This window comes from Okeania sp. KiyG1 (genome assembly GCF_014132355.1).
GTDB lineage: Bacteria > Cyanobacteriota > Cyanobacteriia > Cyanobacteriales > Microcoleaceae > Okeania.
The window spans coordinates 1-45,735 of record NZ_BLZO01000105.1 but is presented as its reverse complement, the minus strand read 5'-3'; the positions used below and the strand labels follow the sequence as shown (position 1 = coordinate 45,735).

General features: G+C 38.9%; 36 protein-coding genes and 1 pseudogene. 22 read left to right on the top strand and 15 right to left on the bottom strand.

The annotated features are described in order from the left end of the window. Nucleotides 1–666: 666 nt before the first annotated feature. Complete coding sequence (locus tag SAGCYANO_RS24910) at nt 667–1,791, top strand: mechanosensitive ion channel family protein (RefSeq protein ID WP_202222547.1); 1,125 nt, start codon at nt 667–669, stop codon at nt 1,789–1,791. 373 nt (nt 1,792–2,164) lie between these two features. Beyond that, nucleotides 2,165–2,380, top strand: coding sequence for a hypothetical protein (locus SAGCYANO_RS24905; RefSeq protein ID WP_202222546.1), 216 nt, complete (start codon nt 2,165–2,167; stop codon nt 2,378–2,380). Nucleotides 2,381–3,306: 926 nt separating this feature from the next. On the opposite strand, the gene SAGCYANO_RS24900 is transcribed toward SAGCYANO_RS24905, so the two are convergent. Then, on the bottom strand, nt 3,307–3,462 hold the full coding sequence (locus tag SAGCYANO_RS24900; RefSeq protein WP_202222545.1) for a hypothetical protein: 156 nt from the start codon (nt 3,460–3,462) through the stop codon (nt 3,307–3,309). Between the two features lie 20 nt (nt 3,463–3,482). Between SAGCYANO_RS24900 and bioD the strand changes: the two genes are divergently transcribed. From bioD to SAGCYANO_RS24860, 8 genes are all read left to right on the top strand, one after another. Further along, a complete protein-coding gene (gene bioD / locus SAGCYANO_RS24895) occupies nt 3,483–4,187 on the top strand; it encodes a dethiobiotin synthase (protein WP_202222544.1) in 705 nt (234 codons plus the stop codon). Between the two features lie 267 nt (nt 4,188–4,454). Further along, nucleotides 4,455–5,672 (top strand): M20 family metallopeptidase, encoded by a 1,218-nt coding sequence (locus tag SAGCYANO_RS24890; RefSeq protein WP_202222543.1) that lies wholly within the window; start codon nt 4,455–4,457, stop codon nt 5,670–5,672. Between the two features lie 954 nt (nt 5,673–6,626). Further along, a complete protein-coding gene (locus SAGCYANO_RS24885) occupies nt 6,627–7,277 on the top strand; it encodes an SH3 domain-containing protein (RefSeq protein WP_202222542.1) in 651 nt (216 codons plus the stop codon). Nucleotides 7,278–7,640: 363 nt separating this feature from the next. Beyond that, nucleotides 7,641–8,117, top strand: a complete 477-nt coding sequence (locus SAGCYANO_RS24880) for an AAC(3)-I family aminoglycoside N-acetyltransferase (RefSeq protein ID WP_202222541.1) — start codon at nt 7,641–7,643, stop codon at nt 8,115–8,117. A gap of 36 nt (nt 8,118–8,153) precedes the next feature. Next, on the top strand, nt 8,154–8,390 hold the full coding sequence (locus SAGCYANO_RS24875; protein WP_202222540.1) for a type II toxin-antitoxin system Phd/YefM family antitoxin: 237 nt from the start codon (nt 8,154–8,156) through the stop codon (nt 8,388–8,390). 114 nt (nt 8,391–8,504) lie between these two features. Continuing rightward, on the top strand, nt 8,505–9,551 hold the full coding sequence (locus SAGCYANO_RS24870; protein WP_202222539.1) for a hypothetical protein: 1,047 nt from the start codon (nt 8,505–8,507) through the stop codon (nt 9,549–9,551). Between the two features lie 50 nt (nt 9,552–9,601). Then, on the top strand, nt 9,602–9,826 hold the full coding sequence (locus tag SAGCYANO_RS24865) for a DUF433 domain-containing protein (protein ID WP_202222538.1): 225 nt from the start codon (nt 9,602–9,604) through the stop codon (nt 9,824–9,826). Between the two features lie 301 nt (nt 9,827–10,127). Next, entirely contained in the window at nt 10,128–11,015 is an 888-nt protein-coding gene (locus tag SAGCYANO_RS24860; RefSeq protein WP_202222537.1) for a metal ABC transporter permease, read from the top strand. A 476-nt stretch (nt 11,016–11,491) separates the two neighbouring features. On the opposite strand, the gene SAGCYANO_RS24855 is transcribed toward SAGCYANO_RS24860, so the two are convergent. From SAGCYANO_RS24855 to SAGCYANO_RS24830, 7 genes are all read right to left on the bottom strand, one after another. Next, nucleotides 11,492–11,638 carry a hypothetical protein gene (locus SAGCYANO_RS24855; protein WP_202222536.1) on the bottom strand — a complete coding sequence of 49 codons (147 nt, stop codon included), beginning with the start codon at nt 11,636–11,638 and terminating at the stop codon, nt 11,492–11,494. A gap of 57 nt (nt 11,639–11,695) precedes the next feature. Continuing rightward, the gene (gene hpnH, locus SAGCYANO_RS24850) at nt 11,696–12,724 is read right to left on the bottom strand and encodes an adenosyl-hopene transferase HpnH (RefSeq protein ID WP_202222535.1); all 1,029 of its coding nucleotides are present in this window, start codon (nt 12,722–12,724) and stop codon (nt 11,696–11,698) included. A 48-nt stretch (nt 12,725–12,772) separates the two neighbouring features. After that, nucleotides 12,773–14,071: an RNA-guided endonuclease TnpB family protein gene (locus tag SAGCYANO_RS24845; RefSeq protein WP_202222534.1), complete on the bottom strand. Its 1,299-nt coding sequence runs from the start codon at nt 14,069–14,071 to the stop codon at nt 12,773–12,775. 294 nt (nt 14,072–14,365) lie between these two features. Continuing rightward, nucleotides 14,366–16,051 (bottom strand): hypothetical protein, encoded by a 1,686-nt coding sequence (locus tag SAGCYANO_RS24840; protein WP_202222533.1) that lies wholly within the window; start codon nt 16,049–16,051, stop codon nt 14,366–14,368. A 457-nt stretch (nt 16,052–16,508) separates the two neighbouring features. Then, nucleotides 16,509–16,637 carry a hypothetical protein gene (locus SAGCYANO_RS48005; protein ID WP_255502691.1) on the bottom strand — a complete coding sequence of 43 codons (129 nt, stop codon included), beginning with the start codon at nt 16,635–16,637 and terminating at the stop codon, nt 16,509–16,511. Continuing rightward, nucleotides 16,634–17,245, bottom strand: coding sequence for a hypothetical protein (locus SAGCYANO_RS24835; protein ID WP_202222532.1), 612 nt, complete (start codon nt 17,243–17,245; stop codon nt 16,634–16,636). The genes SAGCYANO_RS48005 and SAGCYANO_RS24835 overlap by 4 nt, the downstream gene beginning before the upstream one ends. Before the next feature lie 365 nt (nt 17,246–17,610). Continuing rightward, nucleotides 17,611–18,660 (bottom strand): Fe(3+) ABC transporter substrate-binding protein, encoded by a 1,050-nt coding sequence (locus SAGCYANO_RS24830; RefSeq protein ID WP_202222531.1) that lies wholly within the window; start codon nt 18,658–18,660, stop codon nt 17,611–17,613. Nucleotides 18,661–20,569: 1,909 nt separating this feature from the next. Here SAGCYANO_RS24830 and SAGCYANO_RS24825 point away from each other — a divergent pair. The 4 genes from SAGCYANO_RS24825 to SAGCYANO_RS45580 all read left to right on the top strand — a co-directional run bounded on the left by SAGCYANO_RS24825 (nt 20,570) and on the right by SAGCYANO_RS45580 (nt 25,593). Beyond that, the gene (locus tag SAGCYANO_RS24825; protein ID WP_237396655.1) at nt 20,570–24,451 is read left to right on the top strand and encodes an endonuclease/exonuclease/phosphatase family protein; all 3,882 of its coding nucleotides are present in this window, start codon (nt 20,570–20,572) and stop codon (nt 24,449–24,451) included. Nucleotides 24,452–24,531: 80 nt separating this feature from the next. Beyond that, entirely contained in the window at nt 24,532–24,675 is a 144-nt protein-coding gene (locus SAGCYANO_RS24820) for a hypothetical protein (protein ID WP_202222530.1), read from the top strand. A gap of 229 nt (nt 24,676–24,904) precedes the next feature. Then, on the top strand, nt 24,905–25,432 hold the full coding sequence (locus SAGCYANO_RS24815; RefSeq protein ID WP_202222529.1) for a hypothetical protein: 528 nt from the start codon (nt 24,905–24,907) through the stop codon (nt 25,430–25,432). Then, on the top strand, nt 25,402–25,593 hold the full coding sequence (locus SAGCYANO_RS45580) for a hypothetical protein (protein WP_237396654.1): 192 nt from the start codon (nt 25,402–25,404) through the stop codon (nt 25,591–25,593). The genes SAGCYANO_RS24815 and SAGCYANO_RS45580 overlap by 31 nt, the downstream gene beginning before the upstream one ends. Nucleotides 25,594–25,684: 91 nt before the next feature. On the opposite strand, the gene SAGCYANO_RS24810 is transcribed toward SAGCYANO_RS45580, so the two are convergent. From SAGCYANO_RS24810 to SAGCYANO_RS24800, 3 genes are all read right to left on the bottom strand, one after another. Beyond that, entirely contained in the window at nt 25,685–25,897 is a 213-nt protein-coding gene (locus SAGCYANO_RS24810) for a hypothetical protein (protein ID WP_202222528.1), read from the bottom strand. Between the two features lie 77 nt (nt 25,898–25,974). Then, a complete protein-coding gene (locus SAGCYANO_RS24805; protein ID WP_202222527.1) occupies nt 25,975–26,511 on the bottom strand; it encodes a hypothetical protein in 537 nt (178 codons plus the stop codon). Between the two features lie 128 nt (nt 26,512–26,639). Continuing rightward, on the bottom strand, nt 26,640–27,530 hold the full coding sequence (locus tag SAGCYANO_RS24800) for an ABC transporter permease (protein WP_202222526.1): 891 nt from the start codon (nt 27,528–27,530) through the stop codon (nt 26,640–26,642). A gap of 113 nt (nt 27,531–27,643) precedes the next feature. Between SAGCYANO_RS24800 and SAGCYANO_RS24795 the strand changes: the two genes are divergently transcribed. Then, nucleotides 27,644–27,820: a hypothetical protein gene (locus tag SAGCYANO_RS24795; RefSeq protein WP_202222525.1), complete on the top strand. Its 177-nt coding sequence runs from the start codon at nt 27,644–27,646 to the stop codon at nt 27,818–27,820. A gap of 547 nt (nt 27,821–28,367) precedes the next feature. On the opposite strand, the gene SAGCYANO_RS24790 is transcribed toward SAGCYANO_RS24795, so the two are convergent. Beyond that, nucleotides 28,368–32,351, bottom strand: coding sequence for a sister chromatid cohesion protein PDS5 (locus tag SAGCYANO_RS24790; RefSeq protein ID WP_237396653.1), 3,984 nt, complete (start codon nt 32,349–32,351; stop codon nt 28,368–28,370). 290 nt (nt 32,352–32,641) lie between these two features. On the opposite strand from SAGCYANO_RS24790, the gene SAGCYANO_RS24785 reads away from it, so the two are divergent. The 5 genes and pseudogenes from SAGCYANO_RS24785 (at nt 32,642) to SAGCYANO_RS24765 (ending at nt 35,829) form a co-directional block, all read left to right on the top strand. Then, complete coding sequence (locus SAGCYANO_RS24785; RefSeq protein WP_202222523.1) at nt 32,642–33,214, top strand: zeta toxin family protein; 573 nt, start codon at nt 32,642–32,644, stop codon at nt 33,212–33,214. Next, nucleotides 33,211–33,390 carry a hypothetical protein gene (locus SAGCYANO_RS24780; RefSeq protein ID WP_202222522.1) on the top strand — a complete coding sequence of 60 codons (180 nt, stop codon included), beginning with the start codon at nt 33,211–33,213 and terminating at the stop codon, nt 33,388–33,390. Before SAGCYANO_RS24785 ends, SAGCYANO_RS24780 begins: the two co-directional genes overlap by 4 nt. A gap of 60 nt (nt 33,391–33,450) precedes the next feature. Continuing rightward, nucleotides 33,451–34,248: pseudogene (locus SAGCYANO_RS24775) on the top strand (DUF2887 domain-containing protein). A gap of 119 nt (nt 34,249–34,367) precedes the next feature. Next, nucleotides 34,368–35,141 carry a Uma2 family endonuclease gene (locus tag SAGCYANO_RS24770; RefSeq protein ID WP_202222521.1) on the top strand — a complete coding sequence of 258 codons (774 nt, stop codon included), beginning with the start codon at nt 34,368–34,370 and terminating at the stop codon, nt 35,139–35,141. A gap of 502 nt (nt 35,142–35,643) precedes the next feature. Continuing rightward, entirely contained in the window at nt 35,644–35,829 is a 186-nt protein-coding gene (locus SAGCYANO_RS24765; RefSeq protein ID WP_202222520.1) for a hypothetical protein, read from the top strand. Nucleotides 35,830–36,052: 223 nt separating this feature from the next. Here the strand turns inward: SAGCYANO_RS24765 and SAGCYANO_RS24760 are convergent, their stop codons facing one another. The 3 genes from SAGCYANO_RS24760 to SAGCYANO_RS24750 form a co-directional block, all read right to left on the bottom strand. Next, nucleotides 36,053–39,361: a sister chromatid cohesion protein PDS5 gene (locus tag SAGCYANO_RS24760; protein ID WP_202222519.1), complete on the bottom strand. Its 3,309-nt coding sequence runs from the start codon at nt 39,359–39,361 to the stop codon at nt 36,053–36,055. Nucleotides 39,362–40,590: 1,229 nt separating this feature from the next. Continuing rightward, on the bottom strand, nt 40,591–41,598 hold the full coding sequence (locus SAGCYANO_RS24755; RefSeq protein ID WP_202222518.1) for a phosphorylase: 1,008 nt from the start codon (nt 41,596–41,598) through the stop codon (nt 40,591–40,593). Nucleotides 41,599–42,702: 1,104 nt separating this feature from the next. Further along, entirely contained in the window at nt 42,703–42,966 is a 264-nt protein-coding gene (locus SAGCYANO_RS24750) for a hypothetical protein (protein WP_202222517.1), read from the bottom strand. Between the two features lie 583 nt (nt 42,967–43,549). Here SAGCYANO_RS24750 and SAGCYANO_RS24745 point away from each other — a divergent pair. After that, nucleotides 43,550–43,771, top strand: a complete 222-nt coding sequence (locus SAGCYANO_RS24745; RefSeq protein ID WP_202222516.1) for a hypothetical protein — start codon at nt 43,550–43,552, stop codon at nt 43,769–43,771. 1,022 nt (nt 43,772–44,793) lie between these two features. Beyond that, nucleotides 44,794–45,699, top strand: a complete 906-nt coding sequence (locus SAGCYANO_RS24740; RefSeq protein WP_202222515.1) for a vitamin K epoxide reductase family protein — start codon at nt 44,794–44,796, stop codon at nt 45,697–45,699. Nucleotides 45,700–45,735: the final 36 nt, after the last annotated feature.

Genomic DNA, 45,735 nt, shown 5'->3' with positions numbered 1-45,735 from the left:
GAAAGGGGAAATGAGCGAGGAGGTAGGAGTAAGAATTGTCCCTCAATTTTTCTGTCCTTAGTTTGCCTTTTATGATAACTTTTTGAGGGTTTTAGACTAAAACAAGCGCACTTTTTGGGAATCAAAGAAGGCTCAAACCTTTACTTGTCAATAGTTTTATAATTGATCGGTAAGCCCTAATTATACCAATTCAAAAAAGATATAAAAAAAGACTAAAATCTATGCCTAATAAAGAACTTCTCCAATCCTCCAAGCTACCTATTTCGATAGTTTTTCCTCTTTTTCTGATTTATCTATTACTTCTGAGTTCTTCGCTCTTATTTCTTCCTTTCTAATACTATTTGTAACAAGCATTTATCACGCCTAGCATTATTTGCATCAGGCAAAAGAGATTGTCAGAACAAATTAAAGTATTCTATATTTGCAGGATTATGCCTGATGATTTTAAATTTAATGTGCCTCTCACCAATGCCTGCTCTCATAATTCCATGAAGATGCAATGCCCATATTAAAATATTATATTAACAATACTTGATCGAAAGTTTTTTTGCTACTGTAAGAACGATCTGAATTTTGCATTGTACTAGACTCTAGACTTTAGTTTCTGTAAACTAGGAAAGTACCTTATTCTATTCTTATGATAAATCTCTAAGTTGAGGAAAAAAAATGGACGCATTAGAACAAGTTTGGAATAGTCTTGGAGAAATAACTATTTTTGGCCTATCGGCATATAAACTATTATTAGCATTTGGAGTGCTACTATTAACACTAATACTTCAGGGATTTATTGCTGGAGTAATTATTAGAAGTATTGAACGTCTAGCTTCTAACACTGAATCTGATATAGACGATCAATTGATTGCTATCATTAAACAACCCTTAAGCTGGTTAGTTTTAGTTGCTGGGTTCTGGGCAGTGCATATAATTTTAATAGAGTATATCAGCGATCAATTAAACACATTTATAGATGATCTTCTCGCTTTAGCTGCTATTGCTTTGGTAGCAAATGTAATTTATCGTGCAGCTCCTTTGTTGGGTCAACTACTACAATTCCTGACTGTTCATACTGATACAGACCTTGATGATTTGCTGGTTCCTTATTTCCCTAGACTATTTCGGGTTGCAGCAATTGTTGTAGTATGTATTAAAGGAGCAGAAGTATTTTTAGGAGCATCTGCAGGAGCTCTGATAGGTTTACTTGGTGGTGCTGGTGTTGCTTTAGGTCTGTTGTTTAAAGACATTATCTATGATTGGTGTTGTGCTATAATTATCTATACTGATGGGTTGTATAGACCTGGTGATTGGATAGTAGTTACAGGATTAAGTGGTTTTTTCCAGGTTGCAGAAATAGGTTTAAGAACAACAAAGTTGTACGCATGGGAATGGGGTTCGATCGTTAAAATGCCCAATTCTCGAATGGTGGGTGGTATTGTAGATAACTGGTCTCAAAATAGAGCTGATGTTGACGAGTGGGGGATAGCAGGAACTTTAGAAATTGATGGCATTACAGCAGATCAAGTAGAGAGGATAATGGCTGGTGTTGATGAAATATTTAAAAGTATGGGAGTTTTTCTGGAGCATTATGTAATGTTCCAAGGTGTTGAGGGTAATACTCGCAAGATCAAGTATGTTGCGTATCACCTTCCTGCTGGTTACGGGCGTGATAGGAATGAATTTCACTTGAGGGTAATGAGGTTCATGGAAAAAGAAGGTATTGCAGCTAATAATGTTTATATTGTAACTGACACAGAAACTTATGCAAAAAATATGAAAATGGCAAGCAAGAATTGAGTACTAAATATCTATAAGTTAATATTTTGGTAGTGGTAAGCAAGTAGTGATTTTTTAGGTTTAACTTCTAGTGGTCTGTCAGCTTTGAATTGATGGGTTGAGACGAGCAGGGAGAGCATAAAAGACAGAGGTTACAGAGGAAGATTAACCCATCAAAACTAACTTGACAGACCACTAGTAATAAAATGGATATACTTACTAGCCACTACTTTTACAGGGCTACCAATATCTTTTTATTCCGGCTTTACCTAACTTTTTTCTTTCTATTATATTTTCTTTTGTACCCGATCGACTCAAAAACTTCTGTATGAAGTATTTTTGTAAGTAGTGGGAATACTAAAGTTAAACAAATAAATCTAATTAATATCAGCTTATGAATAAGAATCTAATATGGTTATTTGTCATTGTGAGCATAGTTTTTGTAATTGCTGGTGATAGTTTTGAATTTGTGCCTCAACCTGTCCAAAATGCTAGCTGGCAAAGTCGAAAATTTATAGTTGGGCTATGGCCTGATTGGTTGAAGCCCAAGAATACTAATGAACGTACAGAAGATGCTGTAAAGGAGTTGGAAAATCGTAGCGATCCTTAATGAAGTCAGAAGTCAGAAGTCAACCCACCCCTAGCCCCTCCCAACCCACCCCTAACCCCTCCCAGGAGGGAGGGGAAGTCAGAAGTTAACCCACCCCTCGCCCCTCCCCCGACCGTGGAGGGGAGGGGAAGTAGGGGATTTGAGCTTCGCTCCAAAAATATTTCGCCTTAAAAGGCGGGGTGGCGCGACCCAATTATTTTGATAAATACAGGACTTACGCACGCAGACGAAATTATCAACCATTTGTAGGGGTTAACGGCCGTTAACCCCTACTGTATTTGGCGATCGTGCGTAAGTCCTGAATATTTTTAGGTAGTCTCGATCGCGTAATGCTAGGTGGAGACAAGGAACACTTAGAACGGGAGCTTAGAATGGGAGCTTAGAATGGGAGCAAGATGCTCCCACTGTACTATTACAATGTAGCACTACCGATTTTGATCGTGGCTAATTAATGAGACTTGATATCAGCAACTTGCAACATCATTCCACAGTTAATATCCGATCCAACGAAAGCCGAAGTAATCATATTTTGGGTTTCGACTACGGAAGCGATCGCTACTCCTCCATCTCCAGGATGAAAATATGGAGACTTATTTTCTGCACTTAACTAACTTGAAGTTGTATAGCAGTAGAAGCAAAGCTTAGGACAGATCGAGAGCTTAAAACTCAGATAATATCATGTCCGGTTGAATACTTATAAATAAGGGAGGGTTGTGCAGATCGCGTAATGTGTGGGATAAGTAAGTATAGCTGGCGAATCTAATCTAAAAGCACTGATATATAAAGGTTGAGCGCATTTTGGTCGCGAAAAAATTGCAAATATTTAAGCTTCTTGGACCAAAAAGTTAGGAAAAGATACAGGTAGAATTATTCCTCCTACTTTCCGACGTCTCCCCACCCTCCCCACATTCCCCTCCAGGGAGGGGTTAGGGTGGGTCCCCACACGAACCACACGAACCACACTTTCTTGACGCACAACCATTTTTCCTTCTTCCTTCTTCCTTCTTCCTTCTTCCTTCTTCCTTCTTCCTTCTTCCTTCTTTCTTCTTCCTGAAGATATTACAATTTAAAAATCCAGACATAATATTCCAGGGTAAATGCTTTGAAAGAACTTTTAATTACTGCAACCGATACCGACGCTGGTAAAACTATATTGACCCTCGCTCTTGCTGCTTATTGGCAGACTTACCATAAAGACCGGAAATTAGGCTTATTTAAACCTATTCAAACTGGCATTGGCGATCGCGAACTTTACACTAAATTATTTTCTCTAGACCAATCTCTTGACGAAATTAACCCTTTATGGTATGAAACTCCTGTTGCTCCTCCTGTAGCCGCAGAACGGGAAGGTCGTCTGGTACAATTAGACCGGGTATGGTCAACTTTTGCAAGATTACGACAACAAAAAGATTTTGTGTTAGTCGAGGGTTTAGGGGGACTAGGTTCTCCTGTAACTCACGAACTTATGGTGGCAGACATAGCTAGGGATTGGCATTTACCTACTATTTTGGTTGTACCAATCAAGTTAGGCGCGATCGCTCAAACCGTAGCTAATGTTGCTCTAGCTCGTCAAATGAAGGTTAACCTCCGAGGAATTATTCTCAACTGTGTTAAACCTTGTTCTGAGCAAGAAATTGCTGACTGGACTCCTGTTGAGCTAATTCAATCCTTAACTCAAGTACAAGTATGCGGAATTATACCACATTTGCCAGATATTAACAACCTAGACAAATTAGCAGCAGCAGCCTCTAATTTAGATTTAGAGAAATTTTTGCCAAAAAATGAGGTCCAAAGCCTCTCCTTTTAAGGGGATGAAAAAGCGGTCGTTTTGCTTCGCATAACTACGTTAACGGCTGTCGCCGACATGTTTGCGTAGCATGACCTAGGAAAAAGCGGAGCTTCCCGTAGGGTGGGATGGCGAGGAAACCTGCGCCATATCCAATCGACCAAGAGAATATTCAGTTCAGTATTTCAAGCCTCTGGCTTTAGTGGTCGGTACTGATAACTGATAACTGATAACTGATAACTGAAATGACCAACCACAATCAAAAATTAATAATTCAGTATAAAAAATATGGTTTCAACTATTCCGACCTCAAATTCCGTTGCTCAATCTCAACTGCGTCCAGAAATTAGAGAACTACAACCTTTGTTAGTTGAATGGCGACGACATCTCCATAAAAGACCAGAGCTAGGTTTCAAAGAATATTTAACAGGGGAATTTATTTGCCAAAAATTGCAAGAGTGGGGGATCGAACATCAAAAAGGTGTTGCGAAAACAGGTATCCTGGCAACTATTGACAGTGGTAAACCAGGACCTGTATTAGCTATCAGGGCAGATTTAGATGCTTTGCCAATTCAAGAATTAAACGATGTGCCATATCGATCGATACATAATGGTGTGATGCACGCCTGTGGCCATGACGGACATACAGCGATCGCTCTCGGTACTGCCCACTATCTCGCTACCCATCGCCAAGATTTTGATGGAATCATAAAAATCATTTTCCAGCCAGCAGAAGAAGGACCTGGAGGCGCTAAACCAATGATTGAAGCGGGGGTGTTGAAAAATCCTGATGTGGATGCCATCATTGGTTTGCACTTGTGGAATAATCTACCCCTCGGCACAGTAGGAGTCCGCAGTGGTGCTTTAATGGCAGCTACTGAAAGATTTAATTGCACGATTTTGGGCAAAGGTGGTCATGGAGGAATGCCTCATCAAACTGTAGACTCTGTCGTGGTTGCAGCTCAAATTATTAATGCTTTGCAAACAATAGTAGCTCGGAATATTAATCCTATAGATTCAGCGGTTGTGACGGTTGGGGAGTTAAAAGCAGGTCGGGCATTTAATGTGATTGCTGATACTGCTCGAATGGCTGGTACAGTGCGCTACTTTAATTTGGCTTATCAAGATTATTTTGCTAAACGAATTGAGCAAGTTATTGCCGGAGTTTGTGAAAGTCACGGGGCGAGTTATGAATTTAATTATATTCCTCTTTATCCCCCGTTAATTAACGATCAAAAAATGGCAGATTTGGTTAAAAGTGTAGCTGAATTATTAGTAGAAACTCCTGCGGGTGTTGTACCTGAATGTCAAACTATGGGGGGTGAGGATATGTCATTTTTCCTGCAAGAAGTACCTGGTTGTTATTTCTTTTTAGGTTCAGCAAATGCCGAGAAAAATTTAGCTTATCCGCACCATCATCCTAGATTTAATTTTGATGAAACTGCTCTAGGAATTGGAGTAGAAATGTTTATGCGTTGTGTAGAGAAGTTTTGTAATCAGAGATAATTAATTTTGCTCGAATAACGTTTTGATTTTTAACCGGATTTTTCTGAGAAAGTCCGGTTTCTTTAATATGATGTTGACTGTAATACCAGTTTTATAAATATTATTTGCTACAAGTATTTAGGGCTTATACCAATTCCCAAAAATAATGCTATACTTCCGATGCAACTTCAGTTATTAAGTAATAATAATTATTCAGTAATGTTTGCATGGGATTATCTGCATTAAATCCAAATATCTTATATCTTTTAACCCTACTCCCTACTCCCAAATTCCCCTCCACCGGAGGGGGAGGGGCGAGGGGTGGGTTCCTACTCCCTACTCTCAAGGAGGTGTAGCAAGAATGCGTGAGAAATGGTATTACTGATTAAATCTAAAAGCATTGATATATAAAGAAAAGTGCCTTTTTGGGGCCTTGAAAAAGTGCGCCTGTTTCAGTCTAAAACGCTCAAAAAGCTAGTATTTTAGGACGATTATGGCAGAAAAATCAAGGGACAATTCTTACCCCTACCTCCTCTATAATTCCCATTTCTCCTGTCTCCTGTCTCCCCCTCCTGGGAGGGGTTAGGGTGGGTTGGGAGGGGAGGGGCGAGGGGTGGGTTGGGAGGGGGAGGGGCGAGGGGTGGGTTTTATCCTGTCTCCTACCCTTTCCCATAAGACTTTTTAGCAAGCCCTATTTAGACTTTTCCTAGATTTTCGCTCCGGCTTAAATTCCTTAAATTCCTGTTCTTGAGTTAATAGGTTTATTTACGCAAATAGGGATTTTTGTTAACTTAGTAAATCTCCCTTGTCAAAATTTTGATTTTTATTAAAATATAAATATTATTAGACAGATAACCCTACTTAAAAAAAAGATGTTTTTCTCTAAACAAAGTATTAAGAATAATCAAAACATCTGAAATATAGACTTACATAGTCAGTAGTTAAACTTGCGATTACAAATAATTCAGAATATTTATGAAAAATAACATCAAGCAAAAACCAAATTACCTAAGAATATTAACAATTGCTTCTCTATCTTTATTAGGAAGTCAAATGCCAACTATTGCCATGGCAGACCAGTGGACTCCATCAGTTAATCAGACAAATGAAATATTACTTGCTCAACAACAAGTTTGTCAGCTTCAGTCTTCACCAGCAGATACCCGTGCAGGTGTAGATTTCCGAGACCAGCCAAATGGAGGTACAAATATTGCCTTTTTTAATAACGGTACTTCTGTAACAGTCATCAATAGGTCTAATGATGGACAATGGACACAAGTAATTGGACCTAATAATTCTCAAGGTTGGGTATATACTCCCTATCTGCAAAATTGCAATACACGCTCTGCCTCACAACTACCTAATACAGGAAATAGAACAGGTGGAGTGCCAGTAGGAACAGTTTGTCAGGCAGTGGGTTCCCCGGAATATCCAAATATTCCAGTGCGAGATTTTCCCAATGCCACAGGTTCTAATGTGCCTTTCGCTTTTAATAAAGGTACTCAAGTGAGAGTTACTGAACCACCAGTAGGACAACAGTCTCAGGCAAAATGGGTTTATGTTCAATCACTACAAACTCCTCAACAAATGGGGTGGGTATGGAGACCTTATATTCAATGTAATTAGCTGATTCAAGAATTTAGAATTTAGAATTTAGAATTTAGAATTTAGAATTTAGAATTTAGAATTTAGAATTTAGAATTTAGAATTTAGAATTTAGAATTTAGAATTTAGAATTACCTCTTCTTTTCAAGGAGAGGATTGACGAACAAGAAAATTTTTATTTATTATCCCCTTAAAAGGGGAGGCTTTAAACCACAATATTTCGGTAATTTATAAGAAGGTCTAACGTTCAACAACAACAAATATTTTTGGTACGGTCATTGACTCAGGAAGCTCATATTTTCTGTTTTGATGAGCCTTTTTTTTTGATTGACAGAATACGGAAAATATTATTTGTATCTATCTTGTTTTGGGATATATATTGGTATGAACTCAACAGAAAATATCACTATTCAACATCTATCTGAGAAAGATATAAAGCTAATGCAAGACTTGCTTAATGTTTTTGGTGATGCGTTTGATGAAGTGGAAACTTATTGCAAAGTCCAGCCTAAAACTGATTATCTTCGTAAGCTACTTAGCAGGGATTATTTTATCGTGTTGGTCGCATTAAAACATGAAGAGGTGGTGGGTGGTCTGGCAGCATATCAACTTCACAAATTTGAGCAAGAACGTAGCGAGATTTATATATATGATTTGGCGGTATCGACTGAATACCGTCGCCAAGGTATAGCAATGGCGCTCATTGACGCACTCAAGAATATAGCTGTCGATCGGGGAGCTTATGTTATCTTCGTTCAAGCTGACTACGGTGACGATCCGGCAATAGAGTTATATAGAAAAGTTGGGGGTGTGCGGGAAGATGTTCTACACTTTGATATTGCAGTCAAAAAAGATTATTGAGCGATCATTTTTGTAGAAATTCTGAGGTTTTTTATCATGCTAAATGTAACTATTGATGAAATTCAAAGCGATCTACTGAAATATTTGCGTTTAGTGGAAGATGGGGAAACTGTTGTAATAATTCGATCTGAGCAAGCGATCGCTGAAATTAGACCTATTGGTAGTAGCAAGAAATTACGACCATTTGGTTTGTGTGCAGGTGAGTTTACTGTTCCGGATGATTTTGATGCTCCTTTACCGGAAGATATGTTGAACGCATTTGAGGGGAAATGAGAAAAAAGTTTCTGCACAATAAGCAGTTATTTTAACTAGAGAAGTATCCAAAAGTTTCTCCCCACTAATTTTTAAATTTTCTATGCTAGAGTAGAAAAAAGTATTTTTAACTGAATGAGATTATTACGGCGCATCCAAGATGCTACAATCGATCCAAAGTTTCAGTTAGCAGGTATTTTGCGAATGTGTCAAATCCTAGCTGCACATTTAGATCATCCAGCCTTTAAAGAGTGGATTAGACAGGAGTTGAATGGTTATGAAGACGAAAATAAAGTGCCAGATTATAGAATTCTAAAGAACTTAGAGTGCCAGGGTGATTTTTTTGGTTCTTTTGGTAGCGGTTGGAAAAATTGCCAGATTCCTCTATATCCCTTACCCGAAGATTTTAGGGAATTAGTATCAACAAAAGATATTCTTCAAAGCGTTAGTGCTTTAGAGACAGTTGTGAGTCAAACAAATGAAAGTGTTCTTCGTCTATTATGGCCAGCAGATTATCTTCCTATACTAAATCACTATATGGGTGATAGATGGAGATATACTTGTATGGAAGCATGGACTCTTATTCCTACTCATGCCTATGTTGCAGTTCTTGATACTGTAAAGAGCAGGATTTTAGACTTTGTAATTGAGATTGAAGCTGAAAATCCAGATGCAGGTGATGTTGAACCTGGAGTAAAACCAATTCCAGATAAGACAATCAACTACATCTTCAATAATTGTATCCTGAATCATCCTAATCAAAGCACTTTGTCCAGAGCCAGTATTCAAACAAATAAGGAGATATATATGTCAGACAAAAATGTTAATAATTTTCAAGGAACTAATTTTGGTAATATAGCTAACACAGTTAGAGACTCTGCGCAACAACAAACCAATCCATACATCCATACTGAGGAACAGAAAACTCTTGCAGAAGCAGCTAAGGAAATTCAACAGCTTCTCAAACAGTTAGAACAATCTCATCCTAATGCTACTGAGGAGGAAAAGATTGAGTATATTAATGATGAAACTACTCCTAGCTTTAAACGCCGTGTAATCAATGCTTTAAAAGCAACTGGAGAAGCAGCAATTGATCAATTTGTATTAGAAAATAAGTTTCTTAAAGTTGTAAAAGCAGCAATCAAGGGTTGGTTTCAACCAGACAATAGTAATAACAAATAGTATTAAGTACGTCTATAATAAGATTAAAATTTACTCTGGAGTCAAACTATATGTCAGAATTACTGAAAAGAATTACGATTAATCCTAAACAGTGTGGCGGTCGCCCTTGCATCCGAGGTATGAGAATTAGGGTATCGGATGTACTGGATTTATTTGCGGCTGGACTGAGTGCCGAGCAAATCTTAGCAGAAATGCCCGATCTAGAGGCTAACGATCTGCAAGCTGCCCTTTTATATGCCTCCCGTAAACTTAATCATCCTGTGTTAGTCGTATGATAATTTGGGTAGATGCACAACTGTCGCCTGCGATCGCGACTTTGATTAGCAACACCTTTGAAGTATTAGTTGAAATTAGCGGACACTAGCAGCACAAGCTAATAAATTGCTGAACCGAAATCAACCGTGGACACCCTGAAGCAAAGGTTATTGTTGTTCGCTTATCTTTACCGTTATCTAAACAAACAATACTCGTTTCTCCTAAAAGCGATCGCTTAAAGTAATTCCCAGTTGTTACAATTTTTCTATTATGCAATAAAATCAAAATAATCAAACAGACAAAAAAGGAAAATTGACACTAATGTTAGAAACATTACTAGAGCCATTACAATATAGTTTTATGCAGCGATCGCTCTTAGTCGCGATAATAGTCGGAATTATTTGTGCGGTAGTAGGTAGTTATTTAATGGTACAAAGATTAGCTCTGTTAGGAGATGCCATTAGTCATTCAGTATTGCCGGGATTAGCTGTTGCTTTTTTAGTAGGGGCAAATATTTTTATTGGAGCATTTATCAGCGGAGTAATTAGTACTATTTTAATTAATTTAATTAGGACGCGATCGCCAATCAAAGAAGATGCAGCAATGGGGATAGTTTTTTCTGCTTTCTTTGCACTAGGAATCACATTAATTACAATTATTCAGAAAGATAATAAAATTGACCTAAATCATTTTTTATTCGGCAATATTCTCGGCGTAACTATTGGGGATGTGAGAGATACATTAATTATCGCTGTAATTGTTTTATTAGTAGTAGTATTGCTGTATAAAGAACTATTATTTTACACATTTGACCCCCTCGGCGCTCAAGCAGTAGGTTTACCTGTAAATTTATTAAACCTAGGGCTAATGATGTTAATTGGTTTGACAATTGTAGCCAGTCTTAAATCCGTAGGTGTGGTGTTAGTTTTGTCTTTATTAATTACACCAGCAGCTACAGCTTATCTGTTAGTAAAACAGCTACACGAAGTAATGATTTTAGGAGTAGGAATAGGAGTTTTATCTAGTATTAGTGGAATGTATATTAGCTACTTCTATAATTTACCATCAGGTCCAGCCATTGTATTAGTATCATTTGGGTTATTTATATTAGCTTTTTTGTTCAGTCCCACTCAGGGAATTTTAACTCATCCAGCATCAACTTCTAGTCAACCTTCTATTTGGCGGGAGTTGAAAAATTTGATTAAGTAAAGTTGAAAATATCAGGTTTTCATCTTAATTCAAGAGATTAATTGGATGATTTATAGTGGCTTTTTTATTCAGCTCTATTCAGGGAATTTTTACTCAACCCAGAGCGCAATTTATAGTTATGATTTAATCTGGCGGGAGTTGAAAAATTTAATCACAAGCATTTGGTTTTTAACAAAAAGTAGAAATAGGAATTTTTCTAGAAATAGAAGATGTTAAACAAATTGGTTGTGGTCTATTGTAATTATTTTAATCAAGTGAAATGGTATACCAATTTGAAAAAGAATGTTACGAATAATAAGTGTAATTAAAAGACTTTAAAGAATATATCCCTTTGATCAAAAAGAGAATTTACGACCTAAAAACTGGTATTAAAGCCATTAATTCTGACTCTGTCCTCCTGACTTCCCCTCCTCCTGGGAGGGGTTAGGGTGGGTTGGGAGGGGCGGGGGTGGGTTGACTCCTAAGAAATATCCTAGCTATTTGTAGCAAACATTTATCAATTTGGTAGTAGTGGGAGCATCTTGCTCCCTTGCTAGGAGTTGTTCATACCCATCTACCATTACTATATCAGTATATTTACCAACAAGTAGAAAGAGAAAAAAACTCAACTTCCCACTTGCCATTTTATCAATATTTACTCCTTCTTCCTTCTTCCCTCTTCCCTCTTCCTTACCTCTTATTTAACCGCCAATTTTCAATAAAGAACCCAAAACTTGAGGAATATTTTCTAACTCCATTGCTGCCATGGCTGCTGTCGGTTCATAACCACAATGAACCATACAATCAGCACATTTAGGATTCCCACTTTTATAACCATAATTATCCCAATTAGTTTCTTCTAAAAGTTCTTTAAAAGTAGCATAATATCCTTCATTCATTAAATAACAAGGTTTTTGCCAACCAAGCACACTATAACTAGGACTACCCCAGGGAGTACAATCATAATCTTTATCTTTTTCTCCCATCAAAAAATCTAAAAATAAAGGATTATGGTTAAAATTCCAATTCTTTTTACCAGCTTTAAAAGGAGCAAGAATTTCTCGGAATAATAACTTTGTTTGTTGACGCTTCAGAAAATGTTCCTGGTCTGGTGCCCACTCATAACTATAACCAGGAGAAATCATCATCCCATCAATATTTAAACTTTCCAAAAAATCAAAAAATTCCTGCATTTGTTTCGGGTCTGTTCCCTCAAATACAGTAGTATTAGTAGTAACTCGAAATCCTTTTGCTTTAGCAGCGCGAATTGCTTTAACTGCTATTTCAAACACTCCTTGTCGGTCAACACATTGATCATGAGTTGCTTCTAAACCATCAAGATGAATGCTAAAAGTTAGATAAGGAGAAGGTTTAAATTTATCTATATTCTTTTCAAGTAACAAACCATTAGTGCATAAATAAACAAATTTTTGCCGCTGGACTAACCCCTGCACAATTTCAGCAATTTGTGGATGCAATAAAGGTTCGCCTCCGGGAATAGAAACCACAGGAGCGCCACATTCTTCTACAGCAGCAAAACATTCTTGAGGTGTGAGGTTTTGCTTAAGTATTTCCTTCGGATGCTGAATTTTTCCACAACCAGGACAGGCTAAATTACATCTGAATAAAGGTTCCAGCATTAAAACTAGGGGAAAACGTTTACGCCCTTTGAGACGTTGAGTCAGGAGATATTTTCCTACTTCTAGAGCTTGTTGGAGTTGAATTGCCATGAATAACCTCTTAATTTGACTGCTCCCCGGACTTAAGTCACGGGGATTCTAAGTTGATACTACGCAACAGGATAAATCCATGTTGCTTCGTTTTTTCTTAGCTGACCAAAGATATATTCTCTGGGGACAAGTCAAAGTGCCCCTACACAGTCGGCTTAAGTTTAACTTTAGCTTTCTGCTTACTTTTGTGATGATATTTGCAGCCCCATTACAGTCTGCATTAATTAACCAATTATTACCTGTTCTATACAAACCACGCTTGATTCTTTTTCCTGATGGTTTCCAATCATTGGGTTTCTCACCATAAATAGGCAGATTGTCACCATCTAAAAACGAAGCAATACTTGTATAGCTTTCTTCTGTTTCTATAAATATAATCCCATACTCATCACATAATTGAGCTATTCTTTTTTTCAATCTAGCTGTAGGAATTGGTACAAACTCAGAATTACTTTTCTTTCCTAATTCTATTTGATTTTTCTGACCTTTATTCCAACCAAAAACAATTGTACCAATAGATTTTTTTAAACAATGATTAATGACTATTCTGGCTGCTTTATTAATACCGTCACGAATTTGACGGTTACGCTTTTCTGTAATGGCAGCTAGTTTATTTGACCAAAATCCTTGAGGTCGATTTTCTTTAATGGTTGATACTTGTTTATTGTACCAACGATTCATTGATTTTATCTTTTTCCCATCTACAATTAAACTCGTACCTACATTGGATACACAGGTCAACCAATTATTTACACCATGGTCTATTCCTAATACATTGTCTTGGTTTAATTGAGGTTTAACTACTATTTCTTTTTCATAGACAAATTCCCAATAAAAACATTTGTTCCTCGGTAATATTCTCAGTTCTTTAATAGATAAAAATTCGAGATTACTCGGCATAGGAATATAAAAACAATCTAGACCAAACCAGCGCTTACAGGTATTACCTAGTGGTACTCTAATTTGATTATCTTTAAGCTTTAATGCTTGTTTGGGGTAACTAACTGTAGCCATTCCCCCTTTTTTTCTGTAGTTAGGAATCCTTGGTCTGTCTGAGATTTTACCTTCATTGTAGGCTTTCATTAGACCATAATAAGAGCGAAATGATTCAGCTACAGTTCTCAATATTTGTTGTGCTGCTTGAGAATATAAAACTTTGTAATGATAGTTGTGCTTATAAACTTTTTCCAAGTCAAACTTGCCCAGAGTTTTGTGAGACTTAAAATATAATTGCCGACCATAATATATTCCCATGTTAGTGAGCTTGTGAGACTGTTCACACAAGAATGTTAAAATAGCAATAAGAGCGGGATTTTTACCTACTAAAACTTGCTGACAACTGTACATTTCAAACAGGGGCTGGAAAATTTATTGTGGTTAATAATAGCACAAGACCACTTTAATTATCTAGTCTAAACGACTCGGTTGTTTCCATCCCCCGGTTAAAACACGGGGGCCTTCAACGTGGCTCTTCGGTAAAATAAAATACATCTCCTTAAAATCCGACTCCTCACCTTTCATCCATCGCTTAAAAGACGATGGCTTTCATGCTCCCGTGTTATTTAGGTAAGTAATCTATTTATTTTTACCAGGAATTTTGGGCCTAAAGCCCCGTCCTTTTAGGACGGCTTTTTTTTTCTATTAGTTATCATCATCATCGTCATCATCGTCATCGTCATCATCAACTATCCCTACCACTGTACCGAAAGGGTTTCCTTGGGGAGGGGTAACAGGGTTAAATGCTGGAGGTGGTGGTGGCAATGCAGGTGTATTGCTAAAGACAACAGAACCATCTGGACGAGTAACAGAGAAAGCATCAAAATCATCATCATCAAAAATGCCCACTACATTTACTTGTTCTCCTGGTACTAAATTTAAGAATTGATTATCTGGCAGTTCTGTATCCACTAAGATTTGAGTACCGTTAGCATCCTGTAGGAGAAATTCATCATTATCAACTATCCCTACTACTGTACCGAAAATCGGATTTCCTTGGGGAGGGATAACGGGGTTAGATGCTGGAGGTGGAGGCAATACAGGGTTTGGAGCTGGAGGTGGAGGCAATACAGGGTTTGGAGCTGGAGGTGGGGGCAATACAGGTGTATTAGTAAACACAGGTGAACCATCTGGACGAGTAACAGAGAAAGCATCAAAATCATCACCATCAAAAATTCCCACTACATTTACTTGTTCCCCTGGTACTAAATTTAAGAATTGATTATCTGGCAGTTCTGTATCCACTAAGATTTGAGTACCGTTAGCATCCTGTAGGAGAAACTCATCATTGTCAACTATCCCTACCACTGTACCGAAAATCGGATTTCCTTGGGGAGAGATAACAGGGTTAAATGCTGGAGGTGGAGGCAATACAGGGTTAACTGGAGGTGGAGGCAATACAGGGTTAACTGGAGGTGGAGGCAATACAGGGTTAACTGGAGGTGGAGGCAATACAGGTGTATTAGTAAACACAGGTGAACCATCTAGACGAGTAACAGAGAAAGCATCAAAATCATCATCATCAAAGTTTCCCACTACATTTACTTGTTCCCCTGGTACTAAACTTAAGAATTGACTATTTGGTAAATCTGTATCCACTAAGATTTGAGTACCGTTAGCATCCTGTAGGAGAAATTCATCGTTGTCAACTATCCCTACCACCGTACCGAAAAGTTGATTTGCTGGAGGAGCGATAAACACAGGGGAACCGTCTGGACGGGTGACAGAGAAAGCCTCAAAATCATTATCATCAAAGATTCCCACTACATTTAGTTGTTCTCCTGGTACTAAACTTAAGAATTGATTATTTGGTAAATTTGTATCCACTAAGATTTGAGTACCGTTAGCATCCTGTAGGAGAAATTCATCATTATCAACTATCCCTACCACCGTACCAAAAATCGGATTTCCTTGGGGAGGGATAACAGGGTTAGATGCTGGGGAAGGGGGATTAGCTATTCCTCCTGTAATGGGGTCTAATGCCGCTTGTGGGGGCGGTGGGGGCGGTGGGAACGGTTGTGTGGGCGGTGGCGGCGGTGGGGGCGGTGGGACCGGGCTAGTTTGACTGCCTAAAATAATTGAATTATCTGGTCTAGTGATAAATGTAGTATCAATTTCGAGGCCGTCAAATTCAGCAACTAAGACATTTACAGGCTCCCCGATATTTAAGCCTAATTGATTAGCGTTCAAAGGTGAGGTGTCTACAGTAGCGCTACCACCGCTAAAATTTAGGGTAAAGTCTTCTCCATTGTCTACGAAACCAGCTACAATTCCACTTATGGTCAAGCCTGGTTGAATCTGCGTAAAAGTAAAATTTAAGTCGTCAATCATTTTTTACCTCGTTAAGTTGATAAATTTACCTATTAAAGGGGAAAATAGAAAAACTCAATAACTATATATATAGCAATAAAAAACCATTTACGCAACATTTTTTTACCAAGCTTCTCAGGAATTATGAGATATACTATTATAATCTGTTTTTGCTTTTTTTATATAAAATCTGGTTATATAGTATATGTTTATAACTATACTTCCAGCCTTAAATCTCCCCTACTCCCCCAACAACTCTAATAAGTATTCAACCGGATTTGATATTAGATGGGAGTCAGAACTCAGGAGTCAGGAGGCAAGGAGAAAGAAAGGATTTGAACTATTAAATTTTGGTAGTCCTGTAGATGTAACGATCTAGGGTAGACATAGGGAACACCAGAGCTGGGATATGGGAACAGAAAGTACCTTAAATTCTTAGTTTCAAAGAGATAGTCTTTCCTTAATTACTTGACTTTCTTTAGGAGATCACTGCTTGTACACCACCACCTAAATTTTTAAGTTCATATTCAATAGAACGTCTGTTTTTCGCGATCGCAACTTTCATGGAACAAAGCTTGTATAAATGCCAAACAACCCATCCATTCAAACAAGTCTAGCTAATAAAATCCTGATTATGACTTCCAATTCCTCGGTAACACGGTAAAGATTGATTCCTTCACAGATAGATTTTGCTTGACGATCTAAAACACCAAACTGCCAAATATTACCAGTAGTTATAGCTCCTAATATTTCAGTTTGTGGGGAATCGATCCATCGATCGAGGGCTATCATTTCCGTTGCTAATTGAGTAAAACCTCGATTAATATCTGCTTGTTTAGCTTCAATAACAATCAAATTCGTTGTCGAACGTAACAAGTAATCTAATTTTCCTTGCAATCTGTTGTCAACTTGAATGGAATATTCTATTCTTAACTTAGCGTGGGAATAATGAATTAAATCTGAGATAATGGGCGCAATGAGCATTTCCCTACGGGTAGCCTCATTCTCTAAATCTACATAAGGTAATATCTCCTCAATGCGCTCCTTTAAATCAGTAATTCGGTCTAATTCATCAGAATATTGTGGTAAAGCGAGGAATTTTCGCTCAAATGAATAACCAAATTCAGCAACCAAATCATCTACCGTAAATCCCAACTCAAAATAATTGCTGAAAGTATAAGAACGATTAGGATCAAGTAATGGCTGACGAGTCATTTCAGTTAACAGTTAACAGTTATCAGTTATCATATCATGTCCGGTAGCATCGTTTGTGCATAGAATTAGGTCAAAATTGTCATAAACCCTTTCCTAGGTCATGCTACGCAAACAGCATAGCTGCCCTCAGCATAGCTGCCTTCCTTTCCCCAAAGTGTAATATCATGTCCGGATAAGAGCGATCTGGAAAAAACTTATCATGAGTGCTTAAACAGTAAATCTTTCTATTTTCCCCTCCAGGGAGGAGGGGCGAGGGTGGGTTCCCTACTCCCCTACTCCCCTACTCCCCGCTCCCCTACTATTTTAATAATAAGTATTCAACCGGACATGATATAAGTATTCAACCGGACATGATATTATCGCTACTATTTCCAGCCTACACGATCCATTAATTTAATCGCTTCGGCATTCAATTTGCCATAAATAGCAACATTTACAGCATCGCTCTTGAAGTTACCATAGGTTGTCAACACGCTAGGAATAGGTACACCTTCAACTACAGGATATTCATTGTTACCCTCAGAGAAGATTTTTTGAGCTTCTGGGCTGGCCAAATGTTCGAGAAACTTAATTGCACCCTCTTTATTAGGGGCAGTTTTAACTACACCACCACCACTAATATTAATGTGAGTACCGCGACCATTTTGGTTAGGGAAAAACATTCCTATTTTCTGAACAACTGCTTTGTCTTCTGCTTTGTCAGATTTTGCTAAACGACCTACATAGTAACTATTAGCAATACCAATATCGCCGATACCTGCAGCAACACCTTTTATTTGAGCAGTATCATTTCCTTCTGGGGGTCTGGCAAAGTTGCTAACTAAGCCTTTTGCCCAATTTTCTGTGTCTGACATTCCATGAACTTCAATTAAAGATGCTATTAGGGATTGATTATAAATGTTATTGGAGGAACGAATCAGAATTTTGCCTTTCCAATTATCTGTGGCTAAGTCTTCATAGGTTGATAGCTTAGATGGTTGAACTTTGTCTTTGTTATAAACTATTACCCTTGCTCGTTTGGAGAAACCGAACCATAGGTTTTCGGGACTGCGGAGGTTGGCTGGAATTTTATTGTTGAGAGTAGATGAAGAAATGGGTTGCAAAATTCCTGCTTCTTCGGCTCGCCCTAAACGACCTGCATCTACTGTAATAAAAACATCTGCAGGGCTGTTAGCACCTTCGCTTTTGATACGTTCGATTAACTCATCTCCTTTGCCTTCTATTAGGTTTACTTTGAGGCCAGTTTTTTTGGTGAAACTGTCGTAGAGAGCTTGGTCAGTGTCGTAATGGCGAGAAGAATAGAGATTTATGGCATCACTTTGGGCTAATCCTCGGTTGCTTTTGCCCAGTTCGGCGATCGCTACACTCGCCATTGCTGTGCCTGTTGCTAAAAATATACGTCTAGTAATTTTCATTTTCCATTTTCTCCTTGTTTTTTAGGGGTAAGTAGGTATAGCTAATCACCTAATTCTGGTAGATGAATTGTAATTATATTGCAATTAATTCTTGATAATTTTAATCTTTTATGGGAATTAATTGATAGAAAATCAGACTCTACTCTCGAAAGTCTGCAATAATTTGACCTGATTTTATCTGTAACAAGTAGTGACTATCAAAATTGATAAATTGTTTCCAGACACTATTGAAGTTTTACTCACAAACTTTTTTATCTCATAATTAAATATATTTGTCAAGTAGTTATTAATTTATCTTTCTATATTGAGAAATTTTATAGAAAGTAGTCTGGTTTTTTCGACAAATGTCTAATTTGAAGTGACATAATCAATCTACATTCCGCATGACAAAACAATATAAGTCAAAAGTCAAAAGTCAAAAGTCAAAAGTCAAAAGTAAGAAGTAAGAAGTAAGAAGTAAGAAGTAAGAAGAAAATTATAGTAGTCAATAGGAGTCAAGGATTCAGTAAGTATTTATGCTGCCATATTTAACTGAGAATTTGACTCCCGATCAAGGTAAATGAAGATAATTTTTACTATATAAATACCTCAGCAAGCTACGGGTTTTATACTAATTTTCATGTTACAAATTGAAGTGCGGAATGTGGGTCATTTCAGTTATCAGTTATCAGTTATCAGTTATCAGTACCGACCACTAAAGCCGGAGGCTTGAAAATACTGAATTGAATATTCTCTTGGTCGATTGGATATGGCGCAGGTTTCCTCGCCATCCCACCCTTCGGGAAGCTGCGCTAACGACCGCTGTCTTGGTTGATTGGATATGGCGAGGGGACCTCGCCATCCCTCAACCGCTTTTTCATCCCCTTAAAGGGGAGGCTTTGGACCTCATTTTTGGTAAAATATAAGTCAAAAGTCATGCATTAAGAAGAAAATTATAGTGGTTAATTAGGAGTCAACGATTTAGTAAATAAAAATACTTAATATTTAACTCTTAATCGAGGTAAATGAAGATAATTTATATAGTATAAATACTTAAGCAAGCTACGAATTTTATACCAACTTTCATGTTACAAATTAAAGTGCGGAATGTGGGATTAAACTTTTGTGGTGAAAAATTGATTGACTTCACAGAATCTTCACAAAACTGATAGGTAATATAAAGTTTTAACAAAGATATTGAGTTTTTAACTTAGATTTAACCCAACATTAGATGACATTTGTTTAGATTGATTAAGAAGTAATAAATTACCCGGAAGTTGAGCATCTGCTCGCCGATAATCCCTTGATTTTGTCTGTGATATGACTCACATTTAACGAAGTCAGAAGCTATTTTTTTCAATAATTGATAATTGATAATTGATAATTGATAATTGATAATTACCTCTCCCTAAAAGGAAGAGGATTGAATAAAAGGAAAATTAATTCATTGTTTTTCCTTTAAAGGAGAGGCTTTAAATCTTAATTATTCGGTAATATCATGTCCGGATAATTAGTTATAAAAACTTTCTCCTTCAACTCCAGTTCTTCTTCTTTCTTCCCTCTTTCCTGCTGACTCCTGACTTCCCCTCCTGGGAGGAGGGACGAGGGTGGGTTGACTCCTGACTCCTCCGTAGTTATTTATTTATCACTGTTTAACCGGACATGATATAACGTGGATTTGAGCCCCCATCCAAAAATATTTTGCCTTAAAAGGCGGGGTTTTAGACCCAATTATTTTGATAAAAAAAATTACTGGGAACTATCAAACCAATACTAATGCAGGATGGCAGAAATAACTAACCAGTTACAAAATCTTAAAAGCCTTACCAATCAATACTTTTAACTTTTGACTTTTGACTTTTGACTTCCGCGTAGCGGCACTAATTAGTCAAATAAATTAACCGATCGCTAAATTAATTAGGAAATAAAAATGACTGCAACAACATTATCATCAGGAGATATAGCCATTATTGGCTTTAACTTTGATAACCCTGACGAATTTGCTTTTACACCATTAGTAGATATTGGTGCAGGTACAGAAATTAATTTTACCGATAACGGTTGGCAAGCTGATGGTACCTTCAGAGCTACTGAAGGCACTTTTACTTGGACAGCACCAACAGATATTACTGCTGGAACAATAATTAATCCTACCATCAGTAGTATTTTATTCTCAGCTAGTGGCGACCAAATTATTGCTTATCAAGGGGATAGTAGTAACCCCACCTTTATTTACGCCCTCAATAGTGAAGGCAACCCTGGAGTATGGCAGTCCAACTCCACCAGTTCCAATACTTCCGCTCTACCCACAGGTTTAGTTAATGGTGAAACAGCAGTAGCTTTAGACGAAATTGATAACGCCATTTATACAGGTATTACTTCTGGAACACAAGCAGAATTATTAGCTGCTATTAGCGATAACTCTAATTGGTCTGGAGACAATGGCAATAGACAAACAATGCCTACAGATGCTTTCACAATTGGTGGTGGTGGAGGAACAACCCCTTTAATTAGCGAATTCCAACCCAATCCCACAGGCACCGATCCTGCTCAGACAACCTTTGAACTCAGTGGGACTCCAGGAGATTCCTTTGATGGTGTAATTGTTAGTATTGAGGGCGACCCTGGTAACGCAAATCCAGGAGACATCAATAGTTTTGAGTCGGTTTCAGGTACTTTCGATGCTAATGGTTTGTTGAGTTTCAGTATTAATGATATAGAAAACCCTTCATTTACAGTAGCGCTTTTGTCTGAGTTTACAGGAGATACCTCTACTGACATTGACACTAACAATGATGGCGTAGCAGATGACCTATCAACTTTTGGTACAGTTTTTGATGCGATCGGCGTACCTGATACAACAGGTGATGAAGCTTTCCTGTATGGTACAGACCTCGGTGGAACAGACTTTACCTTTACAGGTGATGAACCAAGACTGATATTCCGGGATGGTAGTGTAGGAGACCTTTATGCCATCAATGACCCAGATGATGGTGAGGTTTTTGATATTAATGGGACTGACGTGACTCCAGCCATTTTTGATACTGACCCCACCATTGGTACTGATACCTTTGGAACTATCAACCCTAGTGTTGGTAGTAGCGCCTCCAACCCAGTCATCAATGAAGTATACGTTAGCCATACTGGAAGAGACGACACTGAATTTATCGAAATATTTGGCACACCTGGTACATCATTGGATGGCTTAAGTATTATTGGTGTTGAAGGAGATAGTGGGTCTGCAATTGGCACAATTGATGCTCGAATTGACTTTGACTCAACCTATACTATCGGCGACAATGGGTTTTTCTTAATTGGAAACCCCATAGGTTTAGCAAATAACTATGCAGTTACTCCGAATTTTGATATCAGCAGTAACTTCCTAGAAAATAGTAGCTCGACTTTTGCTTTAGTTGAAACCAGTAGTATTTCTGGTACTTCTGTTACAGGTACTGAAGTTGTTCTCGATACTGTTGCTCTTACGGATGGTGATGCAGGAGATACTTTCTTCTTTGATGCTCCTGTTATCGGTCCAGATGGTCCATTTTTACCTGCTGGTGCCCGTCGAGTCAGCGATGGAGTGGATACCGATACAGTTAGCGACTTCGTAATTAGTGACTTCTTCCTGGGTGCGGATAGTACTCCTACTGCTGGAACTTTTGATAATGGTGGCGGTGAAGAACCAACTTTAACTCCTATCTACGACATTCAAGGTGCAGGTCACACCTCCACCTTAGAAGGTCAAGCAGTTACTACCACAGGTATTGTCACAGCAGTAGATACTATTGGTTTCTACCTACAAGATCCAACAGGAGATGGTAATGATGCCACCTCTGATGGTATATTTGTCTTCACTGGTTCAGCGCCTGGAGTCAGTGTAGGTGATGAACTACAAGTTGATGGTACGGTCTCTGAGTTTACTCCTGGTGGTACTTCTACTGGCAACCTATCAACTACTCAAATTAGTAGTCCTACAATCACGAATCTTTCCAGTGGTAATACTCTTCCTGATGCAGTCATTATTGGTTCAGGTGGTCGCGTACCTCCAACGGAAAATATTGATGATGATGCTTTTGCCAGCTTTGACCCGACAACCGATGGCATTGACTTCTTCGAGTCTTTAGAAGGAATGCGAGTCACTGCTCAAAATTTAGTTGCAACTGCTCCCACAAACCGCTTCGGTGAAATCTTTACTGTTGTTGATAATGGTGTAGGTGCTACAGGAATTAGCGATCGTGGTACGCTCAACATCAGTCCTGACGACTTCAACCCAGAGAAAATCCAGATTGATGAAGATACTGGAATTTTACCAGGTTTTAACTTACCTCAAGTTGATGTCAGTACTGAACTTGGAGATGTTACTGGGGTGGTTTCTTATGATTTTGGTAATTTCCAAATTCAACCCACTCAGTCATTTACCGCTGGTAGTTCTACTATTCAAGCTGAAGTTACCAACATTACACCGGAAAACGATCAACTCACAGTTGCTAGTTACAACGTTCTCAACCTCGACCCCAATGATAGTGATGGGGATACAGATGTTGCTAATGGTCGCTTTGACACTATTGCTAGCCAAATTATTAACAATCTGAATACACCAGATATTATTGGACTACAAGAAGTTCAGGATAATAACGGTTCTAACAATGATGGTACTATTGCTGCGGACGAAACTCTCCAGACTTTGGTCGATGCGATCGCTGCTGCTGGTGGTCCAGATTACGAGTTTATTGATAATACCTTTATTACAGATGGTGCTAGTGGTGGTCAACCTGGTGGAAATATCCGGACTGCGTTTCTGTATAATCCCGATCGTGTTGGTTTAGTTGATGGTTCTGTTCAAACTATTGGAGACCAAGATTCTGGTAGTGCTTTCGATGGCGCTCGTCTACCACTGGTTGCCGATTTTGAGTTTAATGGTCAAGAAGTCAGTGTTGTTAGCAACCACTTCTCTTCCAAGGGAGGTAGTGCGCCAATTCTGGGTGTCGAACAACCTTTTGATACTCGTCAGGAAGACACTAGCGTTAACGGTAGTCTTGATGAGCGACAAGCTCAAGCAAACGCAGTCCAGGGATTTGTTGCAGATACTCTAACTGCTGACTCCAATGCAAATCTTGTAGTGCTAGGAGATTTCAATGAGTTTGAGTTTGTTTCTCCCCTGAATACCCTGGAACAAAACCTGACAAACTTAACGGAGACACTACCTGAGAATGAGCGTTATAGTTTCATCTTCCAAGGAAATTCTCAGTCTCTAGATCATATTTTGGTGAGCGATCGCTTGAATGAAGGCGCTGAATTTGACATTGTTCATGTGAACAGTGAATTTGCTGAAACCAATCAGCGAGCAAGCGACCACGATCCATTAATTGTTAGTTTGAATTTACCAACTCCTGGAGAAGTAATTGAAGGTACTCGGCGTCGGGATAATTTGATTGGAACCGATGGTGATGATAGAATTACTGGTTTCCGAAATCGAGATGTTCTCACTGGTGGCGGTGGTGACGATACATTTGTCTACACTAGCATCGTAGATGCAAGAGATATCATTACTGACTTTGAAGTAGGTAGCGATAAAATTGACCTAGCTGAAGTATTGGATGGTGTTGGTTTTGTTGGAGTAGATCCCATTGCTGATGGTTATGTGGGTTTCCGTTCTCGTCGTGGAAATACTATCGTGACTATCGATCCTGATGGTACTGCTGGCAAGGGTCGTGCTCGCTCTTTCTTGTTAGTGCAAGATGTTAATCCTGCGGAATTGAATAATCCAGAAAATTTCATTTTTCCAGATATAGTTCCACCTGAACTAACCTAGTGGATATGATGGCGATCGCTTACTTAGGCGATCGCTCTTTCTCTGAATCTTCAGACTATGGAAAAAAACTCAAACTTTGAGTGATTTGGCTCAATTACTGCGTCTTAAATTTTCTTTCAGACATCAGTACGATCGCTCTTGCTATTGCTAGTAAAGTTTTGCACAATAGAGAAAAAGCAAGTAATTTTTATGCCTGCCACAGTCTAGAAGTTATAGGTGCATAATAACTTTTAAATTTACCGAAGAATTAATAATTAAATAATTAAATAATTAAATAATTAAATAATTAAATAATTCAGGTTTAAAGCCTCCTCTTTCAAGGGAAAAAAATAAATTTTTTCCTTTTATTCAATCCTCTCCCTAAAAGGAAGAGGTAATTATCAATTATCCATTATCAATTATCAATTATTGAACCAACCAACAAACATTTGCTCCTTTTTACTAAATAAAACCATGACTAACATCTTTCAAAAGTTATCTTTCGTTACTACAAGTGCAGTTCTTGGCATCGCTGTAATTAATGCTAATCCTGTTAATGCTGCTTCAATTATTTATGATTTTGAAGTTAATAATTTAGATGGTTCTTTAGCAGGTGAAACATACTCTGGATTTTTTGAATTTGATGATTCTGCATTAACTGGAATTGGTGAAGAATTTTTATATGTATCAGAACTAAGTTTCGATTTTCTGGATGTTAACTACACCGAAGCTGATGGTTTTCCTGAAGTAGTATTTTTTGACGGTGATTTCCTGGGATTGAATTTTGAGACAGATGCTGAATTTTCTTTTTTAGAAGGCTTATCTGACCCTAGTGACGCTTTATTTTCATACGATATTCCTGGACAAGAAGGTGGTTTTGGAGATATCACATACACTTTACGTCAAGAATCTCCAGTATCTACACCTGAACCAACTGCTGTTTTCAGTTTATTAGCTTTAAGTGCGGCGGGTTGCAGTGGTGTTTTGAAGAAGAGAAAGTAAACATCATTATCAAAAAATGCAGCATTATATCATGTCCGGTAGCATCGGTATTGTATGGCAAAGGTAAGGAAGAAGGAAGAAGGAAGAAGGAAGAAGGAAGAAGGAAGAGAGAAGAGGGAGGAAAACTACCCTCGCAAGAAAAAAACCATTATTTCCTGTAGATATTCACCCTTGGGTTTACACAAACGATATAAACGGACATGATATTATTTTTTCATAGATATCCAATAAAGAGGAGTCAGGAGTCAGGAGTCAGGAGTCAGGAGGGAAGAAGAGGGAGTTTTCAACTATACAGCAGTTTTCCTGCACCTTAGACCACAGTAGGGACTTTCCATGTAACGTCCCTACCATATTTTGCTCGTGACGATGTGGTTTATTGATTTGAAAAGCGCTGTAAAACTCAGACAACGCCAAATTTTTTCCTCCTCCTTCTTCCTTCTTCCTTCTTCCTTCTACTATAATCAAAAAAAAACAAGACGCTCATGCTGCTATTTTGAGCAACAGAGCGATCGCTGGAATAAATAATTATACTATGTCGTCGATTAAGGATTAACTTCACTCTCACCTACGGTAGAAGCAGGAGTATCACCAACAGCATTCTGTGATGGTTGTATAAGTTGCTGCTGTTTATTGCGAAACTGTGTCGCTGCATCATTAATACTGTCACGTTGTTCGAGCATATACTCTTTCATATTCCGGTTATTTCCCAGTCTAGAGTTATGAATAATGTCGAACATATTCAACCCACCGGAACCAGTAAAAGGGTCTGGGTTATCTACGGTTTGCAAATCCTTTAGAGGATTAACTGTATTAGTGCCATAAGATTCAGCGAAAGATGGTTGAGGTAGGAATATAGTTATTATTCCTGTGGTTAAGGTGCTGAAAATGATTTTTGTCAAAAGTTGAGTAGACATAAGTCGTATCGTAGTTTTTTTAAGAAACTTCAGATAATAGCATACCACTGTTTTAGGTAGTGGTGCATTGTAATGTTCCTGCATTATCCGACAATGTTTTTTACCAGGCAAGGCAGTGGGAGCATCTTGCTCCCGTGCCCGGTATTCCTTTTTTGCTGTAATCATTACGCTCCGCAGGACTAGCTTATGTCAAGCCTCTTGCTTTTCTAGGTCATGCTGCGCAAACAGCTAGAGGTACTGATAACTGATAACTGTTAACTGTTAACTGAAATGACCCACCCGATCAAATCAACTTAGGCAAACCGACGACGTAATAAAGGTTGAATTGCAACTAAAGTCACTATATCAAAGACCAACAGTACCAACAATGCTGCACCAAAAGAAATATCAGCAAAAGGTGTTTCCATGATTATACTACCAATAGACCAGTCACTATGTAGATACAAATAGCGAATAGGCTCGATCGCGTAAGTCAAAGGATTTAAACTTGCCACTACCTGTAACCAACTAGGCATAAAAGATAGAGGTGCTAGAGCAGTACTAGCAAATAGTAAAGGTAAGTTAGTTACAAAAATAACTGCCAAAAGTTCAATGTGACCCGGTAAAGCAAAGGCCAGACCCAAACTTAAACCAGTTACGCCCAAAACCAACATTAGGACAATCAGGGCGATGGTAGCTAATCCTAATGTACCTGGTAATCCAGCACCCAAAAATGTACCAGCACCGATGATTATTGCTGACTGAATAAAACTCAGGGTGACAATAAAGGTAGCTGAAGCTAAGACAATAGAAAAGCGGGATGTTAATGGAGCAACCAGTAGGCGGTTGAGAAAGCCAAATTCTCGGTCAAACATGACTGGCAAACCAGCATTAAGGGCACCAGCAAAAGCGGTGAAGACAATAATACCAGCACCAAGAAATTGTCCATAGTTTTGACTTTCACCAAATAAACCTTGAGGTACATTTTGGAAAAGTGCCCCAAATAGGATTAACCACATCAGGGGTTGGATAATTCCAGCTATTAATGTCGAAGGGCGTCGTTTTAGTTGGATAAATAACCGACGGGTTAATGCTAGAGTTTCTTGGAAGAAATCTCCCACTACAGAACCGGAGGTTAAGGGTGTCGTTTTAGTGTCAGACAACTGACTAATATTTGGTTGGGAAGGAGTAATTGTACCACTCATGTTAGATTTTAGATATTATTAGTGCAGAATGTATGGACAAAATATAATACGGTAATGTGGAAGTTAAAGACTTTTAACTTATTATTAATATTTTTCCACCGTATGAATGGCTTTTGTCTAATACACTGGTAATTTTAACACTGCTATTTAGAAATGGCAGAATAGGGGAAGGAAGAAGGAAAAATGAAGAAGAAAGAAGGAAGAAGGAAGAAGCAAAAGTCTTGCTTTATCTGAGTTTTAAGTTTTTGATCTGTCCTAATCATTGCTTCGACTGCTATAAGAATTATTAAAAAATCCTGTAGGTTGGGTTAAGCGCTAGCGTAACCCAACAAACCCAAAATGCCCCATGTATTTACCTGACTCAACTCAACCTACACAGATACAAAATATACAAAAGGAGTTGTTGGGTTTATCCTGCGGATAAGCTCCGCTAACCTGCGTCAACCCAACCTACAAGGTTCCAACTTTTTATCAAAATAATTAGCAGGGCAAAGAATGTAGGTTGGGTTAAGCGCTAGCGTAACCCAACAAACCCAAAATGCCCCATGTATTTACCTGACTCAACTCAACCTACACAGATACAAAATATACAAAAGGAGTTGTTGGGTTTATCCTGCGGATAAGCTCCGCTAACCTGCGTCAACCCAACCTACAAGGTTCCAACTTTTTATCAAAATAATTGGGTCGCGCAACCCCACCTTTTAAGGCCAAATATTTTTGGAGCGAAGCTCAAATTCCCTACTTCCCCTCCCCTCCTGGGAGGGGTGAGGGGTGGGTGGGGAGGGGCTAGGGGTGGGTTAACTTCTGACTTCTGACTTCTGACTTCGTTCAACGCTCTTAATTTGGATTTTGCCACCCTTCAACAATGGCGACTCCCACATTAACATAAGGATTATCTAATAATTCTTTCAGAGCTTCTTTGCCTCCTGCTTGTAATGCTCCGACAAAACGTTGCCGTTTGCTTGGCGGAATGGCAGCGGTGACAAATACTTGTTTTTCTGCATCTGTCGCATCGGGATTATTTGATTCCAACTGTTTCAATAACTTTTGAATCTCATCAGCAGCTTCCGCTAGGGTTTGCTTTTCTTGGGAACCATAGTTATTTTGGGTTCCGATAATCTGACTGCCACCTTCAGCATTCTCGACTACGTTACCACTACTTTCACTTTGCCCTTCAACTAGATTACGAAGAGTTGCTTCTCTCAAGTCATATTTTGCTCTGTAAGAATCAGTCATGCGTTTATTCCTTGTATTAGAGTTAAATTCAGTGTTAGGGTTAGTTTCAATATTAGGATTTACTTCAATATTTATATTATTATTTTTCTCGACAATCAGCAATTTAATAATTTCCACTAGATTCAAATTCTCACCATTTTTGGATAATTCCGACCGAGAGTTTAATCGCTGAATAAATTGGTCGCTGACAACATGGTCTTTTGTTTCGGCTGCATTTATTAATAATTTCTCTCGTAATAACAGTGCTTCGTTATAGGGTAACAAAGTTGCTAATAATAGATAAACTCCTCGAAATCTGGGGTCATTAATATGTTGTTCTAATTTTTGATTCCCCTCACCGAAAAATGTCTGGACAATAAAATATTCTTGAATTTTATCATGGCGGAAATACCATTGGGAACCAGAATTACCTTCTACATGGCGTTGACGGCGCAAAACCATTTTGTAGTTTTCCATGCAATGTAGCTCTTTTTTCCACTCGGACGGAATATTAATTTCATCGTTGAGGCGCATTTGATATGCTGTTTCGGCAAATTCTGTTAGGGGAAAGGAATCAAAATTAATCTGCTCGTATGCTGCTGCCATAACGTTATACTGCTGTTGTTGCAGGTTAAGCAAGTCGGGGTTTTTCCCCTGAGCAAGAATTTGTGCCACAATAGTTAAATCCATGGGATTCGATAATAAGCGACGGACTGCTTTGCGCTCTTCCTCCGACTGTTTGTTTGAATTGAAGGTTTTTTCCAGGTATTCTTCGCAAGCTTCCTCATACTCAGATTGGGAAATTGATGTTTCTGCGGATGGGGTAAACTGACGAGTCTGGAGAAACTGTCGAATTTGCTGACGTTTTAATGGTTGGAGAATATAGGTTTTGGTGGCGGAGGGTGGAATCCAATCTAGGGGTTGTGTTGCTAGGAGAATATGACCCCGGAAATGACGCTCGACGAAATAACTGATTTTAGTGCGGGTGTCGGGGGTGACTTCATTGAGACCGTCGATACAAATTTCTAGGGCGTTGTTATAGATGAGATTTTCTAGGAATTTGCGGTCTGTTTGAGAAATCGGAATTTTGGCTTGGATGGCAGCGATCGCTCCTTGGGAACATTTGCTGGCAGGTAGGTAAACCACTAGATTTTTGCAGTTTTTCGCCCAGTAGCGCAGGAACATGGATTTGCCGAGACCTGATTCTCCTTCAAGGATAATGGGAGATTGCACTTTGGCAATGGCGGTTTTGATGGGTTGGAGGTTGTGGGTATTTTTGAGGCAAACGTTGGAGTCGGGAAAGTAATCTTGGGGGTTGAAACTGTCGAGGTTGGCGTCTGCTATGAGGAGGGGTTGGAAAGGGGAGAGGAGTCGGTGGCGGAGGAATGGTATCCAGGTGAGTAATAAACCGATGTAACCGAGTCCGGCAATTCTGCGAATCTGGGGATGCCAGAATAGGGTTTGAATTTCGGGAGATTTGGGATAGAGGGAGAGGAGGATGAGCCAAGTTATGGCGTGAAGGAGTAGAAATTTCCAGATGTAGGAGAATATTTGTATTCCTTTTAATATCTTGATTTTTGTGTTTATGGAATCAGCATGAGTAGACTTGGCAGCTTTTAAATTTTGGTAGTGGGTTGTGAGGAGGTTAATGTCTTGGGGTTGCCATTGGACGCGATCGACTACTTGGGCAATTTGTCTTTCTAATTCTGGGCGTAATTCATCTAGGGTTTCGGTTGCTTGCCAAATTTCGGCAAAGAGCTTTAAGACTTTTTTGCCTTCTTTGCGAGTATTGTCAAACTTATTATTTTCATAGGGATATTCTTGAGGTGAACCCAACCATTGAATTAAGGTAACGGTGTTAGATTCTCCGCCACTGACAAAGTAAGCGATAAAACGAAGCCCTGCTTCTTCATAGCTGCTCTTAAGGGCTGCATTTAAAATCGGTAAAATTTGCTGAGTATTCAATTTTCCTATCTGACTTACTGCTGTTGCTGCTGCTTCACGGACTCTCTCTTCATCATCACTCAACAACTGTTGTAACTGGGGAATAAATTTTTTAGCCTCCGACCCCATCTTATTTACTACCTTTGCTGCTGCTTGACGGACATAGGAATTATCATCGCTGAACAACTGCTGCAACTGGGGAATCAATTGTTTAGCCTCCGAACCCATCCTACCTACTGCCTCTACTGCTGCTACACAGACAGAGGAATTATCATCGCTGAACAACTGCTGCAATTGGGGAATCAGTTGTTTAGCCTCCGAACCCATCTGATCCACTGCCCATACTGCTGCATAACGGACATCCGAATTATCATCGCTGAACAACTGTAGCAACTGGGGAATCAATTCTTTGGCCTCCGAACCCATCCTACCCACTGCTAGTGCTGCTGTATAACGGACATCCGAATCTTCATGGCTGAACAACTGCTGCAACTGCGGAATCAATTGTTGAGCTTCCGAACCCATATTACCCACTGCCCTCGCTACTGCAGAACGGACATCCGAATTATCATCGCTAAACAACTGTAGCAACTGGGGAATCAATTGTTTAGCCTCTGACCCTAAATTACCTACTGCTGTTGCTGTTGCTTCACGGACACGCCAATTTTTATCACTCAACAACTGTAGCAACTGAGGAATTAATTGTTGAGCTTCCGAAGCCATATTATCCACTGCCTCTGCTGCTGCTTCACGGACTCCCTCTTCATTATCACTGAACAACTGTAGCAACTGGGGAATCAATTGTTGAGCCTCCGACCCTAAATTACCCACTGCTATTACTGCTGCATAACGGACAGACAAATAATCATCGCTGAACAACTGCTGCAACTGAGGAATAAATTGTTGAGCCTCCGACCCTAAATTACCCACTGCTGTTGCTGCTGCATAACGGGTAGACCAATTATCATCACTGAATAACTGCTGCAACTGGGGAATAAATTGTTTAACCTCCGAATCCATATTACTCACTGCTAATGCTGCTGCATAACGGACACGCCAATTTTTATCACTCAACAGCTGTTGCAACTGAGGAATCAATTCTTTAGCCTCCGACCCCAAATTACCCACTGCTGTTGCTGCTGCTTCAAGGACAAACGAATCTTCATCCTTCAGCAACTGCAGTAACTGGGGAATCAATTCTCTAGCCTCCGACCCCAAATTACCCACTGCTGTTGCTACTGCTTCACGGACATCCGAATCTTCATCCTTCAGCAACTGCTGCAACTGTGGAATCAATTCTTTAGCCTCCGACCCCAAATTACCCACTGCTGTTGCTGCTGCCGCACGGACATCCGAATCTTCATTGCTCAACAATTTTCCAATTTGTTCAACCCGCTCCGACGGAATTTCAACAGGAGGTTTAAGGTCATACCTAGACATTTTCTTCAAAGCCTCAACCCAAACATCAGGGTCAGAATCATCCAACGCCGCCAACATTCCCTGAAGTTGCCAGTCTTCCGGCGATGACTTCTCAGAAGCTCGAACATGACCCAAATTTATCACCAACAGCACCAACAACAACAGCAGCAAAAAACGCCATTTACGGAGAAAGGAGTTACAGAGTTTCATCATCGTTAGATTGAGAGATATAGCAATTCCCAAAGTTATGAGGTAAATTTACGATCCCCCTAAATCCCCCTTAAAAAGGGGGACTTTGAAGACTCCCCACTTTATTAAGCCGTTCCCCCCTTACTAAGGGGGGTTAGGGGGGATCTAAAGCTGTACCTCTTATGTTATAGAAAACAGCAGCTTATTTTAAGTCTACATATTAACATATTAAATTGAGCCAGAACAGAAAATCAATAAAAATTTAGGCTAATTAAGATTGCTTTTTTCCACTCGTAATGAAATAATTATATCTTATTAATTTACGGGTTAAAATAAATTAAACCATGCCAGAACTATATATAATTGGAGGATGTAACGGTTCAGGAAAAACTACCACATCCAAGCAAATATTACCCTATTTCCTAAACATTTATGAATACGTCAACGCCGATGAAATTGCCTCTGGCTTATCGCCATTTCGCCCTGAAAATGTAGCCATTCAAGCTGGAAAGTTAATGAGAAAAAGGTTAAAATACTTATGCCAAAATCAAATTAACTTTGCTTTTGAAACTACCTTATCGGGCTTAAATTATATACGCTTTCTCCAGCAATGTCAAAACAAAGATTATCAAATCAATCTCATGTACTTCTGGTTAAATAATCCCCAATTAGCCATTGCTAGAGTTAAACAAAGAGTAGCAAGCGGAGGACATAATATCCCTAAAGATGTTATAATTCGCCGTTATTACCGAGGACAAAAAAACTTAATTGAATCTTATATTCCTTTGTGTGATACTTGGGTAATTTTTGATAACACTAACTTTCCCAGTCAATTAATTGCAGAAAAAGGAATTAACCAAGCACCGATTATTTATCAACCTCAAACTTATTCTCAAATTATGGAGATAAAACCATGAATAATGAGCAACCTAAATTATTGTCAGAAAGAATCCATAAAGGTGTCAATAAAGCAATTGCTGAAGCCTTAGAAAGACACCGAAAATTAGGAGAATCTATCGCTATTTGGGAAGATGGAAAAGTCGTTATTGTACCTCCAGAAAAAATTCCATTAATCTTGGATAAGGAATGGTAATGATATTAGGAAAGTTCGTGCAAACAAACCTATAACCTAAAAAAAAAATCACAACAAAACATGAAAACAGACAGCTTCTTCTATAAATTATTTCTGACAATTACATCCAGTTTTTTCGAATTAATTGGTATTTCTGGAAATGACGCCAAAAATTACAAATTTACTTCCCGTGAAGTCAAACAATTATCATTTCGTCTGGATGGATTATTTATTAATGAATAATGAATAATTACCTCTGATTTAGCTTTAGATGCTGACAACTAATAACTGATAACTGATAACTGATAACTGAAAAGGCGGGTAGTTGTTATTTATCCAACTCGTAGTGTTGAAAGGGAAGAAGCTCACCAATTTGGAGATATGTTGACCTTAGAAAGAGTCCAAAGAATCTATTTAGATGAGTTAACAACAATAAACTCATTAGGAGTAGAAATTGTTAAACTGGTAGTAGAACGAGAAGAAACCGCAGTTGATATGGCTAAATCGTTAGTTGAAAAAACTCAAATTCAATTAACAGATGCAGTCAGACAAGAAAATATCATCGAATTAATAGAGACTATAATAGTCTACAAATTACCACAAAAAAGTCGGGAGGAAATTGCAGCAATGTTTAATTTAGGTGATTTAAAACAGACCAGATTTTACCAAGATGGCTTTGCAGATGGTCAACTAATTGGTGAAGACATTGGGGAACAACGAGGGGAACAAAGAGGCGAACAAACAGGCCAACAGAAAGCTAAACAAGAAGCAGTTGCTCGAATGGTTAAATTAGGATTGAGTTTAGAGGTAATTGCTGAATCTTTAGACTTGCCTTTGTCGGTTGTTCAACAAATAGCTAATTCGGCTAATAATAATTAGATAACTGAATAGATTCATACTAACTTGGCTACAGAATATTTTTGATAAATGATTCAATTTTATTGGTAGTCAAGTTAACTGATAACTGATAATTGATAACTGAAAAAAGGTAAAGCGCAATGGTTTTAACTGCCCAAGAATTAGAGGCAATAATGCCCGATGCTACTCAACTAGAAAGCGACGAACCCGAAATGGAAAGCTCTCAACACTATACCCAACTCATGTTGCTGGTTCTTTGTCTGGAATGGTTGTGGCGCGATCGCAACGATTACTTTATTGGTGCCAACTTGACTATTTATTACAGTCGCCAGCAGCTAAAAACTCGCGACTTTCGTGGACCTGACTTTTTCTTAGTCAAGCAAACCCAGAAACAACCTCGGAAGTCATGGGTAGTATGGGAGGAAAACGGTAAATATCCTAACTTAATTATTGAGTTACTATCAGACTCTACCGCTAGAGTCGATCGCAACTTAAAAAAACAGTTATATCAAGACAACTTCCGCACCCCAGAGTATTTTTGGTTCGACCCCGAAACTATGGAATTTATGGGATTTCGCTTACAACAAAATCGCTATGAAGAAATTGAACCGAATCAGGAAGGTTGGCGTTGGAGTCAAGAATTAGAATTATACTTGGGAGTAGATGGAGGTGAACTGCGTTACTTCACTGCCAACGGTGAACGAGTGCCAACTCCCCAGGAGTCAGCAATACAAGAAAAATTGCAAGCTCAAGAAGCTCAATTACAAGCGTATGCTGATGGTCAACAACAAACCAAACAAGAAGCAGTTGCTCGAATGGTTAAATTAGGATTGAGTTTAGAGGTAATTGCTGAATCTTTAGACTTGCCTTTGTCGGTTGTTCAACAAATAGCTAATTCGGCTAATAATAACTAGATAACTGAGATAAAATATTAAAGTCTTCGCTACATATTTCCTCCCTTTTTAAGAGTAGTAGGGGGATATTATGTAGCATTACATTTAATAATTAAAAAATAAAAATTAAGAGATAAAAATGCAAAAATTTTCTATAGAAGTGCAACTATCTTCAGAAGAATTACTCAAAGTCGTCGAACAATTAAGCTTGCCAGAATTTGAGTAATTTGCATCACAAATAATTGCCCTTCAAAATTAACAAATTAACAATTATAGCAATTCCCATAGTTATGAGGTACATTAACGATCCCCCTAAATCCCCCTTAAAAAGGGGGACTTTCAAAGCTCCCCCCTTTTTAAGCAGTTCCCCCCTTACTAAGGGGGGTTAGGGGGGATCTAAAACTTTACCTCTTATGTTAAAGAACTGCTATAGAAAACAGCAGCTTATTTTAAGTCTATATATTAACATAACACCGATTATTTATCAACCTAAAAGTTATTTTCAAATTATGGAGATAAAACCATGAATAATGAACAACCTAAATTATTTTCAGAAAGACTTCTTAAAGGTATCAATAAAGCCATTGCTGAAGCCTTAGAAAGACACCGAAAATTAGGAGAGTCTATCGCTATTTGGGAAAATGGAAAAGTAGTTATTGTACCTCCAGAAAAAATCCCATTAATCTTGGATAAGGAATGGGATGGATAATGAATAATTAATAATTAATAATTAATAATTAATAATTACCTCCGGCTTTAGTCGGGGGCTTGAAAATACTGAATTGAATATTTATTTCATCCCCTTAAAAGGGTGAGGCTTTGGACCTCATTTTTTGGTAAGAAAGAGGGAAGAAGGAAGAAGACTTAAAAGCTTGAAAAGACCTAAATTTCCTGTAGATGATTATGCGAATCTGGGTATACCAGAATAGGCTTTAAACTTGTGGAGATTTGGAATAGAACCAGAAGAGGATGAACCAAGTAATTGGGTTAAGGAGTAAAATTTTCAACAGGAAGGAGAACAGTTGTGCTCTTTCCAAAGCATCTATCTTGGCTTTAATGCTTTCGTGTTCGAGATTTTTGTAGTATCTCTTGAGTAACCTAATATCTTCTGGTTGCCAATGTACCTTTTTCACCAGTTTATCAATTTGTTGTTTCAATTCTGGGCGCAAGTCCCTTAATTGTTCTAATTCTGGAGATTCGCTTTTTTCCCAAGCATTTGCCAAAATCTCTAAAACTTTTTTGCCTTCTTCCCGACTAATGGAGAGTTTATTGTCAAACTTATCCATTAGAGAAAGATATCGTATTGGTGAACCTAACCGTTGAATTAAGGTGACAGCATCAGATTCTCCACCACTGAAAAAGTAGGCAAAAAAGCGAACTGTTGCTTCTGTACTGAAGTCTTGATAAGCTATGTTCAAAATTCGTGAAATCTGCTGAGTATTCAACTTTTCTTTTTCCATTTCACCCACTATTGTTATTGCTGCTTCACGGACAGACTTATCATCATCGCTAAACAACAGTAGTAACTCGGGAATCAATTCTTTAGCTTCCGACCCCATCTTATCCACTGCTGTTACTGCTGCTCTACGGACACGGTAATCATCATCGCTCAATAACTGCTGCAACTGGGGAATAAACTCTTTAGTCTCCAACCCCATTTCACCCACTATTGTTACTGCTGCTTCACGGACATAGGAATCTTGATCACTCAACAACTGCTGCAACTGGGGAATAAACTCTTTAGCCTCCAACCCTATCTTACCCACTGCTGTTACTGTTGCTTCACGGACATAGGAATCTTCATCCTTCAACAACTGTAGCAACTGGGGAATTAATTCTTTAGCCTCCGGTCCCATTTCACCCACTGCTCTTGCTGCTGTTCCACGAATAGCCAAATTATCATCTCTCAAAAACTGCTGTAGTTGGGGAATCAATTCTTTAGCTTCCAACCCCATCTCACCGAGTGCTATTACCGCATTTTGACGGATATAAGGACTTTTCTCCCTCAGCAACTGCTGCAACTGGGGCATCAATTCTTTAGCCTCCGACCCCATTTTAACCATTACTTCTGCTGCTACAGAACGGACACGCCAATCATCATCCCTCAAAAACTGCTGTAGCTGGGGAATCAATTCTTTAGCCTCCAACCCCATCTCACCAAATGCTTTTGCTGCTATATAACGGACATCGGAATCATCATCCCTCAGCAACTGCTGTAGTTGGGGAATCAATTCTCTAGCCTCCGGTCCCATTTCACCCACTGCTCTTGCTGCTGTTTTACGGACATTAACATTTTTATCCCTCAACAACTGGTTCAACTGGGGAATCAATTCTTGAGCATCTGACCCCAGATTAACCACTGCTTTTACTGCTGCTCCACGGACATTGCGATTTTCATCGCTAAACAACTGCAGCAACTGAGGCATCAATTCTTGAGCATCTGACCCCAGATTACCTACTACTATTATTGCTGCTTTACGGACATTAACATTTTTATCCCTCAACAACTGGTGCAACTGGGGAATCAATTCTTGAGCATCAGACTCCAGATTAATCACTACTTCTGCTGCTGCTTCACGGACATTGGAATCATCATCTCTCAACAACTGTAGCAACTGGGGAATAAATTCTTGAGCATCTGACCCCAGATTAACCACTACTTCTGCTGCTGCTATACGGACACTCCTATCATCATCTCTCAATAACTGTGGCAACTGAGGAATAAATTCTTTAGCATCAGACTCCAAATTAAGTACTGCTTCTGCTGCTGCTTCACGGACACTCCTATCTTTATCCCTCAATAACTGTGGCAACTGAGGAATAAATTCTTTAGTATCCGACCCCACTTTAACAACTGCTTTTGCTGCTGCTATACGAACATTAACATCTTTGTCCCTCAGTAACTGCCGCAACTGAGGAATAAATTTTTGAGCATCCGACCCCAAATTAACTACTGCTTCTGCTGCTGCTTTACGGACACTCCTATCTTTATCCCTCAACAACTGCCGCAACTGGGGAATAAATTCTTTGGCATCCGACCCCAAATTACCCACTGCTTTTACTGCTGCAAAACGGATATTCCAATTTTCATCCCTCAACAACTGGTGCAACTGGGGAATAAATTCTTTAGCATCCGACCCCAGATTACTCACTGCTCTTGCTGCTGCACTACGGATACTCCAATTTTCATCCCTCAACAACTGGTGCAACTGGGGAATAAATTCTTTAGCATCGGACCCCAAATTAACTACTGCTCTTGCTGCTGCTATGCGGACAGACAAATTATCCTCCCTCAACAACTGCTGCAGTTGGGGAATAAATTCTTTAGCCTTTGACCCCATCCCACCCACTACTTCTGCTGCTTCTATACGGACAAACTGATCTTCATCCCTCAACAACTGGTGCAACTGGGGAATAAATTCTTTAGCCTCTGACCCCATCTCACCCACTGCTTTTGCTGCTGCTATACGGACATCGGAATCATCATCCCTGAACAATTGCTGCAATTGGGGAATAAGTTGTTTAGCATCCGACACCAGATTAGCCACTGCTTTTACTGCTAGTATACGGACATTCCCATTTTCATCCCCGAACAATTGCAGCAATTGGGGAATAAATTCTTGAGCATCCGACCCCAGATTACCCACTGCTTTTACTGCTAGTATACGGACATCCTCATGATGATAACTTAACAACTGCTGCAACTGGGGATGTTCAATCTCAAATACCATCTGACCCAATGCTTTTACTGCTGCTTGATGGACATTGGAATCTCTATGGCTCAATAACTGTAACAATTGAGGAATCAATTCTTTAACTTCCGACTCCATCTCACCCAATGCTTTTGCTGCTGCTTCACGGACACGCCTATCATCATCCTTAAACAACTCTAGCAATTGGGGAATCAATTCTTTAGCTTCTGACCCCAGATTACCCACTGCTTTTGCTGCTGCTTCACGGACAGGCCAATATTCATCGCTCAACAATTTTCCAATTTGTTCTACCCGTTCTGAAGGAATCTCAACAGGAGACTTAAGGTCATACTCAGACATTTTGTTCAAAGCTTCAACCCAAACATCAGGGTCAGAGTCATCCAAGGCCGCCAATATTCCCTGGAGTTGCCAGTTTTCCGGGGGTGACTTCTCAGCAGCTCGAACATGACCCAAATTTACAACCAACAACGCCACCAACAACAGCAGCAAGAAGCGCCATTTACGGAGAAAGTGGTTAGAGAGTTTCATTGTTTTAGATTTTAGAGGTAGAAAACAGGAGCCTATGAGTCTCGACTTCAATATTAAAATCGACCCTGACCTGGAAATTTAGTTAAAAGGCAATAAATTAGGCCAATTTAACTTAGATAATAACATATACAGGACTTACGCAGAAACTCTACTTATGGCTAGGGCGAATGCCATTTGCGTTCCGCAAAGCTCCGAATGGCGCCCCTACAAATGGTGCTTTAAAAGTCAATTTGCGTAAGTCCTGATATATTAGCGCTAAAGCCCAACTACGAGCCTTCCCTCCTGAATTCCCCTCCCCTCCCAGGAGGGGTTAGGGGTGGGTTGGGAGGGGAGGGGCGAGGGTGGGGTTACTCCTGAGGACTGACTCCTTAAAAAAGGAATACCAGGCACGGGAGCAAGATGCTCCCACTGTTCTGGTAACAAACATTGCCAGACAATGCACGACTAATGAAAATGCACCACCACCCAGCCTTCTTCCTCCTTCTTTCCTCTTCCTTCTTTTCTAGATAACTAATAGACATCTCCAGAAAAGAGGGAACAGGGAACACCGGAGCAGGGAACAGGGAACAGGGAACCCACCCCTCGCCCCTCCCCGACCGTGGAGGGGAATAATTGATAATTTATGGATAATAATTGATTTGATTTTTGATTTTCACGCCTATGTCTAATAGACATCTCCAAGAATAAAAAATCAATATCTATATCCCAGATAATTTCTCAATTCTTTCCCCCTACTCCCTACTCCCTACTCCCTACTCCCTCTTTTCTGGAAAGGAATACCAGGCACGGGAGCAAGATGCTCCCACTGTTCTGGTAACAAACATTGCCAGACAATGCACGACCAATGAAAACGCACCACCACCCAGCCTTCTTCCTCCTTCTTTCCTCTTCCTTCTTTTCTAGATAACTAATAGACATCTCCAGAAAAGAGGGAACAGGGAACACCGAAGCAGGGAACAGGGAACAGGGAACCCACCCCTCGCCCCTCCCCCGACCGTGGAGGGAATAATTGATAATTTATGGATAATAATTGATTTGATTTTTGATTTTCACGCCTATGTCTAATAGACATCTCCAAGAATAAAAAATCAATATCTATATCCCAGATAATTTCTCAATTCTTTCCCCCTACTCCCTACTCCCTACTCCCTACTCCCTCTTTTCTAGAGATGTCTAATAGATAACTAAAGCGTTCTTCTTCCCTCCTAACTCCTGACTCCTGACTCCTTCTAATTAGCCACATCACGAAGAATATTTAAAGGTTTATGCTCCTTAATAATTTTCATCTGTTCCTGATTCTTTACTAACAAAGCACCCGCAAAACCTAAACTATTAACAGAAATAGATTTAAAACTCTCATGCGATCGCGACACAACTAACATCCATTCTCGCGTCACCAAAAGATTATAACAGGACTTACGCACGGAAACTAAATCCAGTGAGGGCGAATGCCATTCGCCCCTACATATGGCGTTTTTAAGGTTGATTTGCGTAAGTCCTGTATAATCACCAGACTTTTTCCCACTCTTCTCATCACCATCTTCTATCCCCACAGCTTTGAGTAAAGAAAAATAAGATGCCAAAATCTCACCAGCATAGTCAACAGGAGAATTTATCCAACCAGAATCTAATTTAGCCAAAGCGTGTCGAAAAGGAAACTCAGACGTAACACCTATACCATTATCAAACGTAGCAGTAGCGATCGCTCTTTCTATGGGTATTCTCTCTCCATCCAAAACCATTGGTAGAGGTATCATTTGTAAATGTTTATGACGTTGACTTGCACCTGCCGTTTTCCCAGCGTTATAAAATGCCAAACCATCAAATTCTCCCATACAGCAACCCAAAGCCTGAAAGTCTTGCAAATTCAGCAAATTTTCTTGTTCCTCAAACTCTCTAGTCACAATAAGTAGATGATTATCTACAACGTTATACTTATTCAACAAACACAGATGAGTTTTAGAGATATCGGCAACAAATAAATCCTGTTCATAAGGCAGAAAAGGGTTAAAATCTTTGCCCGTCTCTGCTTTCTTTTTTTTCTGCTGTTTTTTGGCATCATCTTTCCGGGATAAATTAGACAAAATGCGTACTAGGAAACGAATATTATCCTGTTGCACAAACTCGTATTCAGTAGGTATAGGTTGAAGTGCGCCACATTCTAGAGCATATTCTGTTTGTTGTTTCAGCCTTTCCCAGAGAGTGCCAGGTGTAAATAACAATTGATTTTGGGACATAGTTAAGTTTTGGATATGATAGTCAGTAGTCATCGATTATCATACTACCGATATTGATATGAGGAGGCGATCGATATTTCAAAATTTGAGACCCAAAAAAATGGTTAGTAGGGGCGGGTTCCGCGTTAAGTTAATGGTGTAACCCATGACTGAGTGAACCCGCCCCCGCCCCAATAATCTAATGCTACTTAATAATTGAAGTACTACTTATAGTTAAGGTAATTAGTATAAAACCTTCTTCCTTCTTCCTTCTTCCTTCTTCCTTTGATTTTGGGACATAGTTAAGTTTTGGATATGATAGTCAGTAGTCATCGATTATCATACTACCGATATTGATATGAGGAGGCGATCGATATTTCAAAATTTGAGACCCAAAAAATGGTTAGTAGGGGCGGGTTCCGCGTTAAGTTAATGGTGTAACCCATGACTGAGTGAACCCGCCCCCGCTAATAATCTAATGCTACTTAATAATTGAAGTACTACTTATAGTTAAGGTAATTAGTATAAAACCTTCTTCCTTCTTCCTTCTTCCTTCTTCCTTTGATTTTGGGACATAGTTAAGTTTTGGATATGATAGTCAGTAGTCATCGATTATCATACTACCGATATTGATATGAGGAGGCGATCGATATTTCAAAATTTGAGACCCAAAAAAATGGTTAGTAGGGGCGGGTTCCGCGTTAAGTTAATGGTGTAACCCATGACTGAGTGAACCCGCCCCCGCCTCAATAATCTAATGCTACTTAATAATTGAAGTACTACTTATAGTTAAGGTAATTAGTATAAAACCTTCTTCCTTCTTCCTTCTTCCTTCTTCCTTCTTCCTTCTTCCTTCTTCCTTCTTCCTTCTTCCTTCCGCATAAATGCTACTTAATAATTGAAGTACTACCTATAGTTAAGGTAATTAGTATAAAACCTTCTTCCTTCTTCCTTCTTCCTTCTTCCTTCTTCCTTCTTCCTTCCGCATATACGAGTCAAAAAAAAAGTCCCCTCTGGAAACAGGGAACCCCTATAAATAGCAACTACTCTTAGAGTTTGATTTCATTATTTACAACACTAAAACATTCGTTTTTGTTGGGAAACTTACTAACTTTATCACTCACATTAATCCCCAAGTACGTCTCGGCAAAACAAGTTAGCTGAATCAAAACTTTTACCTTCTCTATTTGCTTTAGCTTCTTTACTTTCTATAATGCTTGCAACTGAACTTCTAGCAAGAGAACGAGTTGTTGCACTGGCACTTTCATTAACCCAATCATTTGCGCCAACTTTATATCTAAAATCGCATCTATACTGATCGTTTGCCGATCCTGCTTGTAAGAAAATACCGAGAGAAGCTAGTGCAGATAGGATTAAGTACCTTTTCATTATAAAACAATCTCCTGTAATCGGTTTACTTTTTGGATAGTGAATTACTATCTATATTATTTTTATATCTCTAAGTTTAGAACATTTATTGTTAAATACAATACTTTTTACTATCTTTTTTTCATTTTATGAGCGATTATTTATTTCTTTGAGTATAAATTCTTAATCCACAAATTGGCATTATTAATATTAGTTTTTGCCTTCTCAATCTCAAGAAAAATTAATAAAAAAATCAATCTTTATGATATAATTAATCTTTGTTTATTGGAGCGATTATGCAAGTAAAATTTTACAGCTATCTACTCAAATTGTCAAGATAATAATATGATTATTCTCCAAAAAATTATATGTGCAAATAGGCAAAATTAGCAAACATTTAAGTTGCTATTTTTCTCAAAAGTAAAGAAATATTAATTGTAGTTAAACATAGAAATAAATGGATAAAAACTATTATAATCGGACTTGATATGAGGTTTGAACAGTAATTTTAAAAACGATAAAAAGCAAAAATCAAAAGTGCCGCCAGCAAAATTTTACAAAATCAAGTCTATCAGGTATAATTGAGTATGTAGCTTTTCAATCTTTGCCGAACACAAGAACCTCCACAGCAATTGATAAAAACTTTTCAGGCAAAGGTTATATCTGGAATGCGATCGCCTTAACGAAGTCAGAAGTCAGAAGTCAGAAGTCAGAAGTTATTTTTGTAATATCAAATCCGGTGGGGTTGCACATAGAATCCGACTATGTAATATCTGTTTATAATTTCTTAAATTACTCCAATATTAGACATCTCTTCCATGGATAGGGAGTAGGTATGGAGGGGGAAATAATTGATAATTTCTGTACGATAATACGATTATAGATTTTTTATTATTGGAGATGTCTATCTAATCTCCCCCACTCCCCACTCCCCAAATTCCCCTCCTCCACCGGAGGGGTTAGGGTGGGTTGGCAGGGGCTAGGGTAGGTCCCTACTCTCAACTATATAGTAAGTATTCAACCGGATTTGATATAACGGGGATTTGAGCTTCGCTCCAAAAATATTTCGCCTTAAAAGGCGGGGTTGCGCGACCCTTATGATTTTGAGAACGAGACGAGTAGCTACAATAAACTCTAAGTACATGAAATACAAACATTTAAGAGCTTTCCCTTTGAGACTGTTTGTCAACAAAAAATTAATAGTACTTACCCATGAGGTACAAAAAACTAGGACTTGAGGTTGTTTCCCTCTCAGTCGCAATGACAGAAATACCTTGAGGCGCGTAAGTCCTAACAATAATACTTGTAGTGATGTTCTATGGAACGGGTGGTGGTACATTGTAATGGTAATGCATTGTCCGGCAATGTTTGTTACGAAAACAGTGGGAGCATCTTGCTCCCGTGCCAGATATTCCTCTTTGCTGTATACCATGACACTCCACACTTTCCATCCTACCTACTCCCTACTCCCTACTCCTTGCCTCCTGCAAAAAGACTTCCATAAGCAAACCCTAATTAGGAGTCATATCATGTCCGGATAAGAGCGATCTGGAAAAAACTTATCATGAGTGCTTAAACAGTAAATCTTTCTATTTTCCCCTCCAGCGGAGGGGCGAGGGTGGGTTCCCTACTCCCCTACTCCCCTACTCCCCTACTATCTTAATAATAAGTATTCAACCGGACATGATATCAGGTAGGGGAGCCGTCGGTAGGGCAATGTACAGATGGCCATAAGCACATTTGGAAAAGTCGGATAAAATTATTTACTATGAAACTTGATATTTGATTGTCCAGTTGACCGGAAAGTCAATAAGATGAAAAGAAACTGTACTAAACAAGGAGGCATAAATGCGTAGTAAACGCTCTAAACCCTGGATTCATAATAACTCACGTTTTATTATTGCTGGTATTTCCACAGTAGGAGCAGTAATTACAGCCTATCTCGCTATAGAAAAATTCATGGGAGGAGCTGTGACTTGTCCTGTAGGTGGTTGTGATAACGTACTTGAAAGTCCTTATGCTATGATTTTTGGCTTACCTTTAGCTCTATTTGGCTTTCTAGCTTATGCTGGCATGGGAACAATGGCGATCGGTCCTTGGGTAATTAACCCAGATTCTCAGAAGGAGTTACGCTCAAAACTAGAAAACTGGAGTTGGTTATTAATGTTTGTGGGTGGTGTATCCATGACTATCTTCAGTAGCTATTTGATGTATATCATGGCATTTGAGATTAAATCTCTGTGTATTTATTGCATCGGTTCGGCTATTTGTTCTGTAGCTCTATTTGTTTTAGCATTAATCGGTCGTGACTGGGAAGATATTGGGCAATTAATCTTTACGGCTATTATTGTTGGGATGGTTACTCTTGTAGGAACATTTGCGGTTTATGCTCCAATTCATAGTCCTATTGCTGAGAAACAAGATATTTATGCAGTTACAACTACTTCGACTCCGGCAAAAATTGCTTTAGCAGAACATCTGACAGAAGTGGGAGCAAAAATGTATGGTGCTTATTGGTGCGGTCACTGTCAAGACCAAAAGCGGTTGTTTGGTCAAGAAGCTGTTAATAAACTTAATTATATTGAGTGCGATCCTAAAGGCAAAAATTCTCAACAAAGCTCATGTATCGCAGCCAACATTACCGGATATCCGACTTGGAAAATTAATGGTAACTCTTACGAAGGTACACTTTCTTTAGAGGATTTAGCAAAATATTCCGGTTATAAAGGTCCAGGTAATTTTAATACTCTTTAATATCAGGACTTACGCAAATTCTTAGATAATACGCTA

Coding starts and splice junctions, on each gene's coding strand:
- SAGCYANO_RS24910 (WP_202222547.1), top strand. CDS start 667: ATGGACGCATTAGAACAAGTTTGGAATAGTCTTGGAGAAATAACTATT.
- SAGCYANO_RS24905 (WP_202222546.1), top strand. CDS start 2,165: ATGAATAAGAATCTAATATGGTTATTTGTCATTGTGAGCATAGTTTTT.
- SAGCYANO_RS24900 (WP_202222545.1), bottom strand. CDS start 3,462: ATGTCTGGATTTTTAAATTGTAATATCTTCAGGAAGAAGAAAGAAGGA.
- SAGCYANO_RS24890 (WP_202222543.1), top strand. CDS start 4,455: ATGGTTTCAACTATTCCGACCTCAAATTCCGTTGCTCAATCTCAACTG.
- SAGCYANO_RS24885 (WP_202222542.1), top strand. CDS start 6,627: ATGAAAAATAACATCAAGCAAAAACCAAATTACCTAAGAATATTAACA.
- SAGCYANO_RS24880 (WP_202222541.1), top strand. CDS start 7,641: ATGAACTCAACAGAAAATATCACTATTCAACATCTATCTGAGAAAGAT.
- SAGCYANO_RS24875 (WP_202222540.1), top strand. CDS start 8,154: ATGCTAAATGTAACTATTGATGAAATTCAAAGCGATCTACTGAAATAT.
- SAGCYANO_RS24870 (WP_202222539.1), top strand. CDS start 8,505: ATGAGATTATTACGGCGCATCCAAGATGCTACAATCGATCCAAAGTTT.
- SAGCYANO_RS24865 (WP_202222538.1), top strand. CDS start 9,602: ATGTCAGAATTACTGAAAAGAATTACGATTAATCCTAAACAGTGTGGC.
- SAGCYANO_RS24860 (WP_202222537.1), top strand. CDS start 10,128: ATGTTAGAAACATTACTAGAGCCATTACAATATAGTTTTATGCAGCGA.
- SAGCYANO_RS24855 (WP_202222536.1), bottom strand. CDS start 11,638: ATGGCAAGTGGGAAGTTGAGTTTTTTTCTCTTTCTACTTGTTGGTAAA.
- hpnH (WP_202222535.1), bottom strand. CDS start 12,724: ATGGCAATTCAACTCCAACAAGCTCTAGAAGTAGGAAAATATCTCCTG.
- SAGCYANO_RS24845 (WP_202222534.1), bottom strand. CDS start 14,071: ATGTACAGTTGTCAGCAAGTTTTAGTAGGTAAAAATCCCGCTCTTATT.
- SAGCYANO_RS24840 (WP_202222533.1), bottom strand. CDS start 16,051: ATGATTGACGACTTAAATTTTACTTTTACGCAGATTCAACCAGGCTTG.
- SAGCYANO_RS24835 (WP_202222532.1), bottom strand. CDS start 17,245: ATGACTCGTCAGCCATTACTTGATCCTAATCGTTCTTATACTTTCAGC.
- SAGCYANO_RS24830 (WP_202222531.1), bottom strand. CDS start 18,660: ATGAAAATTACTAGACGTATATTTTTAGCAACAGGCACAGCAATGGCG.
- SAGCYANO_RS24825 (WP_237396655.1), top strand. CDS start 20,570: ATGACTGCAACAACATTATCATCAGGAGATATAGCCATTATTGGCTTT.
- SAGCYANO_RS24815 (WP_202222529.1), top strand. CDS start 24,905: ATGACTAACATCTTTCAAAAGTTATCTTTCGTTACTACAAGTGCAGTT.
- SAGCYANO_RS24805 (WP_202222527.1), bottom strand. CDS start 26,511: ATGATTACAGCAAAAAAGGAATACCGGGCACGGGAGCAAGATGCTCCC.
- SAGCYANO_RS24800 (WP_202222526.1), bottom strand. CDS start 27,530: ATGAGTGGTACAATTACTCCTTCCCAACCAAATATTAGTCAGTTGTCT.
- SAGCYANO_RS24785 (WP_202222523.1), top strand. CDS start 32,642: ATGCCAGAACTATATATAATTGGAGGATGTAACGGTTCAGGAAAAACT.
- SAGCYANO_RS24780 (WP_202222522.1), top strand. CDS start 33,211: ATGAATAATGAGCAACCTAAATTATTGTCAGAAAGAATCCATAAAGGT.
- SAGCYANO_RS24770 (WP_202222521.1), top strand. CDS start 34,368: ATGGTTTTAACTGCCCAAGAATTAGAGGCAATAATGCCCGATGCTACT.
- SAGCYANO_RS24765 (WP_202222520.1), top strand. CDS start 35,644: ATGAATAATGAACAACCTAAATTATTTTCAGAAAGACTTCTTAAAGGT.
- SAGCYANO_RS24760 (WP_202222519.1), bottom strand. CDS start 39,361: ATGAAACTCTCTAACCACTTTCTCCGTAAATGGCGCTTCTTGCTGCTG.
- SAGCYANO_RS24755 (WP_202222518.1), bottom strand. CDS start 41,598: ATGTCCCAAAATCAATTGTTATTTACACCTGGCACTCTCTGGGAAAGG.
- SAGCYANO_RS24750 (WP_202222517.1), bottom strand. CDS start 42,966: ATGAAAAGGTACTTAATCCTATCTGCACTAGCTTCTCTCGGTATTTTC.
- SAGCYANO_RS24740 (WP_202222515.1), top strand. CDS start 44,794: ATGCGTAGTAAACGCTCTAAACCCTGGATTCATAATAACTCACGTTTT.